The sequence below is a fragment of the Allomuricauda sp. F6463D genome (assembly GCF_023015965.1).
Lineage (GTDB): Bacteria > Bacteroidota > Bacteroidia > Flavobacteriales > Flavobacteriaceae > Flagellimonas.
On the sequence record NZ_JALKAN010000003.1, the window covers coordinates 1 to 57,671 of the forward strand.

Annotated in this window: 49 protein-coding genes and 2 tRNA genes (1 of these 51 running past the window's edge); 21 read left to right on the forward strand and 30 right to left on the reverse strand. The window is 39.3% G+C overall.

Translation table 11 applies throughout. From position 1 onward, the window contains the following. The 3 genes from MWU56_RS13690 to MWU56_RS13700 all read left to right on the forward strand — a co-directional run. Nucleotides 1-3,219 (forward strand): gliding motility-associated C-terminal domain-containing protein (locus tag MWU56_RS13690; protein ID WP_247045262.1); only part of this gene is annotated, 3,219 nt, incomplete at its 5' end. A gap of 8 nt (nucleotides 3,220-3,227) precedes the next feature. Continuing rightward, nucleotides 3,228-4,223 (forward strand): type IX secretion system membrane protein PorP/SprF, encoded by a 996-nt coding sequence (locus MWU56_RS13695; RefSeq protein WP_247045264.1) that lies wholly within the window; start codon nucleotides 3,228-3,230, stop codon nucleotides 4,221-4,223. Nucleotide 4,224: 1 nt separating this feature from the next. Further along, on the forward strand, nucleotides 4,225-6,168 hold the full coding sequence (locus tag MWU56_RS13700) for an OmpA family protein (RefSeq protein ID WP_247045266.1): 1,944 nt from the start codon (nucleotides 4,225-4,227) through the stop codon (nucleotides 6,166-6,168). Between the two features lies 1 nt (nucleotide 6,169). On the opposite strand, the gene MWU56_RS13705 is transcribed toward MWU56_RS13700, so the two are convergent. The 9 genes from MWU56_RS13705 to mutS form a co-directional block, all read right to left on the reverse strand. Beyond that, nucleotides 6,170-7,414, reverse strand: a complete 1,245-nt coding sequence (locus MWU56_RS13705; protein ID WP_247045269.1) for an NRAMP family divalent metal transporter — start codon at nucleotides 7,412-7,414, stop codon at nucleotides 6,170-6,172. An 81-nt stretch (nucleotides 7,415-7,495) separates the two neighbouring features. Further along, a complete protein-coding gene (locus tag MWU56_RS13710; RefSeq protein ID WP_247045271.1) occupies nucleotides 7,496-9,874 on the reverse strand; it encodes a S9 family peptidase in 2,379 nt (792 codons plus the stop codon). 571 nt (nucleotides 9,875-10,445) lie between these two features. Beyond that, nucleotides 10,446-11,201: a collagen-like protein gene (locus tag MWU56_RS13715; protein WP_247045273.1), complete on the reverse strand. Its 756-nt coding sequence runs from the start codon at nucleotides 11,199-11,201 to the stop codon at nucleotides 10,446-10,448. 274 nt (nucleotides 11,202-11,475) lie between these two features. Beyond that, complete coding sequence (locus MWU56_RS13720; protein WP_247045275.1) at nucleotides 11,476-12,366, reverse strand: YihY/virulence factor BrkB family protein; 891 nt, start codon at nucleotides 12,364-12,366, stop codon at nucleotides 11,476-11,478. A 210-nt stretch (nucleotides 12,367-12,576) separates the two neighbouring features. Continuing rightward, nucleotides 12,577-13,122 carry a cupin domain-containing protein gene (locus tag MWU56_RS13725; protein ID WP_247045277.1) on the reverse strand — a complete coding sequence of 182 codons (546 nt, stop codon included), beginning with the start codon at nucleotides 13,120-13,122 and terminating at the stop codon, nucleotides 12,577-12,579. An 84-nt stretch (nucleotides 13,123-13,206) separates the two neighbouring features. Further along, nucleotides 13,207-14,010, reverse strand: coding sequence for a helix-turn-helix domain-containing protein (locus tag MWU56_RS13730; protein ID WP_247045279.1), 804 nt, complete (start codon nucleotides 14,008-14,010; stop codon nucleotides 13,207-13,209). A gap of 317 nt (nucleotides 14,011-14,327) precedes the next feature. Next, nucleotides 14,328-14,411: transfer RNA gene (locus tag MWU56_RS13735), tRNA-Leu, on the reverse strand. 45 nt (nucleotides 14,412-14,456) lie between these two features. After that, a tRNA-Gly gene (locus MWU56_RS13740) sits at nucleotides 14,457-14,529 on the reverse strand. A gap of 76 nt (nucleotides 14,530-14,605) precedes the next feature. Then, the gene (gene mutS / locus MWU56_RS13745) at nucleotides 14,606-17,188 is read right to left on the reverse strand and encodes a DNA mismatch repair protein MutS (RefSeq protein ID WP_247045748.1); all 2,583 of its coding nucleotides are present in this window, start codon (nucleotides 17,186-17,188) and stop codon (nucleotides 14,606-14,608) included. Nucleotides 17,189-17,337: 149 nt separating this feature from the next. On the opposite strand from mutS, the gene MWU56_RS13750 reads away from it, so the two are divergent. Next, nucleotides 17,338-17,877 (forward strand): RNA methyltransferase, encoded by a 540-nt coding sequence (locus MWU56_RS13750; RefSeq protein WP_247045281.1) that lies wholly within the window; start codon nucleotides 17,338-17,340, stop codon nucleotides 17,875-17,877. A gap of 113 nt (nucleotides 17,878-17,990) precedes the next feature. Here MWU56_RS13750 and folK read toward each other — a convergent pair whose 3' ends face one another. Next, nucleotides 17,991-19,133, reverse strand: coding sequence for a 2-amino-4-hydroxy-6-hydroxymethyldihydropteridine diphosphokinase (folK, locus tag MWU56_RS13755; protein WP_247045283.1), 1,143 nt, complete (start codon nucleotides 19,131-19,133; stop codon nucleotides 17,991-17,993). Nucleotides 19,134-19,202: 69 nt separating this feature from the next. On the opposite strand from folK, the gene sppA reads away from it, so the two are divergent. From sppA to MWU56_RS13770, 3 genes are read left to right on the forward strand one after another with little or no spacing between them, the layout of a single operon-like run. Next, nucleotides 19,203-20,963, forward strand: a complete 1,761-nt coding sequence (gene sppA, locus MWU56_RS13760) for a signal peptide peptidase SppA (RefSeq protein WP_247045285.1) — start codon at nucleotides 19,203-19,205, stop codon at nucleotides 20,961-20,963. 41 nt (nucleotides 20,964-21,004) lie between these two features. Further along, nucleotides 21,005-21,712, forward strand: a complete 708-nt coding sequence (locus tag MWU56_RS13765; RefSeq protein ID WP_247045287.1) for a queuosine precursor transporter — start codon at nucleotides 21,005-21,007, stop codon at nucleotides 21,710-21,712. Nucleotides 21,713-21,747: 35 nt separating this feature from the next. Then, entirely contained in the window at nucleotides 21,748-24,453 is a 2,706-nt protein-coding gene (locus MWU56_RS13770; protein WP_247045289.1) for an AsmA family protein, read from the forward strand. Nucleotides 24,454-24,592: 139 nt separating this feature from the next. Here the strand turns inward: MWU56_RS13770 and MWU56_RS13775 are convergent, their stop codons facing one another. From MWU56_RS13775 to MWU56_RS13790, 4 genes are all read right to left on the reverse strand, one after another. Further along, the gene (locus tag MWU56_RS13775; RefSeq protein WP_247045291.1) at nucleotides 24,593-25,357 is read right to left on the reverse strand and encodes a DUF6090 family protein; all 765 of its coding nucleotides are present in this window, start codon (nucleotides 25,355-25,357) and stop codon (nucleotides 24,593-24,595) included. Nucleotides 25,358-25,403: 46 nt separating this feature from the next. Next, nucleotides 25,404-26,738 (reverse strand): YfcC family protein, encoded by a 1,335-nt coding sequence (locus MWU56_RS13780; protein WP_247045293.1) that lies wholly within the window; start codon nucleotides 26,736-26,738, stop codon nucleotides 25,404-25,406. A 102-nt stretch (nucleotides 26,739-26,840) separates the two neighbouring features. Continuing rightward, nucleotides 26,841-28,121: an APC family permease gene (locus tag MWU56_RS13785; RefSeq protein ID WP_247045295.1), complete on the reverse strand. Its 1,281-nt coding sequence runs from the start codon at nucleotides 28,119-28,121 to the stop codon at nucleotides 26,841-26,843. 43 nt (nucleotides 28,122-28,164) lie between these two features. Further along, nucleotides 28,165-28,959, reverse strand: a complete 795-nt coding sequence (locus MWU56_RS13790; RefSeq protein WP_247045297.1) for a DUF2797 domain-containing protein — start codon at nucleotides 28,957-28,959, stop codon at nucleotides 28,165-28,167. Between the two features lie 98 nt (nucleotides 28,960-29,057). On the opposite strand from MWU56_RS13790, the gene MWU56_RS13795 reads away from it, so the two are divergent. Then, nucleotides 29,058-30,569 (forward strand): GH3 auxin-responsive promoter family protein, encoded by a 1,512-nt coding sequence (locus tag MWU56_RS13795; protein ID WP_247045299.1) that lies wholly within the window; start codon nucleotides 29,058-29,060, stop codon nucleotides 30,567-30,569. A gap of 175 nt (nucleotides 30,570-30,744) precedes the next feature. Further along, nucleotides 30,745-31,284 (forward strand): hypothetical protein, encoded by a 540-nt coding sequence (locus tag MWU56_RS13800; RefSeq protein ID WP_247045301.1) that lies wholly within the window; start codon nucleotides 30,745-30,747, stop codon nucleotides 31,282-31,284. Here the strand turns inward: MWU56_RS13800 and clpX are convergent. The 7 genes from clpX to MWU56_RS13835 all read right to left on the reverse strand — a co-directional run bounded on the left by clpX (nucleotide 31,281) and on the right by MWU56_RS13835 (nucleotide 38,343). Further along, a complete protein-coding gene (gene clpX / locus MWU56_RS13805; protein ID WP_247045303.1) occupies nucleotides 31,281-32,516 on the reverse strand; it encodes an ATP-dependent Clp protease ATP-binding subunit ClpX in 1,236 nt (411 codons plus the stop codon). The two genes, MWU56_RS13800 and clpX, sit on opposite strands and share 4 nt — an antisense overlap. 88 nt (nucleotides 32,517-32,604) lie before the next feature. Beyond that, entirely contained in the window at nucleotides 32,605-33,282 is a 678-nt protein-coding gene (clpP, locus tag MWU56_RS13810; RefSeq protein WP_247045304.1) for an ATP-dependent Clp endopeptidase proteolytic subunit ClpP, read from the reverse strand. Between the two features lie 90 nt (nucleotides 33,283-33,372). Continuing rightward, entirely contained in the window at nucleotides 33,373-34,695 is a 1,323-nt protein-coding gene (tig, locus tag MWU56_RS13815; protein ID WP_247045306.1) for a trigger factor, read from the reverse strand. 99 nt (nucleotides 34,696-34,794) lie between these two features. Beyond that, nucleotides 34,795-35,139 carry a phage holin family protein gene (locus MWU56_RS13820; RefSeq protein ID WP_247045308.1) on the reverse strand — a complete coding sequence of 115 codons (345 nt, stop codon included), beginning with the start codon at nucleotides 35,137-35,139 and terminating at the stop codon, nucleotides 34,795-34,797. Nucleotides 35,140-35,217: 78 nt separating this feature from the next. Then, nucleotides 35,218-36,717, reverse strand: a complete 1,500-nt coding sequence (locus MWU56_RS13825) for a G-D-S-L family lipolytic protein (RefSeq protein WP_247045311.1) — start codon at nucleotides 36,715-36,717, stop codon at nucleotides 35,218-35,220. Between the two features lie 139 nt (nucleotides 36,718-36,856). Next, nucleotides 36,857-37,627: an alpha/beta fold hydrolase gene (locus MWU56_RS13830; protein ID WP_247045313.1), complete on the reverse strand. Its 771-nt coding sequence runs from the start codon at nucleotides 37,625-37,627 to the stop codon at nucleotides 36,857-36,859. Continuing rightward, nucleotides 37,627-38,343 (reverse strand): pyridoxine 5'-phosphate synthase, encoded by a 717-nt coding sequence (locus tag MWU56_RS13835; RefSeq protein WP_247045314.1) that lies wholly within the window; start codon nucleotides 38,341-38,343, stop codon nucleotides 37,627-37,629. Before MWU56_RS13835 ends, MWU56_RS13830 begins: the two co-directional genes overlap by 1 nt. Nucleotides 38,344-38,429: 86 nt before the next feature. On the opposite strand from MWU56_RS13835, the gene MWU56_RS13840 reads away from it, so the two are divergent. The 8 genes from MWU56_RS13840 to murI all read left to right on the forward strand — a co-directional run bounded on the left by MWU56_RS13840 (nucleotide 38,430) and on the right by murI (nucleotide 46,488). Beyond that, nucleotides 38,430-39,086 (forward strand): CBS domain-containing protein, encoded by a 657-nt coding sequence (locus MWU56_RS13840; RefSeq protein ID WP_247045316.1) that lies wholly within the window; start codon nucleotides 38,430-38,432, stop codon nucleotides 39,084-39,086. A gap of 1 nt (nucleotide 39,087) precedes the next feature. Then, nucleotides 39,088-39,969: an NAD kinase gene (locus tag MWU56_RS13845; protein WP_247045318.1), complete on the forward strand. Its 882-nt coding sequence runs from the start codon at nucleotides 39,088-39,090 to the stop codon at nucleotides 39,967-39,969. Between the two features lie 112 nt (nucleotides 39,970-40,081). Further along, nucleotides 40,082-40,765, forward strand: a complete 684-nt coding sequence (locus MWU56_RS13850) for a DUF6089 family protein (RefSeq protein ID WP_247045320.1) — start codon at nucleotides 40,082-40,084, stop codon at nucleotides 40,763-40,765. Nucleotide 40,766: 1 nt separating this feature from the next. Then, nucleotides 40,767-41,507 (forward strand): isoprenyl transferase, encoded by a 741-nt coding sequence (locus MWU56_RS13855; RefSeq protein WP_247045322.1) that lies wholly within the window; start codon nucleotides 40,767-40,769, stop codon nucleotides 41,505-41,507. Then, nucleotides 41,479-44,142 (forward strand): outer membrane protein assembly factor BamA, encoded by a 2,664-nt coding sequence (bamA, locus tag MWU56_RS13860; RefSeq protein WP_247045324.1) that lies wholly within the window; start codon nucleotides 41,479-41,481, stop codon nucleotides 44,140-44,142. Before MWU56_RS13855 ends, bamA begins: the two co-directional genes overlap by 29 nt. 98 nt (nucleotides 44,143-44,240) lie before the next feature. Then, nucleotides 44,241-45,062 (forward strand): OmpH family outer membrane protein, encoded by an 822-nt coding sequence (locus MWU56_RS13865; protein ID WP_247045326.1) that lies wholly within the window; start codon nucleotides 44,241-44,243, stop codon nucleotides 45,060-45,062. Between the two features lie 50 nt (nucleotides 45,063-45,112). Then, the gene (locus MWU56_RS13870) at nucleotides 45,113-45,622 is read left to right on the forward strand and encodes an OmpH family outer membrane protein (RefSeq protein ID WP_247045327.1); all 510 of its coding nucleotides are present in this window, start codon (nucleotides 45,113-45,115) and stop codon (nucleotides 45,620-45,622) included. A gap of 86 nt (nucleotides 45,623-45,708) precedes the next feature. Continuing rightward, a complete protein-coding gene (gene murI / locus MWU56_RS13875; protein ID WP_247045329.1) occupies nucleotides 45,709-46,488 on the forward strand; it encodes a glutamate racemase in 780 nt (259 codons plus the stop codon). 3 nt (nucleotides 46,489-46,491) lie between these two features. Here the strand turns inward: murI and MWU56_RS13880 are convergent, their stop codons facing one another. After that, nucleotides 46,492-46,983 carry a dihydrofolate reductase gene (locus MWU56_RS13880; RefSeq protein ID WP_247045331.1) on the reverse strand — a complete coding sequence of 164 codons (492 nt, stop codon included), beginning with the start codon at nucleotides 46,981-46,983 and terminating at the stop codon, nucleotides 46,492-46,494. After that, a complete protein-coding gene (locus tag MWU56_RS13885; protein WP_247045333.1) occupies nucleotides 46,980-47,372 on the reverse strand; it encodes a 2TM domain-containing protein in 393 nt (130 codons plus the stop codon). Before MWU56_RS13885 ends, MWU56_RS13880 begins: the two co-directional genes overlap by 4 nt. A 54-nt stretch (nucleotides 47,373-47,426) precedes the next feature. On the opposite strand from MWU56_RS13885, the gene MWU56_RS13890 reads away from it, so the two are divergent. Further along, nucleotides 47,427-48,518 carry an aminotransferase class V-fold PLP-dependent enzyme gene (locus MWU56_RS13890; protein ID WP_247045335.1) on the forward strand — a complete coding sequence of 364 codons (1,092 nt, stop codon included), beginning with the start codon at nucleotides 47,427-47,429 and terminating at the stop codon, nucleotides 48,516-48,518. A 143-nt stretch (nucleotides 48,519-48,661) separates the two neighbouring features. After that, the gene (locus tag MWU56_RS13895) at nucleotides 48,662-48,958 is read left to right on the forward strand and encodes an isoamylase early set domain-containing protein (RefSeq protein WP_247045337.1); all 297 of its coding nucleotides are present in this window, start codon (nucleotides 48,662-48,664) and stop codon (nucleotides 48,956-48,958) included. Nucleotides 48,959-49,028: 70 nt separating this feature from the next. On the opposite strand, the gene MWU56_RS13900 is transcribed toward MWU56_RS13895, so the two are convergent. The 7 genes from MWU56_RS13900 to MWU56_RS13930 all read right to left on the reverse strand — a co-directional run bounded on the left by MWU56_RS13900 (nucleotide 49,029) and on the right by MWU56_RS13930 (nucleotide 56,223). Continuing rightward, the gene (locus MWU56_RS13900; protein ID WP_247045339.1) at nucleotides 49,029-50,534 is read right to left on the reverse strand and encodes a hypothetical protein; all 1,506 of its coding nucleotides are present in this window, start codon (nucleotides 50,532-50,534) and stop codon (nucleotides 49,029-49,031) included. Nucleotides 50,535-50,826: 292 nt separating this feature from the next. After that, nucleotides 50,827-51,651 carry a thymidylate synthase gene (locus tag MWU56_RS13905; RefSeq protein ID WP_247045341.1) on the reverse strand — a complete coding sequence of 275 codons (825 nt, stop codon included), beginning with the start codon at nucleotides 51,649-51,651 and terminating at the stop codon, nucleotides 50,827-50,829. A 202-nt stretch (nucleotides 51,652-51,853) separates the two neighbouring features. Then, a complete protein-coding gene (locus tag MWU56_RS13910; RefSeq protein ID WP_247045343.1) occupies nucleotides 51,854-52,213 on the reverse strand; it encodes a four helix bundle protein in 360 nt (119 codons plus the stop codon). A gap of 87 nt (nucleotides 52,214-52,300) precedes the next feature. Next, a complete protein-coding gene (locus tag MWU56_RS13915) occupies nucleotides 52,301-53,761 on the reverse strand; it encodes a NupC/NupG family nucleoside CNT transporter (protein ID WP_247045345.1) in 1,461 nt (486 codons plus the stop codon). Nucleotides 53,762-53,769: 8 nt separating this feature from the next. After that, nucleotides 53,770-54,399 carry a bifunctional nuclease family protein gene (locus MWU56_RS13920; protein ID WP_247045347.1) on the reverse strand — a complete coding sequence of 210 codons (630 nt, stop codon included), beginning with the start codon at nucleotides 54,397-54,399 and terminating at the stop codon, nucleotides 53,770-53,772. Nucleotides 54,400-54,489: 90 nt separating this feature from the next. After that, nucleotides 54,490-55,458 (reverse strand): electron transfer flavoprotein subunit alpha/FixB family protein, encoded by a 969-nt coding sequence (locus tag MWU56_RS13925; protein WP_247045349.1) that lies wholly within the window; start codon nucleotides 55,456-55,458, stop codon nucleotides 54,490-54,492. 18 nt (nucleotides 55,459-55,476) lie between these two features. Beyond that, complete coding sequence (locus MWU56_RS13930; protein ID WP_247045351.1) at nucleotides 55,477-56,223, reverse strand: electron transfer flavoprotein subunit beta/FixA family protein; 747 nt, start codon at nucleotides 56,221-56,223, stop codon at nucleotides 55,477-55,479. A gap of 167 nt (nucleotides 56,224-56,390) precedes the next feature. Here MWU56_RS13930 and MWU56_RS13935 point away from each other — a divergent pair, with 167 nt between their 5' ends. Both MWU56_RS13935 and MWU56_RS13940 read left to right on the forward strand, forming a co-directional pair. Next, the gene (locus MWU56_RS13935; protein ID WP_247045353.1) at nucleotides 56,391-57,371 is read left to right on the forward strand and encodes a pyruvate dehydrogenase complex E1 component subunit beta; all 981 of its coding nucleotides are present in this window, start codon (nucleotides 56,391-56,393) and stop codon (nucleotides 57,369-57,371) included. Between the two features lie 155 nt (nucleotides 57,372-57,526). After that, nucleotides 57,527-57,671: the start of a DUF5686 family protein gene (locus MWU56_RS13940; RefSeq protein WP_247045355.1), read on the forward strand. It continues 2,351 nt past the right edge of the window; 145 of the gene's 2,496 nt are visible here — the first part of the coding sequence; it begins with the start codon at nucleotides 57,527-57,529; its stop codon lies beyond the right edge, outside the window.

Sequence of the window (57,671 nt, forward strand, 5' to 3'; positions counted from 1 at the left end):
AGTGCGACGATAGATGTCACGACCAACGGTGACACGGTGATCGAGGCCGACGAGGTGGTCACCGTTACCCTGAACTCCACTGACAACGGGACGCTCAGTGCAACTGATGGCGAGGGGACGAGCAGTTTCACGGACGACGATGTTGTTGGCTTCACCATTGTGGAATCTGATGGATCTACTGTAACCTCTGAGACAGGGGGCACGGACACATTTACGGTTGTTTTGGACTCCCAGCCTGTCACGGATGTTGTATTTGATATTACCTCCAGTGATACGAGCGAAGGAACGGTTGATTTGACTTCCTTGACCTTCACGAACGCAAACTGGAACACTCCGCAAGAGGTCACGGTTACAGGTGTTAATGATATTATAATTGATGGCACACAGACGTATAATATTACGGTAAGTGTGAACGATGCTGCAAGTGATGATAATTTTGATGGATTGTCCAATGCGGTATCTGTGAATAATACAGATGATGATGTTGCCGGTTTCACCATTGTGGAATCTGATGGTACCACGGTGACCTCTGAGACAGGGGACACGGACACCTTCACTGTTGTCCTAAATAGGGGGCCGTTTTTAGGAAACGTTGTTTTGGATATTGAATCTGAAAATCTTGTAGAGGGTACAGTATCGCCTTCAACCCTTACATTTACAACAGGAAACTGGGATACACCACAAGAAGTGACAATTACTGGTGTTGATGACGCTTTGTTGGATGGTGCTCAAAATTTTAATATTAATGTAAGTGTAGATGAGTTTAACAGTGCTATTTCTTATCTCTTGGTCCCAGGCCAGACAGTTTCGGTGACAAATATGGACGACGATAGTGCTTCAGTTACCATTGCAGATGCCAGTGGTAATGAAGATAGTGGGCCCATTACTGTTTCAGCAACCTTAAACAATGCAGTTGTTGGTGGTTTCTCCGTAAATGTTAGTACGGTGGATGGTACAGCGACCACTGCGGATTCGGATTACACTCTTATTGCTGGACAAACCTTAGAGTTTGACGGTAATGCTGGAGAAGTACAGACTTTTGAGGTAATTCCCACGGCTGATGCCAAAATAGAGGCCGACGAAAGTCTAACAATTAGAATGGACAATTTAGCAGGTACGGCTTTTACTGTGGATATTTTAGATACTGCTACGATTACAATAAATAATGATGATTCTTGTAGGGCAGGCACAACAGCACCAACTATAAATGCTACGGGCACTGCTTTTTGTGATGCATTTAACCAAGAACTGGATTTGTATGTTTCCGACGCGGAACCAGTTGGTACGGAACTACGATGGAGTACAAACTCCGATATTTCGGTGAGCGGAGATTATTTAGGGAGTAGTGTGGTTAATACACCCGGCACTTATTATGGGTTCTTTTACGATGCCACCAACGATTGTTTTAGTAATGCTACTCCTGTGACCTTGACCCAAAGCTTTACACCGTCAACAGGAACGGCTTCAAACTTGGGAGCTTGTAGCGATGCCACAGAAGGTGTTGCTTTGGTTGATCTTGATTCGAGCTTGTCCGATGCCGACCCAGGAGATTGGGTATTGTTGACTGCACCTGCAGGAGCTTCAGTATCCATAAATGTTGATAACATCATCAATTTTGATGGACAGCCCGAAGGCGACTATACCTTTAGGTATACCACTACGGGTGCCACCGGAACATGCTCCAACCAAAGCGTGGATATTACCGTAACCGTTAACGATTGTTCCGGCCCCTGTGATGCAGGCAATACAGCACCACAGTTCAATGGTGTGGATACTACCATAGCCTTTTGCGATGTGGTCGATGCCAACCTAAGCAGTTATGTAACCGGCACAGCACCTGCTGGAACGGTACTTACATGGAGTACAAGTAATATCCCCTCGGAAAGTGAGGCACATTTAAACAACCCCAACGTGGTTGAGCCAGGAACCTATTACGGTTTTTATTACGATGCTGCCAACGATTGTGGCAGTCCCTTACTGGCATTGACCTTAATACGAAATTTTACGGCCACTATCGATAGTACAGATGGAGGTGTTTCCTGTGGGCCAAGTATATTGGACCTTACCGCAAGTGCATCTGTGGAAGATGAAAGTACGATCAGCTATACTTGGTACGATGCCCCAACAGGCGGTAATATTGTAGGAACTAGCGATACTTTTACTACAAATACATTGTCCGAGACCACCTCGTTTTATGTGACTGCTTCAGCAAACGGATGTGAATCTGAACGGGTGGAAGTAATCGCTACAATTTACAATGAACTTTCCGCAGGTATTCCAATTGAAGACCTAACGGTTTGTAATGTTTCCAGTGACGAAGGAACGACCACATTTGATCTGGACGATGGTTTAATGGGACAAGATGCAGGAACATGGACTTTAATTACAGACCCATCCAATGGAGATTTGACTATAGGAACAGGTAATAGTATCGATTTTACAGGACTTGCAAGTGGAGCATATGTATTTGAATACACTACGGACCCTGTAGGTGACTGTACGGAAACTTCATCAGTACAGTTGACCATTACCGTGCAAGATTGTATTACCAATGAAGCGATTGACTTGGCGATTATAAAAGAGGTGGATGATGATAAAAAGGAAGTGCTTTTAGATACCGAAGTCACTTTTACTATAACTGTGGAAAACACGACTATGAACAGGGTGCAGGATATTGTGGTGAGTGATGTTTTGGAAGCTGAGTTTGAATATCTATCCAGTTCACCATCCAAAGGAAATTATGATGAAACCACTGGTGAATGGACGATTGATGAGTTGGTAGGGGAAGAAAGTGTTTCTTTGGAAATTAGTGTTAGGGTAATTGAATTGGGTACATTAGCAAATACCGCTACGTTGCTTTCATCCGTTCCCGAAGATGATACTACGGAGAACAATATGGCAATGGCAGAGGTGAAGGTAATCCCTACTGAATGTGTAGATCCAGGAACATTGTGTAACATCTTTTCGCCCAATGGTGATGAGTATAACCAAACCTTAAAATTTATAGATCCTGAAGATGAATACACTAAAAATAGTTTAGAAATTTTTGACCGTTACGGCAACAGTGTCTTCCAAATGGATGGATATGATAGTTCTTGGGACGGAACAGGGAAAAATGGGGATTTGCCCAATGGAACATATTTCTATATTCTAGATTTAGATACAACGGATGGCAGTGATGAAGATGTGGTTAAAGGATGGATTCAAATTGTAAGGTAAAAACGAAAATGCCAGATAAAATAATCGTTTCAACGTACAGAAAAGTATTGCTCTTGGTTCTTATGGCAGTAGGCTATGTCCATGCCCAAAAAGAGCCACAGTACACCCAGTACATGTACAATATTGGGAGCTTTAACCCGGCCTATGTGGGCACGGTGGAAAGTCCGGAGATCATTGGGCTGTACCGTGCACAATGGGTAGATGTTCCCGGAGCACCGACCACCATACGGGCAGGAGCCAATATTCCATTCAGTAATGAGAAAATGGGACTGGGGGTCAACATTGTGAACGATGTGTTGGGGCCTTCCACACAAACCTATTTTGATGTGGCCTATTCCTATGAAATACAGGTGTCTGACGAGACTAAACTCTCCTTTGGGCTCAACGCGGGAGGTTCTTCGCTCAATATGGATTATTCCAAAGGGACATTTGATGATCCAACTGATGCATCCATTTTTGGTGATACTTATAGCAATTTTTACCCCACGGTGGGCGCAGGCTTGTTTATGTACCACGAAGAGGATTGGTATTTGGGCGCTTCCGTTCCCAACTTTTTAACCGACGAGCTTTATAACGACGAAGTGGCCACCATTGTGGACGATTATATGCAGCTTAACGTGATTGGTGGGTATGTGTTCCAACTGAGCGACCAAACCAAATTGAAACCAGCATTTTTGGTCAACTATCTTAAGGGATCACCAGTTACCGTTAACCTATCGGCCAATTTCCAGTTTATAGATGCACTTACCATCGGAGCGTCTTACCGACTTGATAATGCGGTGAGCGGCCTGGCAGGTTTTCAGATTTCCAATGCCATGTTCATAGGGTATTCTTACGATTATAACACCAATGGTCTTGGCGAGTACAGCGGTGGTTCCCATGAGGCCATTTTAAAATTTTATATAGGGCGAGGTGGTTTTGGTTCCGGTAGTAAAAAGACCAAGAACAAACAATCAAAAAGTAAAAGTAAAGGTAAGCAGATAGATTCCCCAAGATTTTTCTAACATGAACCAGCTAAAAAAAATACAGATAACACTATGGGCAACCCTTCTGGGCGTGGTTTTCTGCTTCGCCCAAAACAAGCAATCCGAAGGGGATGTTCTATTTTTTCAATACGAGTACCAAAAAGCGGTCAGAGCTTACGAGACACAACTTTCTGAAGGTACATTGTCCAAACAGCAATTTTTGAACTTGGCGGATGCCTATTTCGAAACTGATAATTTTGAAAAAGCTTCAGAGGCCTATTTGGAAATGTATGCCCAAGATACCCTGTTGGGTGCCCATCATTATAATAAATTATTGCAGAGCCTTTCCAAAACTCCAATTGTAGAGGGAAAAGAAGCGGTTTTGTCCCGTATTTTAGCAACTTTTCCAAAAGAGTTGAAAGAGAATATGGATTTCAACAATCAACTGTTGCAAGATGGTTCACAAGAACATCGGTTGGATTATGAGATTTTTAATTTGGAGGACAATAGCCCGCAAACAGATTTTGCGCCAAGTTTTTATAACGATAATCTCCTGTTTTCCAGTGGCCGTCAGATAAACAAAAAATTACGGTACGAACCGGGCAACGAAAGCTATTTCAATATATATAAATCGGAAATCCAATCTTCTGGGCAAATAGGGTCGTTGCAGGTTTTTGAAGCTGTGGAAGACACGGATTACCACAAGGCCACGCCTTCATTCTCAGCGGCCTTGAACAGTGTTTTCTACGTAGTTTCCAATACGCAAAATGGAGAACTTGCTTTTGATTCGAATGGAAAAAATGCCTTGTCCATTGCCAAGCAGGTCATAGGAGGAACCAATCAATTGCTGTTAAAAGATTTGAGCACTTCGTTCTATTACCCATTTTATGATGATACTAACGGCAAGCTTTATTTTTCGGCTGATTTTGAAGATGGCTACGGGGGAACCGATATATATTTTGTGTATACCAATAATGGGCAGATAATGTCCGCGCCTATTAATTTAGGACCGCGAATCAACTCATCGGGGAATGAGATTGCCCCGTTTATTTTCGAGAACAGTTTTTACTTTGCTTCTGATGTATTCTATGGTCTAGGAGGAATGGACATCTATAAATCCAATATGGAAGAAGAGGATTTTGGAATCCCGATCAACCTTGGAGACCAAATCAATTCCGAATTTGATGATTTTGGTTTGGTTATTAGAAACGAAGGGGAAGGTTTGTTGGGGTATTTTGCTTCTAACCGACCCGGTGGAAAGGGTAAAGACGATATCTACGGTTTTAAGGTGAATGAAAAGCCCGGACTAAAAACGTTGACATTTAAAGGTGAGGTGGTAAATTCCCATACATCCAATGTGGTACCTGATGCTGTTGTAAGTCTATGGAACATGGATGGCGAGGAGGTAGCAAGAACCACTTCAGATGAAAATGGCCAATACCGATTGGAAATTCCTTACGAGGTGGAGGTGGTGATTGAAGCAACCAAACAACGATATTCGAGGTTTATAGAGCAATTTTCTGAAGAGGATTTGGAAGCATTGAACAACCAATCCTATACTATTGGGATTTCCTTGTACGATGATATGGTAGAGGAACGAGAAGGGCAAAAAGTAGTAAAAATGGATGATTTCTATTTTGATACGAGCTCTACCCAATTAACAGAGGGAATCAAAACTGAATTGAACAAAGTTGTGGATTTTATGAAAGCTTTTCCAGAGGCCCAACTTCGGATAGAAACCTATACGGATAGCAGAGGGGGTAGCAATACCAACTTTAAACTTACTCAAGGCCGTTCGGATGCCATTAAAAAGTACTTGGTGGAAAATGGAGTGCCTGCCATCAGTATTTTGTACACCATAGGTTATGGGGAAGATAAAATATTGAACAATTGCACCAATGGTGTATTCTGCTTGGAAACATTGCATAAGCAAAACCAGCGTTCCCTTGTGGTAGTGCTCAATGATAATGTATTTTTTGATTAACCTAAGCCAGAAGCATCCAACAATAATACAGGGCAAATAGCGAAAGAAACAAGATACCAATATAAGTAAGGGTCCTCATTGCCATTTTGGGTCTATGTTCCAAAGGAACATCTTTTCCAATTACTGTTTTTAGGTTCATCCATCCCAATATCGGAGCAAATATAAAAGATACAAAAGTGGCCAATCCGACCAAGTCTCCCATGTTTGCGCCAAAAAAACTGATTACCATCCAATTGATAAATGCCATCGCAATGACCATCAATGAAAAGGCATGTTTCCTATTGTAAATGGTTTTTGTTGGATATAGTTTTTGCAATACGTCCAAACTAACCCTGGAGATGGCGTCATGTGCCGTCATGCATGTACTTAACATTGTGGCAAAGGCGGCCACTGCAATAAAAAAGTAAGCCCAAGTCCCAATATGAGTGGTGAACAGGTTTACCAATTGATCGGCAAAAACCACAGCATTTCCGCTTAATTCGGTTCCAGTACCATATAAGGTCATCCACCCAATAATCATAAAAAACAGGGCAAGTACCGCGGTCATTGCATACCCTACGTTAAATTCTTGGAGCACTATTTTTAGTGAAGGCTTTTTCTTCATGGTTTTAAGGTTTTCCATACCCCAAAGACTTACCCAGCCAGATGCCTCTACCGCTGTGGGCATCCATCCAACAAGGCCGATCAAGAATAAAATGCCTACTTCGTTAAATATTTCTGGTCTCTCATAAGACATGCTATTGGGTACGGGCCCTTTTTGTAGTACCAGCACTGTAGTAACCAATAGTGCAACAAAAAGTATGGTGATAACGGCCTTTAAGGTGTTTTCTAGGAACTTGTATTTTCCAATAATCAAAAGTAAACTGATAAATACAAATAAGCCCAGTGATATGGTTTCTGCACTTACCGTAGTTACATCGAACAGATTCATGAAGAGACCTGCTGTTACCACATAAAGCGCAGCCAAAATAGTAAAAGTAGAAATTAGGGTCACAAAAGCATAGATCCATAAATAGGTCTTGCCCAAATTTAGATATCCTTCAATAAGACTTTTTTCCGTAACTGTTGTGTACCGAATACCGAACTCAAAAAAGGGATATTTGAACAAATTGGCCAAAAGTATGGGAATAACCATTATCCATCCATATTGGGCACCAGCCTTGGTTGAAAGCACCAAATGGGATGTGCCAATGGCCATACTTGCGAACAATAGACCGGGACCAAGGGCCTTTAACAATGCCTTCATGCAGTTTGTTTGTTAATTTTTTGGGCTGGAAGATATATTTTTTTGTTGAAAATTTTCAAGTTTTTTAATGCTTGGAATCGTTTATTCTTTTCCTAGAAGTGATTTCTGGAACAGTTTAAAGATGCGGGTATACTCATCGGTCCAGCTGCTGGGTTCAACAAATCCATGTCTTTCAACAGGATAGACCGCCATTTCCCAGTTTTCCTTACCAAGTTCTATTAAACGTTGGGACAATCGGACCATATCCTGAAAATGTACATTGTCGTCCACCATGCCGTGCAAAATCAAAAGGTCGCCTTGTAATCCATCTGCAAAATAAATAGGTGAACTTCGTTTGTAGGCCAAACTATCCGTGGCAGGAGTATTCAATATTCGAGCGGTATAGCCATGGTTGTAGGCTGCCCAATCCCCAACCGATCTTATGGCACCACCTGCACTGAACGTATCCGGGGCGTTAAACATCCCCATAAGTGTGATAAATCCACCGTAAGAACCTCCATAGATTCCAACTTTATCTGTGTCAATCCCATATTCGTCCATGAGCATTTTGGCACCATCCACTTGATCGGACAAATCTTTCCCGCCCATATGTCGGTATATGCCCGTACGCCAATCCCTGCCGTAACCGGCACTTCCGCGGTAATCAATATCGAGTACCGTATAACCATTATCTACCAAAAGATTGTGGAACATATACTCTCTGAAATAGGAGCTCCACCATTTGTGCGCGTTCTGCAGGTACCCTGCACCATGGACAAAAATCACAGCTGCTTTATTTTGTACCGATGTTTCCGGTTGATAAAGTCTTGCGTGAACTTCTGCACCATCCGATGCTTTGAAGGTGATGATCTCCGGATCTTTCCAATCATAGGCATTGAATGTTTCCATATTGGAATCCGTAATTTGTTCCGCTTGGGTTGATCTCTTACCTTTTATAGGGTTATTTTGAATGTACAACTCCGTGGGTTTATTGGAATAGGAATAGAGAATGGCCATTTTATCCTCATTTGGGGAAAGAACGACGTCGTTTCTGCCCACCATATCGGTCAATTTTTCCCATTTGCCCCCTTTGAGCGACATGGAATAAAATTGGCGGTCTCCCGGGTGCGTTTTATTCGAAGTGAAATACCATCTGCTTTTATCTTTTGATATAAAAGCATCGTAAATTTCAAACTCCCCAGACGTTAAGGCCTTGTCGTTTTTGTTGTTGATATCCATTGTGTACAGGTGGGAATACCCTGTTTTTTCCGACATGAACCAAATTTTCTTGTCATCGGGCATCCATCCCATGTTGCCACCACGGTAACGACCTATGCCTGGGCCTCCCACCCAAGCTTCATCATGTTGACGGTCCAATTGTTCCACATTTCCGGTCTTGGGGTCAAGCAAAACAATCCATCGGTCCTTGTAATCGTTGGCCTGTATATCCAAAATGGCCTTGGTACCGTCCGTGTTCCAATGTGGGTTATTGATAAAGCCTATGCGGTCTTCATTTTCGTATTGTTTGTCTGGGTAATCCTTGGTATACTCGGGTAAGTAATCCAAACCTTCAAGATTGTCCAAGACTACGGGATAATTTTTACGGTTTTTTACATCGTACACAAACATTTCGTATTGTGTAGGTTCATCCCCAACTTTGGAACGTGTATTTTGGTCTTCGGTATAGCCCGATTCTGTTACAAAATGAGGTACTATGGTTCTTTTGGAATTTGGCTGATCCATTAAGGTATAGGTGATATATGATCCAGATGGGTCTATTTGCTGGCCAATGACCTGTTTTCCTTTGGTTTCGATTTCCAAAGGCTCCAAAATTTTCAGTTTTTCACTGATTTTCTCTCCGGCATCCTTCTTTGCCTTACGTTCCCGGAGTACATCAAAAATATCCAATTGATCCTGGTACAGCCATTCATCTTTAGAGTTACGTTGCGGTTCTTTATCCTTGGATGTTACAAACTGTGTTTTTTGTTCCAGCAATCCTGATTCAATATTCCACGTAAAGAGTTCGCCACCCTTAACAAAAGCTACACTTTTTCCACTATCTGTAAAATGTGGGTTGCTTTCCCTTTCTTGGGTTTTGGTTATTGCGGTTGATTTATGGGTTGCAATATCCAAAAGGAAAATATCTCCATTTTTGGAAAATACAGCTTGCGTTTTGTCTGGGTTGTATGTTAATCTAGAAGATGGGAGCGAATTTGCGGTTAAAAAATCCACTTTATGAATTTTTTTATTTCCAACGGAATAGGCATGTAAAGAATCACTTAGCGCAGCACCCTTGGGGTTCCAATCAAAATAAAGTGTTTGTCCATCTGTGGACCAATAAGGGCTGGACGGTCTATGGCCAACAAAGGCATCACCTTGCATAATGTCCTTGATCTTTAAACTGGAGACATTTCCTTTTTGAGCTAAAACCGTATTGAAAGTGATAAGAGAAAGTAATATAAATGTAAAAAATCTTCCCATGGTACGTATAAGGTTTAAGATAGTTTGTTTCTCAAATATCGGTTATTTTGATGAGTTTTTCTGAAACATGAACAAAACAAAAATATGGGAGCATTCATGCTATTTTAACCATAAAGTCGGCTTTTATAGGCAAATCAAAACTTATATCTAACTATGTGTTTTTAGTACTGTTCACGCATTTTATTATAAAACAGCTCTAAATTCAACCATGCTGAGACCATTGTAATTAGCTATGGGTTTTAAATGTATGCGACGGTTTTCTAGTTGATGTTATGGCTCAACTTGTTGCTTCAAACGATAAGTAATGGCTCGCCAAATGTATGGACCACAGTAAACGGGGTATTATTGCCGAATGGGACTAGAATGGTAATTTGATTACGAAGTACTGGATATGGAAATCTAAAGAGGATGTCTAGTAAGTCGGTTTTCGTAAACCTGAACTTGTTTCAGGTTCTGATAATGATTTTTTTTTAAATATGATGTGATTCTGAAACAAGTTCAGCATGACGTGTTTTAATACTTCTTAGTCAGCCTCTTTTTGTAAAATTTATATAATCGATTGTTGAATGATTTACTCAATCAACTCAAAAAGATAAATATCTACCTCACCGGATACGTTCAATTCATTTCCCGAATCGTTGTTGGCACCATCAACTGTAAAGTGATAGGTAAATGAAAGATGGTTGCCGTTTTCAGGCTCGAATACGAGGTTGGTGAGTTGCATATTGGATACACCTTCACCATCAGAATCATAGCCATCATCTAGCATAAAATATTTATTGTCCTCTCCAATAACACCATAATTGTTAAGGGTGGTTTCAACTAAATCTACTTCTTCTGTCTCCTCACCTGGATTGGTAATGGTAACCTCCCAATCGAAGTAAGCAGGATTATAGGTGGCATCAGGTGCCGTTAAGAACCTACGAAAATTAAAAAAGTATTGGGTGTCTTCACCCATTTCAGTGGGAATAATTATATTATAATCTACATAATCTTCACCATCTAGACCTAAGAATCTAAATTCTGTATTGTCTGTAAAGGGAACATCATCAGGTCTTGTACCGCTTAGATGCAAAGAGACTGATCCATATTGAGCCATTTCGTCCAATCCAGCCCCATCTTGCCCGTCATTGCCAGGGTCTCCTTGCGTTCCTTGTGGCCCTTCGGCTCCATCTTGGCCATCTTGGCCGTTGACCCCGTTAACACCATCTTTTCCATTTACACCGTCCATGCCATTAATGCCATCAACCCCATCTTCCACTAAACAAGAGTTGAAGCTAAAGCAAAGCGTTAAAAAAAGAAAACTAAAAAGAAATTTGGATTTCATAGGAATAAAGATTTGGTAGTTAGTTGAATTAAAGGTAATTGATGTACTAGTTGGATAGGCTAGGTAATTGATGGTTGTGCCATTTGAGTTGACAAATGAGCTATTTGGATTGATGGATTAAAAAATAAAAGAATTTCAATGGTATATGTAATGACGTATTTTGAGATACTTACACTTCTGCCCATATATATTGAAGATTACTTGTCCATGGCTATGGGTATATTTAATACGATATTGTTGCATAATGAAGGATTACCTTTAATTGTTATATTAATCAATCATAGGGTACAAAAAGAATATTGTAAGCTTTTGCGTAGATATAGGTGAACTGTGCTCCAAAGAATAAAATCAGGCAAGAATAGGAAACCCACAAGAGTACTAAAATAATTGTTCCAGCGGCGCCATAGGTAGAACCTGGGTTGGCTTCACCAAAATAGAGTCCCAATAAAAACTTACCTATTACAAAAAGAACAGCTGTTACAAACGCCCCTATCCAAACAGCTCTCCATTTAATTTTGGCATCGGGCAAAAACTTGAACATTAACGCGAACATTACGGTAATTATAGCAATTGAAGAGAGAATATCCACGCCATATGCCAAATACACGGCAACTTCGGTTATCAAGCTTTTAAGGTAATCATTTAATGCGGCTATGGCAGCGGTAACCATAAAGCTAATCAGTAGTAGAAAACCTATCACTAAAATAAAAGCAAAGCTTTTAGCTCTTTCCGATACCAATTTCCAAAAATTGAACCCTGAGGCTCCATCTATCCGCCATATCTCATTTAAGGATATTTTTAATTGATAAAATACTCCCGTGGCTCCAAAAAGTAGGGTGGCGATACCGATTATAGTGGAAATCAAATTTTTGTCCTCGTTCTGTGTGTCCTGTACAATATTTTCAATGGTGTTCGCTGCATTGGCCCCAAGAACAGTTGTGAACTCGTCCGTTAACCTACCTTGTACTATATCCACCCCCCAAATGGAACCTACAATGTTGATTATGATGACCAACAAAGCTGGCAGCGATAATACGGCATAATAAGCTACTACAGCACTTAATCGCCATGGACGGGCTTTGTTCCAGGCCTTATAGGTGTCTAAAAAGAGATAGGGAAAATCCTTTAACCTAAACCGTTCGGAATATGTATGACCTTCTTTCAAAGATTGCTTTTTTAGAATTTTGAAGTAATTGTGCAACCGAAAAGTAAGGGAAGTCCCGAAAAACAATTGGCTTGAATAAAATAATTGTTAACGGTATTAAAAACAAAAATCCAATAAACAGTAAGTTCATAGGATTTATTGTATTCGAGGAAAAGTACTATTTTTTATATGGATTATTGGCCCAATTTATAGATGTTGGTGATCCTTTTGTTAAACAAAACTAATACCATATTTCGCACAAATTTCAGATACTTTTTCAAAATCCGGAGGACCTGCCGGTAAATCTGATAGTTCAGAAAACATGGATTCTATACCCGATGGGAAAGCAGAGCAGATCATTTTAGCTGTTTCATTACCGACCACGGTCCAAGAATGTGGTATGTTCTTTGGAGCAAAGGCAATATCTCCTGCATTTAATACTGTGACCTCCTCGTTGACCATAATTTCAACCTGACCTTCAATAATCCTGAATATCTCATCCTCAAGTGTATGAACATGAGGGGGGATGCCAACTCCTGGCGCTACATTGGAGACCCATTCCATAATTTGTTTGCCAGTATCGGTACCAATAAGTTTATGGGTTTGTATATCTCCAAGTACGTTGAATACACTTCCGTCGGTATCGGTTATAATTTTTGAGGTGTTTTCCATTGTTGCGGACACATCATTATCCGATGTTTGGCATTGTGTCATTAAAGGAAACATGGTAAAACCTAATCCCAGTCCTGAAGTTTTAATAAATTGTTTTCTGTCCATGATTATATTTTTTCTGCAATTTATTGGGATAATAGTATTGCATCAATGTGAAAAACACGGTATATACTTAGATTTTAGGAGCAGTTAGCTTTTTCTAAGAACTGAAGGGGTTATCCCAGTATGGGTTTTAAAAAAGTAGCTGAAATAATCAGGGGAGGAAAAGCCTAGTTCAAAACTAATTTCTTTTATGGTCTTGTCCGTAAACTTTAAGTCGTGTCTGGATATCATAAGCAATTGTTCAATTATGATTGCCTTTGAGCTTACCGACAGGACTTCTTTTACGCATTCATTCAGATACTTTGGAGAAATATTGAGAAGGTTCGCATAATCGCTTACTTCGTGATGCTTATAAACGTGCTTGTCCACGAGCTTTTTGAATTTATAGACTACGTTGGTTTTAGAGTTGTTATTTGAAACAATGGATTTAATGTTGCATTGTCCATCACAGTAGACAAAAAATGTGTTTAAAAGTGATAGTATTGCCTCGTTTTTATGGTTAAGGTGAGATCCTAAAAGCTCATCGATCATTTCCAGAATTGCCTGTGTTCTTTTTTCAATTCCCGGACTCAGTTTAAATACAGGAATTTCACCCGAATTAAAAAGCCTTACTTTATTTATGTGCAGATTGCTTAAAATGGGATTGTTTAAAACCTCATTGGTCAAGTACAATATATAGCCTGAAGAAGTAGAACCGTTTTTTTTTAAAATTTTCCATTGATGTTTTGCATCCAAGAAAAAAATTGAATTCGAAACATTCTCATATAAAATATTGTCTATTTCAATACCATCTACTTCATTTTTAATCCAACAAATAGCAAAACCATTATTCCTATGTTTTGAGGTGGTTTCTTTGATTATTTGTGTGATGTTAATGGAATCTGGTTTCATTTGATGGGATTGTCCATGGACAAAGGTGTTTTTAGCTTGTTTATCTATTTGTGGTTGTGGGGTTTATGTCTTGTAATTTAATAAATAAAAACGGATTGAAATCCCCTAATTAAGTAGGGTCTTACAATTGTTTAGGAATGTTTTTAGCTTTTTGTGGTTTTTAGTCTTTATTTCAATTGTAGTGACAACAAGGAGATTTGAAAAATCATTGCCTTGAATTATAGACATTTACGTGGATAATTGTCAAATGGCTTCCAAATAGGGATAGATTGTAAAACAAAAAACCCTGAAAACCAATTGGTTAACAGGGTTAAAAGTACTCGAGGCGGGACTTGAACCCGCACGGGCTAATGCCCACAGGATTTTAAGTCCGGCGTGTCTACCAATTCCACCACTCGAGCCTGGACTTGAAACAAAAAAACGCTGCAAGCAGCGTTTCTTGTTCGAGCGAAAAACGGGATTCGAACCCGCGACCTCCACCTTGGCAAGGTGATGCTCTACCAGCTGAGCTATTTTCGCATTTTAAAGAACTCTGCACTTTTCCCAAGCGCGGATGCAAATTTATAATATTTCTATTAAAATAAAAGGATTTTTTTTAGGAAGAAGCCTTTTTCTTTTTACTTAACAGTCGTTTGATCTCATTTAATTTCATCAAAGCCTCCACAGGGGTCAGAGTATCAATGTCCAAGTGCAATATTTCTTCTTTGATTTCTTCCAGCAGTGGGTCGTCCAAATTAAAAAAGCTAAGTTGCATTTCGTTTTGCGAAGCTTGGAGTTTACCAGTCATTTCTTCACTGGAATGCGATTTTTCGAGTTTTTTAAGGATTTTGTTCGCCTTTTGAATCACTTGTTGTGGCATTCCCGCCATTTTTGCCACATGGATTCCAAAACTGTGCTCACTGCCACCGGGCACTAATTTGCGTAAGAAAAGTACATTGTCCTCCAATTCTTTTACCGAAACATTATAATTTTTGATTCGGGAAAATGTGCTTGTCATTTCGTTTAGCTCATGGTAGTGGGTAGCGAACAATGTTTTGGCCTTGGCTGGGTGTTCGTGCAAATATTCGGAAATAGCCCAAGCAATGGAAATACCATCATAGGTACTTGTGCCACGCCCAATCTCGTCCAATAGCACCAAACTACGTTCCGAAAGATTGTTTAGGATGGAAGCGGTCTCGTTCATTTCTACCATAAAAGTAGATTCTCCCATCGAAATGTTATCACTGGCGCCAACTCTAGTAAAAATTTTGTCCACGACACCTAAATTGGCTTCGGTGGCTGGGACAAAACTACCCATTTGAGCCAGTAAAACAATAAGTGCTGTTTGTCGCAACAAAGCAGATTTACCACTCATGTTGGGCCCCGTGATCATAATGATCTGTTGTTCCTCACGATTTAGAAGTACATCGTTGGTCACGTAAGCATCGCCAATGGGCAATTGTTTTTCGATGACAGGATGTCGTCCTTCTTTAATATCAATATCGGTGGATTCATTAACGATAGGCTCAATATAGTTGTTTTCCTTGGCCAATTGCGCAAAACCACAAAGGCAATCCAATTGGGCGATAAGCTGAGCGTTGCGTTGCACAGGGGCAATGTATTCTTGCATCCAAACGAGCAATTGCTCAAAAAGCTGTTGTTCCAGTTGGTAAATACGTTCCTCGGCACCTAGGATTTTGGATTCATACTCCTTCAACTCCTCGGTAATGTAGCGTTCCGCATTCACTAAGGTCTGTTTTCTGATCCAGGTTTCAGGAACTTTGTCCTTATGGGTGTTTCGAACCTCGATATAGTAACCATAAACATTGTTGGAAGCAATTTTTAAAGAGGTAATACCCGTCTCCTTGCTTTCTCTTTCCAACATCTTGTCCAAATAATCCTTCCCCGAAAAAGCAAGGCCTCGCAATTCGTCAAGTTCTTTGGAATAACCTTCGGCAATAGTGTTGCCTTTGGCAATGTTTACGGGAGCTTCTTCATTAAGTACCTCTTTGATTTTTAATCGCAGTACTTCGCAATCATTCAGTTGTGCCCCAATATTGATCAAGGAAGTATTACTGCAATTTTCAGTCAATTGTTTGATTGGTACTACAGCTTCAAGTGAATTTTTAAGTTGGATAATTTCTTTCGGGTTGATTTTTCCCGTGGCCAATTTGGAGATTAACCGCTCCAAATCACCCATTTGCCCAATATATCCTTGGATTTTGAAGAGCTGTTCCTCTTCATTTTTTAAAAAAGAAACTACGTGATGACGTTCTTTTATTTTTTCAGCATTTTTTAAGGGGAGCGCTAGCCATCTTTTCAGTAGTCGACCACCCATAGGAGAAATTGTCTTATCGATAATGTCCAACAAGGTCACCGCATTTTGATTCGGCGAATGATAAAGCTCCAGATTGCGTATGGTAAATCTATCCATCCATACATACTCCTCTTCAGCAATGCGCTGTATTGTGTTGATGTGTTGCAGCCTGTTATGTTGGGTTTCGGACAGGTAGTGAAGTACCGCGCCAGATGCAATGACTCCATGGTTAAGATGCTCGACACCAAAACCTTTAAGGTTTTTTGTGCCAAAATGATGATTTAAGCTCTCTTTGGCGTAATCCTCTTGAAAAATCCAATCTTCCAAAAAGAAACTATGGTGTTGTTTTCCAAAACATTCTAAAAAGTCTTTTTTGTGGTTTTTTGAGACCAACACCTCGTTGGGTGAAAAATTCTGGAGCAATTTGTCCACCTGCTCCACGGATCCTTCGGATGTTAGGTATTCACCGGTAGAAATATCCAAAAAGGAAACACCAATTTTGTTTCTTCCAAAATGGACCGCACACAGAAAATTGTTGTTCTTGGCTGTCAAGATATCATCGTTAAGAGCCACCCCGGGTGTCACCAGTTCTGTAACGCCACGTTTTACGATGCTTTTGGTTTGTTTTGGATCTTCCAACTGGTCGCAAATGGCTACCCGTTGTCCTGCTTTTACCAATTTTGGTAAATAAGTATTCAAGGAATGGTGCGGAAACCCAGCCAATTCAGTTTTGTCTCCGCCATTGTTACGGTGGGTTAGTATAATGCCCAAAATTTTGGCAGCCTTTACAGCATCTTCCCCAAAGGTTTCGTAAAAGTCCCCAACGCGAAACAGTAACAGGGCATCAGGGTGTTTTACCTTAATGGTATTGTACTGTTGCATCAACGGGGTAACTTTCTTTGTTTTTTTCTTGGCAGCCAAAGCGATTTAATTCTGTTACTTTTGCCCAAAATTGGGATGGAAACGAATATATTGTTTTCATCGGCCATCAAAAATTTTTGTTGATATTTTCACCGCAATGTTTAAAAAAAATGAGTCGAAAACTGGAAAATAGCGAGCTGGAACGATTAGATGTTGCCAGTTTTAAGCAGGCGGATAAATCGCCTATCATCATTATTTTGGATAATGTTCGCAGTTTGAACAATATAGGTTCCGTTTTTAGGACAGCCGATGCTTTTTTGGTTCAGAAAATTTACTTGTGTGGCATTACAGCTACGCCTCCCCATAAGGATATTCGCAAAACGGCCTTGGGAGCTACGGAAAGTGTGGCATGGGAATACCGAAAGGATACCTTGGAACTTTTGACTGAGCTGCAAGAAGATGGCGTAAAAATATTGGCGGTGGAACAGGCTGAAAAAGCGGTGATGCTTAATGACTATGTGATTAATCCTAAAGAAACCGTTGCTTTGGTTTTCGGGAATGAGGTAAAGGGAGTTTCACAAGATGTTGTCAGTGCAAGTGATTTAATTTTGGAAATTCCGCAATTCGGAACCAAACATTCACTGAATATTTCCGTGAGCACCGGGGTAGTGGTGTGGGATATTTGGTCCAAACAAAATGCACTGAAATAAAAAGGCCCTGAAAAACAGGGCCATATATAAGTCTGAGTTAGTTAGTTTCTCGAATTGAGGCTGCTAATAAAATAAAACCATTCGTTATATGCAAGCATTTTCTAAAAAATATCTTAAATATTTAACGAAAGTATATTGTCTTCCAGCTTATTTAAAATGAATTCATAATCGTGGGCATTATTTACAAAATCGAGTTCGCCTATATCTAAAATAATGCTGTTTTGATTGGGGTGACTTTTTATAAAGTCCAGATAACCCCTATTTATTTTTTCTAAATATTCAGGGTCAATTTTTTGTTCATAATCTCGTCCTCTTTTTTTAATGTTAGCCAACAACCGTTCGGTATTTTGATATAAGTAAAGATATATTTCTGGCTTTCGTACCTCTTTGTACATAAAACTAAAAACCTTTCGGTATAGATTGTATTCTTCAGCTTGCAAGGTTACTTTGGCAAAAATGAGTGATTTGAAAATATCATAATCACTAACCATAAAATTTTTAAATAGGTCGAACTGGGAAGTGTCGTCCATAAATTGTTGGTACCTATCCGCCAAAAAGGACATTTCCAAAGGAAATGCATAGCGTGATTGATCTTCATAAAACTTTGGCAGGAATGGGTTGTCCGCAAAACGTTCCAATACCAATTTGGCGTTAAAATCGTTGGAAATCATTTTGGACAGGGTTGTCTTGCCTGCTCCAATATTCCCTTCAATGGCAATGAGCTGCAACTGGGAAAAAAGCCCCGACCTATCCTTAAAAAGTTTGAGCTTGGTTTTTACAAAGCTACTTTTGTCCCTGCATTCCTGTAAAAGGTTTCGAGTATCCTTTTGCAGTACCGGATGGTAAAATTGAGGTGCGATATCGCTCAACGGCTTTAGAACAAAATTCCGATGTTGCATTTGTGGATGCGGAATCACTAAGTAGTCGTTATTTATCACCTCTGTTCCATAATATATAATATCAATGTCCAAAGTTCTGGAGCTATAGCCGTTACCAGAGCGAACTCTGCCAAAATCCTGTTCAATTTGCAAAAGGAGGTCTAGCAACGTTTTTGGTTCTAGTGGTGTCAATAGCGATAAAACAATGTTTAGAAAATCATCACCCTCAAAACCGATGGCCGGATTTTTATAAACGGAGGAGATATCCAAAATATTCCCTGCGCTTTGTTGTATACGGAATATGGCTTTTTGGAGGTTCGCAAGGCGATTTCCCAAATTGCTTCCCAGTGAAAGATATACCTTTTGCTTTCTGCCCATAATCGAAGAAACAAAGTAAACAAAACAATACTACAATGGTTATATTTGAAGCGGATTAAATTTTATTGGATGAAGTTTTTAAGAAACTTACTGGCCTCAATTTTGGGGAGCTTGGTGGCATTTATGATTATTGTAGGGATGTTTTTCATCTTTATGGCCCTTATTGGAAGTATGGATGACGGAGTTGTTGTTAAGGAGAATTCCGTACTGGAGATTAGTTTTATAGCCCCAATCCTGGACTATACAGGAAAAGATGATACCGATCCATTTGCAGCCTTTGTAGGTGAAGAACTCGGTTTGGACGAGATTTTACACGCTATTGAGGTTGCCAAAAACGATGATAATATCAATGGGATAAGTATTACCACCGGATATTTACAAGCAGGCCTAGCACAGACCCGTGAGATAAGGCATGCCTTACTGGATTTTAAATCCACGGGCAAATTTGTAATGTCACATTCAGATGTCTATGCGCAAAAGGATTATTACCTGGCCAGTGTTTCGGATGAGGTATATTTGAATCCCGTGGGCATTTTGGACTTTAAGGGCTTGGCAAGCGAAGTGCTTTTTTATAAAGGGCTACAGGAAAAATCTGGAATAAAAATGGAGGTGATTCGTCATGGAAAGTATAAAAGTGCGGTAGAGCCCTATCTTTCCGATACGATGAGTGATGAAAACCGTATGCAGATCAAAGAACTCATCACCTCTATTTGGAGCATTATGGTTGATGATATTTCAGAATCAAGAAACATTACACCTCAAAACTTGAATATAATAGCAGATACCCTTGGTGGAAGAACACCTGAATACGCTGTAAGTTCAAAACTTGTGGACGGAGTGTTACATTATGATGAATATGAGAATTTGCTCAAAGAAAGAATGGGGTTATCAGAAAATGATGAATTGAATTATGTTGAGCTTACTGATTATGTGAGGAAAGCGAGCCAAAAGAAAATTAGAACGGGTGCAGATAAAGTGGCTGTAATTTATGCCCAAGGTGAAATTATAGGTGGTGAAGGTGGTAAAGACTACATAGGTCAAGGACTTATTATTGATGCTTTGCACAAAGCGGTGGACAACGAGAGCATTAAAGCGATAGTAGTTCGTGTGAACTCCCCCGGTGGTAGCGCCTTAGTCTCCGATATTATTTGGAGAGAAATGCAATTGGCCAAAAAGGAAAAACCACTAGTAGTTTCTTTTGGCGATGTGGCAGCTTCAGGTGGTTACTATATTGGAGTTGCAAGTAATAAAATAGTTGCCGAACCTACTACAATAACTGGCTCCATAGGTGTTTTTGGAACTATTCCCAACATTCATGAGCTATCTCAGGATATAGGCATTAATGCAGAGCAAGTGGGCACCAACCAAAACTCTGTGGATTATTCCTTTTTTGAACCCATGACCGACACTTTCCGCAAAGTTATGCAAGAGAGCGTAGAAAATACCTACGCTACTTTTTTGGATCGTGTGTCCCAAGGGCGTAATATGTCTGTGGAACAGGTAAATGAAATTGCCCAAGGTAGGGTCTGGAGCGGTGTGGATGCCAAAGCACTTGGTTTGGTCGATGAGCTCGGTAATTTGGATGACGCTATTGCCATTGCTGCCGATATGGCCGAATTGCAAGACTACGGAATTCGTAAGTACCCTAAGTACAAATCCGATTTTGAAGAGTTTATGGAAGATTTTGGGTCGATGAAATCCAAAATTGGAGAGTCCGTCATAAAAGAGGAAGTAGGATCGGAAGCCTATGAAATTTTAAAAGAATTCAAACGATTTACCAAACAAGAGGGAATTCAGGCCAAGATGCCGTTTAGTCTAAAAATTCAATAAGTCCATTTTAGTAATTCCTTAAAGGAGTTTTTATAGAGCACATGGCGCAAAAGGACAAGAAGTTAGCATTTTCTATTTATTTATATTTAGGAGCGTTGTTCATTACTTCGTTGGTAGTGTCGAACCTAATCTTTCAAAAATTTTTCCTGTGGAAGCCATTTGGGGACATTACCGTTTTTGGAGCGCCACTTTTTGAACTTTCTGTTGGGATATTACCTTATCCCATTACTTTTTTAATAACTGATTTGATATCTGAAATTTATGGAAGGAAAAAGGCAAACCAAGTGGTCACCGCTGGGATTTTCGCTTCACTTTTCTCCATGGGAATCATATTATTAGCTATTTACTCAACAGCAATTCCCTCATCACCTGTGGATGATGCAACGTTTACCGCTGTGTTTGGGTTGTCGCCATTAGGCGTATTGGCATCTATGTTGGCCTATTTGGGTGCCCAATATATTGATATAACGATTTACCATTTCTGGAAACGGGTAACTAAAGGAAAGATGCTCTGGCTTAGAAACAACTTTTCAACCTTTTCATCACAGTTTATAGACACCTTTACTGTGGTGGGCCTTCTATGCATTTTTGGTGTACTTCCTTGGGACAAGTTTTATGGATTGCTCATTAGTGGAGTTGTTTTTAAAATGATAATCGCCCTCCTCGACACCCCTTTGCTCTATTTTTTCGTATATCTAATGAGAAAAAGATTTAACTTAAAAATAGGAGAGGAAATTTCATTGGATTAAAGCTTCTCCCTTATTTTGTTGTAAAACACCGAAGTATGAAGAAAAAAGTCCTAAAAATTACTGGAATAACCCTACTTGTCCTACTTGCAATTATTATTGCACTCCCCTTGTTTCTTCAAGGAAAAATTGAAGAAATTATCAAAAACAAAGCGAATAGTAGCATGAACGCTACGTTGGATTTTGAAGAAGCAGATCTTAGCCTTCTCAGAAGTTTTCCAAATGCCAATGTGGAAATTGCCGAGCTTTCCTTGGTAAACAAGGCCCCATTTGAGGGTGATACCCTTTTCTCTTCCTCAAAGATAGAACTGGCCATGTCCATAAAAGAGCTTTTTAAATCCGCCGATGAGTCAATTGTCATTAAAACATTCAATATAGATGGCGCCAAAGTGCATATTAAAGCAGATGCCGAAGGAAATGCCAATTATGATATTGCGAAGGAAAGTGAAGAAACATCTTCATCAACCACAGAAGAGGCGACTGATAATTTTAGTTTAAATATGGATTCATACACCATAACCAATTCCGAGATTATTTATGAGGATTTGGCTACTGGAATGAAGTTGGAAATAACCGAAATGAATCATTCCGGAACTGGTGACTTATCGTTGGAAAAATCGGAACTAAAAACCCTTACCGATGCTTTGGTGTCTTTTGAAATGGACAGTACCAAATACCTCAATAAGAATAAAATTAACTTGGATGCGCTTATAGGAATTGACCTGAGTGAGAACAAATATACTTTTTTGGAAAACAAGGCCATGATCAATCAATTACCATTGGTTTTTGATGGTTTCGTGCAGATAAACGAGGAAAATCAAGCGGTGGATATCACTTTTAAAACGCCATCCTCGGATTTTAAAAACTTTTTAGCTGTGATTCCCGAAGCTTATGCTTCCAACATTGAAAATGTGGAAACCACAGGAAATTTTGAGGTGAACGGGGAGTTTAAAGGAGTGGTCGATGATGAGCATATCCCTGCTTTCAAAATCGCCATCAACTCAGAAAATGCATCCTTCAAATATCCCGATTTGCCAAAATCTGTACGAAATGTGTATATCGATACTGAGATTAACAACGAAACAGGTATTGTAGAGGACACCTATGTCAACATTAACAGATTATCGTTTCTGATAGATGAGGATAAATTTAACCTCAATGCCAAAATCAGGGAGTTGATGGGCAACACCAAAGTCAGTGCTCATATGGATGGTAGAATTAACCTGGCCAACATTTCCCAGGCCTACCCTGTGCCGGATGATTACAATCTCAAAGGAATTTTGAATGCCGATGTTACCACGGCCTTTGATATGGCATCCTTGGAAAACAAGCAGTACCAAAATACCAAAACAAGTGGTAAAGCTTCGGTTTCAGGTTTCGAGTACGATTCGGAAGAACTTAAAAACCCTGTGGCTATCAATATGGCAGCGGTTACCTTTAACCCAAATACGGTGAGTTTGGATGAATTTACCGGAAAAACGGGAAGCACAGATTTTGACGCAAAAGGAACACTCACCAATTTGTTGGGCTTTATGTTCAACGATGAAAATATTGAAGGGAATTTTTCCTTGAGCTCTAATCGGTTTGTCTTGAGTGATTTTATGGTAGAGGAAACTGAAGTAGAACAAGGAACAACTGAAGCAGAGACAGGATCTTCCACTACAACAACGGGTGAGGAACAAATCAAAATACCGTCTTTCTTAGATTGTACCATTGACGCCTCTGCCAATACAGTGGTTTATGATAACCTTAACCTGAAAAATGTAAAAGGGACCTTGGTGATCAAAGATGAAACAGCCACCTTAAAAAATCTTACCTCCAATTTGTTCGGGGGTTCATTGGGCTTATCTGGGTCGGTGTCCACGAAACAGGACGACTCTACCTTTGATGTTGATTTAGGAATGAGCGACTTTAACATTGGGGAATCCGTTGCGGGATTAGATCTTTTTAAAGTATTGACACCTTTGGCCAGTGCCATCGAAGGAAAACTAAATTCAGAAGTCAAAATATCTGGAAATTTGAAGGATGATCTAACTCCGAACTTGGCCACCATTTCCGGTGATTTATTGGCAGAACTACTATCACCCACCATAGACACCCAAAATGCACCTTTGGTTTCCGCTTTGGACAGTAAACTTAATTTTTTAAATACCGAGGAAATTAATTTGGATGGACTTAAAACCGCCTTGACTTTTGAAAACGGCACGGTGAAAGTAAAACCGTTTACTTTGAATTATAAGGATATTGCCATCAATGTTGACGGAAGCCACTCGTTTGAAAAACAATTGAATTATTCAGCAACTTTTGATGTGCCTGCCAAATATTTGGGTTCTGAGGTCAGTAATCTTATTTCGCAATTAAACGACGACAGTCTGGAAGAAGTCACCGTTCCTGTGACCGCAAATATTGGAGGTGATTTCACCAATCCATCCGTAAGTACAGATTTAACATCGAGTGTAAAGACCTTGACCTCGAAATTGGTGGAGATGCAAAAGCAAAAATTAGTGAACCAAGGTAAGGACAAAGCAAAAGACCTACTATCCGATGTATTTAATAAGGATGAATCGGATACTACTTCCACCGAATCCAATGGTGTGAAGGAAACCATTGGAAATATTTTGGGAGGAAGCAAAGAAAACGAAGCAACGGATACTTCCAAAACGGAGAAGAAGGAAGAGGTGAAAAATGCTGCCAAATCCATTTTGGGCGGACTGCTCAATAAAAAGAAAGATACCGTAAACTAAAAACTAGGAGGCTGTTTAAAATGTGAGTTTTCGTCAGCCTGAACTTGATTCAGGTTCTCATTATAATTCGTTTGCAATATGATGAGAACTTGAAATAAATTAAGAATGACGTGTCTCAATAGTGTTTGGACAGCCTATTTTATTCCTTTATTTCACTGTCCAGCAAATTTAGAATTTCATCAAGACTTTGCATTAAAGGATTGTAGTGTTCGGTTTCCGTGGACTTACTGGTAATGATAAATAGAAGAATATTGTTTTCAAAAGCAATGGACCTTAAGGCGGATAAGTTGCTGACCGGTTCTTTTTCTTTGTGAATGCCCAGCTCCGATGACATTCCGGTATAGTCCAAAATTGTTCTGATACTATGCCCTTGGGTTCTGAACCAATCCACAATATTGGTCCTTTGGTCGCCGAGAAACTTTTCTTGGTTGGCAATATCGTCCATAGTGGCCACCCAATTGGTAAGCCTTATTCTTAATGTATCATTTGAAACATCCTTTAAACTGCCAGAATTGATCATTTCATTCAAAAGAGAATTGTTCGGGTTGAAGAAAATGTCAAATGCAAAAGCATCAATAAAAAGTTCGGACATTTCCTTTTCCGAAGGTGTTTTCTCCATATCCATGAGGGAAACTATGCTTTTGGCAGCTTCATAACTCACCTTGTTCACCCTGATGAGTTCTTGTAGTTTTAATTTACTTGTCTCAAATTCATTTTTAAGGCCAATGAGGTATGCTTGTTCTTTTTTGTTTTTGATACTGTCTTCATTGGCATTGTTTATGGCAAGAGCGATAAGAATCCCGATGACCACTAGCACAATTTCACCAATGGCATAAAAAATGTAATTGCTTACTTTTCTTTCAGCAATCAATTTTTTTCTGATTTTTCTGAAAAACTTGAGCATATTCTGGCTGAATAGGTTTGTCTAATCTACAAAAAAAAGTCGCAGATTAACTGTAACCAATAGCAACTGCTGTTACTATGGTCAGTGCTCCGACCAATAGTATGAGCAATGTAGGTTTTAGTGCAAATCTGAGCCATTTGTTATAAGGAACGTTTGCTATGGCAAGTATGGCCATCAATGCACCGTTGGTAGGAACAATCATATCGGCCATTATCGCCCCATATTGATAGGCCAAAACACAAACTTGTCTGGATAATCCTATTAAATCCGATAGGGGAACCAAAATGGGCAAGGTTAAAATTGCCTGTCCGGAATAGCTTGGAACCGGAAAATGCAGCAACACATGGGAAACCATCATGAGTACCCCTGATACAGCTGGGGAAAAATTTTGCAATGGGCCAAAAAGACCATAAACAATGGTGTCCATGATCATGCCATCTTGTAATAGGATGGAAATACTATTGGCCAAACCGATTATGATACAGGCAAAGACCATTTCTTTCATACCCGCTATGTAGGTTTCGCTTGTTTTGTTCCAACCCATTTTTGCTACAAGCCCTGCTATGATACCCAAAGCAAAAAAGCAACCTGACATTTCACTAAAACCCCATTCAAATTGAATTATTCCATAAATTACAATGGCGAACGTAAAACCTAATAGTGATAAGATTATTTTACTGCTTAGGGACATCGTTGCATTTTGGGAGGGCATTTGTATTTTTTCAATCCGGTTCCTGTTGGCATAATAAAGGAGGTAAGCCACCCATAAGACAAAGGCGATTATAAGGACTATCATTCGAAGCGAGCTTCCAGAAAGTAAGGGAAGTGCCGCTTCCTTTTGTGCGATGATGACCCCAAAGGGGTTGGAGGGACTAAAAGAACTTCCCAAAACAGTGGAGCCGTAACTGGCAAAAAGCATGGTAAAGACATTGTACCCCATACTTTTTCCGAAAAGCAACAAAATGGGCGTCATGGCAACGACTTCTTCCTGAAGCCCAATAGTTACCCCGCCCGCGGTAAAAAGTGCGACAATGAGTATAAGTGCCAGACTTTCTCTTCCCTTTAACAATGATACAAGTTTTACCAAACCGTGGTTAAAGGCTTCTGTTTTTTCAATGATACAAAAACAACCTCCAATCAAAAGTACTAGGGCAATAAGCTCTGCCCTTCCTACAATCCCCTTTGGGATGGAGACCAGAAGATCGAAAAATGAAGGGCTACTTGTATTTTTTAATGCATAGGAATCGTTGACCACTTTTGTAATTCCAGTTTCTGGGTCCACAATTCTTTCGTAGCTTCCTTGGGGTACGATATAGGTGAGTATCCACCCTAAAAAAATTACCCCGAGCAGAATTACAAAAGCATTTGGAAACTTTTTCATTTGGTTGGTTTAAAAGTTTGGTGGGGGAGGGCGTAAAATTGATAACTTCCTGAAAAATAAACCTTTTTATTGATATAGCGCTATAAAACAGTACGTTGGGGCTTATTTTCTATTGCTCTCAAACCATTTATATAGATACTCGATCAAAAAGCAAGAGCCCATAATGGAAATGGAGATAATCACGCCTGTTCTGTTGCTAGTATACTGTTGTTGTAGCAAAACAAAAGTGGCAACGGTGCAAAGGACGAAGCCTATTAGCGGAAGTGCTTTAATACTGTTGGTCTTATTGGATAACTTAAAACCTACGAAATTGACCATGGCAAAGATGAACAGGAAGCCTACACTGCCCGCAGTGGAAATACTTTCCAATTTTAGGGTGTTGGTCAAGATAAGGGTTAGGATGGATGTGATTAGGAGACCGATGGGCTGGTTCCATAACTGATACGTGAATTGGTGGGGAAGTTCGTCATCTTCGGCAATTTCATAACTTACGCGGCTGCCTCCGTAAAGCGATGCATTTATGGCTGAAAAAGTTGAGATAAGCGCAGCAATTGTGATAATGGTAAAGCCTGTTTGTCCCAGCATGGGCTTGGCAGCTTCAGCCAACACGTAGTCCTCGGCTGTTTTAATCTGATCAAATGGAAGAGAACCAACGGTTACTACTGCGATGATGATGTACAAAAGGACCACAAAAATTATGGAAATGTAATAGGCTCTGGCAATATTCTTTTTCGGGTTTTTGATATCGGGGGCGGAGTTGGCAATCAATTCAAAACCTTCATAAGCAACAAATATGACCATTCCACCAGTCAACAGTTGTAAGGGTGCTTCCCAATTTTCGGGAGATAATTGTTCCAAATTGGGGTTGCCCATCAATCCATATAGGCCAACACAGATAAACGCTATTAAGATCACAAGTTTTATCACCACGGCATAGGATTCTATCATACCAACCACTTTAACACTGTAATAATTGATAATGGAGGCCAAAATTATAATGGCACTTGCATAAATGTGAAAATCCAGTTCGCCACCTGTCAACGAGAGCAGGTTTGGGGCATAGGAACCAAATGCCGAAGCATATAGCGATAGCATGATGATATAACTTACCCATAGCAAATTGTTGATGCCACCACTAAATATGGTTTTACCAAAACCTTGGTTTATGAACTTTACGGTGCCGCCCCTATCCGGAAAGGTATTTGAAAGTTTTACGTAGCTATATGAGGTTATCAAAGCCAAAATGCCGGCAAAAAGGAAAGCAATGGGCGTACCGCCTTTGGATAAGGTCACGGCCAAGCCCAAAACTGCAAAAATACCTCCGCCTACCATGCCCCCAATCCCAATGGAGATGGCTTCGGTAAGTTTTATTTTTTTGCTCATGCCTGTTTTGTTGAAGTAGCGGTTTAAGTTTTAGATGCCAATATCAACTTAAATTGATGCCTACATAATACCCTTCACTCCCCCTTACATTGAACACTGTATTATCTTCAAAAATAAGATACTGCCCTTTGATGCCTTTAAGAACGCCTTTGTAGCTCGGTGTTTTATCCAAATTGAGACTCTTTACCTTTTCAGGATATTTTAAGACGGGAAAATCTAAATGTGTTTCTTCTTTGTCATCCAGATAATAATCTATTACCTCATCAGGAATACTGGCCTTTAATTTGTTCCGCCATTCCACCAAGTCCACATCCTCAATATCGTTTTTCAGCATTTTTTGCCAGCTGGTTTTGTCACTGACAAACTCTTTTAACGCGACTTCTGTGATTCCAGCCAAATAACGGTTGGGCACCTCTACGATTTCAATCGCTTCATGTGCACCTTGGTCTATCCAACGTGTGGGAATTTGGGTTTTACGGGTAACACCAACTTTAATGTTGCTGGAATTCGCTAAGTATACAATGTGTGGTTGTAGCTGTACTTTTTTTTCAAATTCAAGGTCACGGTCCACCTTGTCCAAATGCGCGGTGCTCAATTCGGGTTTCATGATCCAATCACCCGCTTGGGGTGTTTCAAAAAAACAAGATTTACAAAACCCCTGTCTGTAGATAGGTTTATCTTCCCCACAGTTTAAACATTGGTATTTTATGAAATCTATCTGAAGCTCCTTGTTCAGACTTTGATTCATGTTGATAAAGTCATTTTTAAAAACCAAATAATATTGAATGGGGCTTCCAATCTCGGTCTGCATCTTTCTCAGGACTCCTTCGTATAGCATATTAAAATGAATGTGTTTGTCTTATTTGAAAATGAGGGTTAGAAAAGCTATTTTAGCAACTGTACCAACCTAAGTTTCTTTGGTTAAAGATACCTAAAATGGCAATACCATTATTCAACTCCATCGCGTCTTGGCTATTACGTAAACGCTATCATCAAATAGAGCTTTTTTTAAAGTACCCTTTGGAAGTTCAGGATGAGGTGCTGCACCAACTTGTGGATTTTTCGAAAGACACCATGGTAGGAAAACAGCATGGTTTTCAGGACTCGTTAAAGTATGAAGAGTTCAGAAACCGGGTGCCTATTGTAACTTACGAAGATATTGCACCCATGATAGAGCGTACCAGGCGAGGCGAGCAGAACCTTTTTTGGCCAACCTCCATAAAATGGTTTGCAAAGAGCAGTGGCACTACCAATGCCAAGAGCAAGTTTATACCTGTGAGTACAGAAGCCCTTGAAGATTGCCATTATAAATCAAGCAAAGATTTATTGTGTCTTTATCTAAACAACAATGAAAATTCCCAGCTTTTTACAGGTAAGGGACTCCGTTTGGGTGGTAGTAAGGAGCTATATGAGGATAATGGAACCTTTTTTGGTGACCTTTCCGCTATTTTGATTGATAATATGCCGTTGTGGGCCGAATACAGCAGTACACCCAGTAACAAGGTTTCTTTAATGACGGAATGGGAATCCAAACTGGAGGCGATTATCGAAGAGAGTATACGAGAAAATGTGACAAGCTTGGCTGGTGTGCCTTCTTGGATGTTAGTGTTGTTGAATCAAGTATTGGAGAAAACGGGTAAGAATCATTTGTTTGAGGTATGGGAAAATCTCGAGGTCTACTTTCATGGAGGGGTTAGTTTTACACCCTATAAAAATCAATACGAAAAGCTACTGCCCAGAAATAAGTTCAATTATTACGAAACGTACAATGCGTCTGAAGGATTCTTTGGTATTCAAGATCAAAATAATTCAGATGAGCTGTTGTTGATGTTGGATTATGGCATTTTTTATGAATTTGTTCCTTTAGACTCCAATGGACAAGGCGAACTTGCCATCCCGCTTTGGGAAGTACAGTTGGGCGTCAACTATGCATTGATCATTACTACAAATGCTGGATTGTGGCGCTATAAAATCGGGGATACCGTTCGATTTACGTCCAAAAATCCATATAGGATTAAAATTACAGGCCGAACCAAACACCATATCAATGTTTTTGGAGAGGAACTGATTATTGAAAACGCAGAGGAAGCCCTAAAACAAATTTGCGAAAAAACCGATGCTGAAATCATGGATTATACCGCTGCACCCATCTTTATGACGGGCAAGGAAAAAGGCGCCCATGAATGGATCATAGAATTTAGAAAACCCCCAAAAGACACAACATTCTTTACAGAAGGATTGGATAACGCTCTAAAGGCCCTTAACTCTGATTACGAAGCTAAGAGGTACAACGATGTTACCTTGAAAATGCCAAAAGTGCATATTGCGCGTAAAAACTTGTTCCACGATTGGCTGAAATCCAAGAATAAATTGGGAGGACAGCATAAAATCCCCAGACTGTCCAACAATAGAGATTGTTTAGAAGAGTTACTTCGAATGAACACTTAAGAATGATTTTTTACATAACGTACATCTTTTGTGTGATTTACGAAAACGTTTTCGTAAGTTAAGGTCATTCGTCGTTGAAATTTTTCTGTTAAACAAATAAAAGAGGATTTGTGACGTTTATTAGTGAAATTTCGGAGGATTAATTCCTATAAATAAACACAAAACCATTACTACCATGGCAGAAAAACTTGTTGTAATTTCAGATAAGTGGGGAGCTAAAAAAGGATTATGGATAGCCTCATATTTTGGCTATCTTCAACAATACTACGATATTGTTTTCCACGATTCCCAACAACTTGGGGATATCGATGTTTCTATATCTTCGGAAGAAAATATAGACAATGCCTTTAATGAACAAGGAATAGATAGAGCTGTCTCCAATTTGCTTAGGAAAGAAACAGAACCAGCTCATTATTTGGCATTTGGAACGGGAGCAACTATAATTTATAAAGCTTCTTTAAAAAAATTGCCAGCCAAATCCATAACCGCGATTTCTGCTATTGGGATTGAGTCGGAAGTAGAAATACCCAATACCAAAATAAAATTAATATACGGAGATTGCGATTCTTGTAAACCGCAATTAAAATGGATTCAAAGGGTAGGGGCAGATATTAAAATGGTCCCCAATTTTGGACATACCCTTTATTCGGATGAAAAGATAATTTCAGAAATTAGCCTTGAATTGTTGGAAAATATCACAAAAAAAGCGGTTTAAGAAACCGCTTTTAATTTTTTGACTGTTTCGTACGATAGTTTTTTCTCGGCATAACCCTTGGTCACCTTGAACTCAGTTTCATTACTACTTGGCAATGTAAACATGGCGTCGGTGAATACGGCTTCACATAAAGAACGTAAACCTCTTGCACCAAGCTTATATTCCACAGCTTTTTCCACAATGTAATCCAATGCCTGGTCGGTAATGGTAAATTTAATGTCATCCATTGCAAACAGTTTTTCATACTGTTTTATAATGGCGTTCTTAGGTTCTGTTAAAATGGCCCGTAGTGTTTTTGCATCCAACGGGTTCATGTGGGTAAGTACCGGGAGCCTTCCTATTATTTCTGGAATAAGACCAAACTCTTTTAAATCTTTGGGTATAATATACTGGAGTATATTTTCTTGATCCAGATTTTCTTCTGCTTTTGATGCGCTATAGCCTACGGCTTGCATATTCAAACGTTTGGTTATAATACGTTCAATACCATCAAAAGCACCGCCCGCCACAAATAGTATATTTTCTGTGTTGACTTCTATGAACTTTTGGTCGGGGTGTTTACGACCACCTTTAGGTGGAACGTTCACAGTGGTTCCTTCCAATAGTTTTAAAAGTCCTTGTTGAACCCCTTCCCCAGAAACATCTCGGGTAATGGATGGATTATCGCTTTTTCGTGCGATTTTGTCAATTTCATCAATAAAAACAATACCACGCTCCGCTTTTTCCAAATTGTAGTCTGCGGCTTGTAACAAACGGGTCAAGATACTTTCTACATCTTCACCAACATACCCTGCCTCAGTTAAAACCGTTGCGTCAACAATGGCAAGGGGTACATTTAGCATTTTGGCAATGGTCTTGGCGATAAGTGTTTTTCCTGTACCTGTTTGACCAACCATTACAATATTACTCTTCTGTATTTCGATTTCCTCGTCCTTACCTTTGGGTTGCATCAATCTTTTGTAGTGGTTGTACACTGCAACGGACATTACCTTTTTTGTCCTTTCTTGACCAATAACAAAAGTGTCCAGAAAATCATGGATCTCCATTGGTTTTTTCAAGACCAATTCGGAAGATAAATCTTGATTTTTGGTTTGTTTGGACTCTTCGGCTACAATGCTATGGGCTTGTTCTATACATCTATCACATATATGTGCGTCTAAACCTGCAATCAATAGATTGGTTTCCGGCTTTTTTCTGCCACAAAAAGAACATTCCAAGTTTTCTTTTGCCATAGTAATCTAATCTTCAACCCTTAATAACGTGAAAAATATGGATTTGTTCTACGTTAAATGGCTGTTTTTTAAATAATTGGATATTTTTTTATTTTTCTCTCACTAAAACTTCATCGATCATTCCGTATGCTTTGGCCTCAGGTGCTCTCATCCAATAATCACGATCACTGTCTTCGTATACCTTTTCAAATGTTTGACCAGAATGCTTGGAAATGACCTGATACAGTTCGTCTTTGATCTTGAGTACTTCTTGTGCTGCAATCTCGATGTCACTTGCTTGTCCCTGTGCTCCTGAGAGTGGTTGGTGGATCATTACTCTTGAATGAGGTAATCCACTACGTTTGCCTTCCTGTCCAGCGCAGAGCAGTACAGCTGCCATGGATGCGGCTATTCCTGTGCAAATAGTGGCTACGTCAGGTTTTATGAACTGCATGGTGTCATATATACCCAAGCCGGCATATACGCTTCCTCCCGGTGAGTTAATATATATTTGAATGTCCTTTGAGGCATCTGCACTCTCCAAGAAAAGTAACTGTGCTTGTACAATATTTGCCACTTGATCATTTATTCCTGTTCCCATAAAAATAATCCTGTCCATCATCAAACGGGAGAAAACATCCATGGCAACTGCGTTCAATTGCCTTTCTTCAATGATATTCGGGGTCATGTTCATAGGATACATGGTACTCATGATCTTGTCATAGTACATGCTGTTTATGCCATGGTGCTGGGTAGCGTATTTTTTAAATTCTTTTCCGTAATCCATAGGATTTAACTCGATTTATCTTAAAAAAAAGGTGCCGAAAAATTAGCTTTCCGGCACCGTAAAGATACTTAATTTTCTTTTAGTGAAGCCTTAGCTGTACGCTTCCTTGATAAAATCATCATAAGGTACTTCCTTAACCTTAAGGTTGGCTTTTTCTTTATAAAGGTCCAAAAGTTTTTGGCTCATCAACTGCTCGGATAGTCTCTTTACTTCGTCCTGATTGCTCATTACCCTTGCAGCAACACTTTCCAATTCTTCTTCTTTTGGGTCCATATGACCATATTGTGCCATTTGAGATTTGATGAATCCTTTGGCGAAATCCTTAAGTTCATCAAATTGAACTTGAAGTTCGTTCTCTTGGATGATTTTACCTTCGATCAATTGATAACGAAGACCTTGCTCGGATTTTTCGAACTCTTCTTTGGCCTCATCTTCGGTTAGTGGGTTTTCACCACTGATCTGAATCCATTTTTTCAAGAATTCGGAAGGAAGCTCAAATTTGGTTTCGTCGATTAATTTTTCGGTAATATCGTTCAATAACTTTTGATCGGATTGTTGTTCGAATTGTTTTTCCGAATCTTCCTTGATTTTATCTTTCATTTCTTGTTCGGAAGTTACTTTACCTTCTCCAAACAATTTGTCAAAGAGCTCTTGATCCAAAACTGCGGGTTCTCTTTCGTTGATTTCCTCAATAGTGAAAGTTACATCGACTTTTAAACCTTCTGCTTTATCTTGGGCAATACCTAAAGCACTGGAAAGGAGGTAATCTTCTTTAAACAGTCCTTTTGTAGAAAGGGTAACAGTATCTCCAACTTTTTTTCCAACTAGGGCATCAATAGCTTTTTTACTTTTGATTTTGTCCATCTCAATGGTTGCCTTGTGGTCAATTTCCTCTGCTTCATTGGCAAAGAGACCGGTAATCTCATCTGATTTGCCCACTTCGGTCTTGGAAATCAATTTTCCGTATTGCTTTTGAATACGCTCCACTTGTTCCTTGATCATTTTCTTGTCGGCCACTATTTTATAATGCGTGACCGCTTTTTTGGTCTTCAAGTTTACGTCGAAGCTAGGGGCAAGGCCTAATTCAAATTCAAAATCGAGGCTGTCCTTATCCCAGTCAAAATCGTCTTGTTGTTTTGGAAGTGGATTTCCTAAAACATCCAATTTTTCTTCTGTAAGGTATTTGTTCAGATTGTCTTGTAGCAATTTGTTCACTTCATCCACCAAAACGGCCTTTCCGTACTGCTTTTTGATAAGTCCCATCGGAACTTGTCCTTTTCTAAAGCCTGGAATGTTAGCTTGTTTTCTGTAATCCTTCAGGATTTTCTCTACTTTGTCTTGATAGTCTTCTTTGCTTACAGCAACTTTTACAACTGCATTAAGATCGTCAATCTGTTCTTTGGTTATATTCATCTCCTACCTAATTTGCTTTTCAAAAATGGGATGCAAAAGTAAGTCTTTTTTGTGTTGTCGACAAGTTTTTAAACCGTTGACTTTCAAACAAAATGATTTCTATTGGTCTTCTTTTAAAATAGAGTGTAAAATGGCTTGTAAAAATGAAAGCAATAGACTGAAAATGATGGCCCACCAAAAACTGGTCACATGGAAACCATCAATGAGATTGGATGTTAAAAGAATTATTATAGCATTGATTACAAGTAAGAAAAGTCCAAGGGTGAGTATGGTAATGGGTAATGTTAGGATGACCAATATAGGTTTTACCAAAAAATTTAGGAGACTAAGTACAACGGCAACAATAATTGCAGTCATTATTGAGTCTACTCCTACGCCAGGCAGTACGTAAGATAGTATTACAACGGCCAAGGCGTTCAACAATAATCTTAAAATAAGTTTCATAGGTTTGTTTTTAGTGTTCTTGTAAATAAAAAAGGCACCGTATATCGGTGCCTTCAAGATAAAAAAAATAATGTTTGCTTAGTCAATATATAACCCGGTATATTCCAAAGGATTTACACCTGGTAAATTAGATCCGTATTTTGTGTTTATTGCTGCAATAAATGCATTGGCTACAATTGCGTAGCCTCTCGGTGCTGGATGAACACCGTCCAAGGAAAATCCTCCGCCGGTTGCAAATTTGGCATTCACAATACTACCGTCAGCTTGTTGGAATCCAGTGCTGTTCAGTTCGCCCAATAGGGAATTGGCATCCACAAAGGCAAGGTCGTAGGCAGTTGCTAAACCGGCAATGGTTTGGTTGTACGAATCCAGTGCTGTTTCCACAAGATCTTGTTCGTCGGGTGTCAAAACCCACTCATCTCCCAAAGGAACGGCAACTCCATTTATGGATGTTGGGTTGTTCGGGTCGGCAAGGGTACCAATAAAGGAACTTGCTGTAAGTACCAGTAAGTCTTTATCTGTAGCTTGTCTCATATTTGTCAATGCAGGATTGAAACCTGTCAAATCTGTTAAATCCTCATCAAAGATCACTACAGCGTTACCTTCTCCTGGCGAAAATGTGATGGTTCTTTGTGTCAATTCTTCTTCGGAAATCAAATTCAGTTGTTGTAACTGGGCCAAACCGGCATTATAAGCGCCATAGGCGTCCATACTATTTAAAAAACCGGCCGTAGCTTCATCCAAAGGGATAGGGTTGTGTGGAACGGTGGTAAAATATGGTATATCTGTTACATTGGGCAAATTAGCTATTGCACCTTCCGCTTCATTGGCTGTCATTGCTTGCAAAATACCATCAAGTGCTCCAGCGAATACATTGGGGTCTGTAATATCATTTCTAGAATAAGTGCTTGGATCCAGATTTCCTGCTTGGTCAACACCGGTTCCTCCACCAGTAGCATATTGTAGAATATCGTTGGCTCCTACCCATACGGTAAAAAAAGTAGCCCCCTGCGCTGCAGCATCACCGATTACAGTGGCTGATTCGGAGGAAGAAAATCTTGCGAAATAGGGGTTCGCGGTTCCTAGGCCCACTCCTGCGACGCTACCATATCCGGGCGCAAGCAATTCGTAACTTTTTGATCCAGGTACACCCATATTGTTGTATGTTCCAGGCAATTTAACGGCGACATCAGTAGTGCCTTGTCCTTCAACAGGGACGGGGCTTGGACTTTCGCCTAGAAAGGATAATATTAATCTATTGCCAACTAATGGGTTTCCTTGAAGAGTCATCCCTCCTAAATTGTCCGCCATTAAAGGTATTTCAAAATTTCCACCTCCGACCAATGCAAAATTTGAGGCCAACATGTTCGGAAAAGATGCTGTTTGACCGTCAATGAACAAAGCATTATCGGAATAACCGGCAGTCAATGAGTTTCCAATGGCTACATAGTTGGAAAAATTTGCAGTTCCTGCAGTATATGCAACGGGCTCTGGGGTTGGTGTGTCGATTGGGGTATCATCTTCGCATGCAATCAAGAATAAGCCTAGAAATGGGAGAAAGGCATAAAACTTTTTCATATCAAATTATCTATTTCAGTTAGTAGTGTATGTTTGTTGTCATGGTAAAACCAGAACTAACCAAATCTATATTAAATTTGTCATACAGACAATTAAATGGGCAAAAAAATTATGCATGCATAATAAAAAGGGGCTAATTTTAAGAATTTAAAAACTTGAGACTCTTTTCAAAAAACTGTTTTGGATTTTCTGCATGAAGCCAATGGCCAGCATTATCTATAGTTTCGATATCGGCGTTCGGAAAGTGTTTTTTGATTTCCATAAAATCGTTGGTTTGTATGTATTCGGAACGATCTCCTCGTAAAAATAGGGTTGGTCCGTTAAATACGGCGTTGGGATATATATTCTCGCCAATATCCTCCATTCGGTTTTCGAGTACTTTATGATTGAAACGAAAATCTAACTTTCCTTTTTCTGCCCAATACAGATTTTTTAGTAAAAACTGTCTAATTCCTTTATCCTTAATATATTTTGAAAGCTCGTCATCGGCCTCCCTACGGTCTGATATTTTATCCAAATCCAATTTTGAGAGACCATTGAAGATAAAATCGTGATGGGGTGGATAAAATTTTGGGGCAATATCGGCTACAATCAATTTTGATACTCTTTCTGGGTGTGAAGTTGCCAATTGCATGGCTGTTTTGCCACCCATGGAATGGCCCATTATATACGCGGTTTCTATATTGTGGTGGTCCATGTAATTGATGACGTCATCGCTTAGCAGGTCATAGTTGAATTCAGCGGCATGAAAACTTTTACCGTGGTTTCGTTGGTCTACCAAGTGGACTTCAAGCCCGTTTTCGGAATATTTGGAACCTAAGGTTTTCCAATTGTCAGACATTCCCAAAAAGCCATGAAGTATGATGAAAGGTTGCCCTTGTCCCAATATTTTTGAATGTAATACTTCCATTATTTTAAACGATCTAAATACATGTTCACAACATTTTCAAGACCTAGGTAAAGGGATTCGCAAATCAATGCATGTCCGATGGAAACTTCTAAAAGATGTGGAATTTTTTCTTTAAAATATTTGATATTGTCCAAATTAAGGTCGTGCCCAGCATTGAGTCCGAGACCAACTTGATGTGCCATTTCAGCCGCTTTGATAAAAGGGGCAATACCTTCTTCTTTATTGTCTTTTGTAAATTCTACGGCATAACTTTCGGTGTAAAGTTCGATTCGGTCCGTGCCGGTTTCCGCTGCTCCTTTTACCATGTTATCATCAGGGTCCACAAAAATAGAAGTACGGATACCGTTTTCTTTAAAAGTTGATATCACATCAATCAAAAAATCTTTGTGTTTTACAGTGTTCCAGCCTGCATTGGAAGTAATGGCATTTTCTGCATCGGGAACCAATGTTACTTGGGTCGGTTTCACTTCGAGCACTAGATCGATAAATTTTGGAATGGGATTGCCTTCGATGTTAAATTCTGTAGTGACCACTTTTTTCAGGTCTCTGGAATCTTGATAACGAATATGACGTTCATCAGGTCTTGGATGTATTGTGATGCCTTGGGCACCAAAGGATTCGATATCCTTGGCTGAAGTTATAAGGTTGGGCATGTTGCCGCCTCTGGAATTTCGTAAAGTTGCCAGTTTATTTATATTGACACTTAACTTTGTCATGGAGTTCTTTTTTAGATTGTCAAAAATAAGAATTCGGCATGCCTTTTGCCATTTTAAATTAGTATTTTGCACTTAATACATGACTTATGAACATCCAAGATAAAATAATCAAAACAGTTCCAGTTTATGAGGTTTCTGAAAACTTGAAGGACGTAATCACGTTTTTTGAAGAGACCACGTATTCCCATGTGGGTGTGACAGAGCACAGTGCTTATTTAGGATTGCTCTCCGAAAACGACCTTGCCTGTTTTGAACCTGAAAAAAAGATTGAAGATTTTAGGTTTGAAATGGAGGATTTTTTTGTGACGAAGGATACCGGTTGGTTGGATTTGCTTGAAATGTTTTCTAGGAACGAAGCCAATATATTGCCCGTTCTGGATGAGAATCGTTTAGTTGTTGGTTATTATGATCTTGAAGATGTAGTGGATGTATTTATTGACACCCCTTTCTTTAGGGAGCCTGGAGCTATTTTGATAGTTTCAATCGGGGCAAAAGATTATTCATTTAGTGAGATTGCCCAAATTGTTGAAGGTAATAATGCACGCTTGTTGGGTGCTTTTATCACCGCATCAGAGAACGATATCGTACAAATTACCTTAAAAGTCGGTGCGCAGAGTTTAAATGAAGTGGCCCAGACATTTAGAAGGTATAATTACACCATAATTTATGGGAACAGCGATGATCAGTTCTTGGAAGATTTGAAGCAGCGTTCCGATTATTTGGAAAAATATCTTAACGTTTAATATGAAGGTAGCCATTTACGGTCATTCATTTCAAGAAGACGACCAGCTTTGTGTAGAGGAGCTTTTGGAGGAATTGAAAAAGTTGAATGCGTCCGTATATGTTGAGGAAAGTTTTAATGAACTCATAGCTCTAAGTACCAAAGAACTTGTTAAGGGAACATTTAGCCAATCCAAAGGGTTGGACTCATCTTTTGATTTGTTTGTGAGTTTTGGAGGCGATGGGACTATGTTGCGCGCCGTTACATATATAAAAGATTACGGAATACCCATAGTTGGGGTGAATACTGGGCGTTTGGGTTTTTTGTCCACTTTTAAGAAAGAGAACGTACGTAAACTGGTAACCGAGTTTAAGGCAGGACATTATACCATTGTAGAGCGTAGCTTAGTGGAAGTGGAACTGAACTCTGAATTGGATGAGTTCAACGGCCTCAACTTTGCTTTGAACGAGATTACAGTAAGCCGCAAGGACACCACATCCATGATTACGGTAGAAACTTGGTTGGACGATGAGTATTTAACGTCTTATTGGTCCGATGGTCTTATTGTTTCAACCCCGACAGGTTCAACAGGCTATTCTTTAAGTTGTGGCGGTCCAGTAATAGCACCATCTGCAAAATCCTTGGTGTTAACACCTATTGCACCTCATAATCTAAATGCCCGTCCGTTAGTGATTTCTGATAGCACCCAGATTAGGTTAAAGGTTTCCGGTAGGGAACAAACACATTTAGTGTCTTTGGATTCGCGTATTGCCGATATTCCAAACGGGAAGGAAATTCGAATCAAAAAGGCAGATTTTACCATAAAAATGATTGAATACAAATCTGAAAGTTTTTTAAAAACATTGCGCAATAAACTGCTTTGGGGGGAAGATCGACGCAATTGATATCATTAAAAACAATAAAAGAAACGAAAAACTGTTTAACAAGGGAGAACAATTTTAAATATAATTCTATAGAACTTCCTTTACTCTTAATTCTTCAAACTCTTTGGATCGTATGCGGATAGTTTTGGCTGTTTTTCTATGCTGTGTGATAAAAGTAAGTGCACAGACCTACGAGATAGGTGTGTTTGCCGGGGGCGCCAATGTGATAGGTGATGTAGGGAGGACAAATTATATTTTACCTTCAGGGCCTTCATTTGGTGGAATCTTTAAATGGAACAAAGGCAAGCGTTATGCTTGGCGTGCTAGTGTGCTTTATGGGAACGTTACCGCCGATGATAGCAAATCTAATATGGAGTCCAGACGGCAAAGGGGATACCAAGTCGATAATTCCATTTTGGAATTCTCCGCAGGACTGGAAATTAACTTCGTGGAATATAACCTACATAAGCTCGGACCGGCCTTTACACCCTACCTTTACACTGGTTTCACCTATTTTAGATATGATTTTAATTATATTGATGCCCTTCAAATGCAAGATATTAACCAAAAAGAAGGTAGTTTTGCAATTCCAATGACGGTTGGGGCTAAGTATCGTTTAAATCAATTTCTGATTCTTGGAGCCGAAATTGGGGCCAGATATACTTTTACGGACAATTTGGACGCGAGTAACCCAGAAGGTTCCAATTTTGAGCAATTCCGATTCGGAAATATATTGAGCGATGACTGGTACGTTTTTTCAGGTATAACTTTGACTTATACCTTTGGACGTAAACCTTGCCAGGATTGTTTTCAATAAAATGAACACACTAGAGGATTTAGACAAAAATAAACTACCACAACATATCGCCATTATAATGGATGGTAATGGAAGGTGGGCAAAACAACGTGGCAAACTTCGAATATTTGGACACGAAAATGGAGTGGATGCCGTTCACCAGACCGTTGAAAGTTGTGCGAAGCTGCAAATCCCTTTCTTAACCCTTTACGCCTTCTCCACTGAAAACTGGAAGCGACCAAAGAATGAGGTGGATACTTTAATGAGACTTTTAGTAAATGTGCTAAAAAAGGAATTAAAGACTTTAAATAAAAATAATATACGGCTAAAGACAATTGGTAAAACAGACACTTTGCCCAAAAAAGTACATAAAGAACTCACCGAGGTTATGTCCAAAACCGAAAACAATTCGGGGATGATACTTACGCTTGCATTGAGCTATGGCTCTCGAGAAGAGATAAAAACAGCGGTTCAAGAGATTGCGGTCAAAGTTAAAAATAACATAATTTCCCCTGAAAATATTGATGAAACAGTTATAAATACACATCTTTACGCGCACTTTTTGCCTGATGTAGACCTGCTAATACGTACTAGCGGTGAATGTAGGATAAGTAATTTTTTACTTTGGCAGATTGCATATGCCGAATTATATTTTATTGATGTATTTTGGCCTGATTTTAGAGAAAACCATTTGGTACAGGCCATATTAAGTTACCAAAATAGAGAACGACGATTTGGAAAAACGAGCGAACAACTTAACTAAGGGTATCACAAACTCCATACTTTTAGCCTTTTTTATCCCCTTATTATTATTTTCAGTGAAGGGTGTTGCCCAAGAAACCTCTTTTGAAGAGGGCAAACAATATATATTGGGCGGATTAACGGTAACAGGACTGCAAAGTTATAACGAGCAAACTGTAAAAAGCTACACAGGGCTGCGAGTTGGTCAACCAATAAAAGTGCCGGGAGATGAAATTAGTGCAGTGATCAAGAAACTTTGGAACCTGGATTTGTTCAGCAATGTTGAAATGTTCTACACCAGCATCGAGGACGACAAAATATTTTTGGAACTAAGTATTACAGAACGTCCAACACTGAACAATGTAATAGTATATGGTATCAAAAAACGAAAAGTTGAAGATATCATTGATGACACCGACCTCAAAAAGGGTAAAAAGATTACGGAGAGTTTAATAGCCAACACTAAAAACTACCTTCAGAACAAGTACAAAAAACAAGGCTTTCTTAATGCCAAGGTAAATATCGCTACCTCTGCCGATTCTACAGGGAACAATCTTCAGAACATGGTCATCAATGTGAACAAAGGAGATAAGGTGAAAATTAAGAGCATCAACTTTGAAGGCAATGAAAAGCTATCTGATAAACGACTTAAGAAATCATTAAAAAACACCAAGAAGAAAAAATTCTACCGTTTTTGGAAGAAGTCCAAATATATTGCGGCCGATTTTGATGAAGATCTTTCAAGTCTAATGGATACCTATGCTGAAAGAGGGTATAGGGATGCAAGAGTTCTATCGGACACTTTTGTGAAATTGGACGAAAAGAATATTGAACTTACCATAAAGGTAGAAGAAGGAGATAGATACTATTTTGGTGACATTAACTTTGTTGGAAATTCTGTGTACACCGATAGGATGTTGAGTCAAGTACTAGGAATTAAAAAAGGGGACACGTATAACGGGGTTTTGCTGAAAGAGCGAATCGCAGACGATTCAGACCCAGATGCAGCTGATTTGACCAATCTTTACCAAAATAATGGATATTTGTTTTCCAGTATTAACCCGGTTGAGGTATCTGCGGTAAACGATACCATCGATTTTGAAATACGAATCATTGAAGGGAAAGAGACCTTTTTGAATCATGTAACGGTATCTGGTAACGACAAAACCAACGACCATGTTATATATAGGGAGATCCGCACAAGACCCGGTCAAAAATATAGTAAATCCAACATTGTAAGAACAATACGTGAATTGGGTCAGCTTGGATTTTTTGATGCCGAACAAATAGTTCCGGATATTATTAACCCAGACCCCAATGCAGGAACCGTAGATGTTAATTACAGTCTGGTTGAATCAGGATCTAGCCAAATTGAATTGCAAGGTGGTTTCGGAGGTGGAGGTTTCATAGGTACATTGGGTCTATCTTTTAGTAACTTTTCCTTAAAGAACATTTTTAACAAAGAAGCTTATAAACCGGTTCCCATGGGAGATGGTCAAACTTTTGCTCTGCGTTTGCAGGCGAGTAGGACATTCCGTGTTTATAGTCTGAATTTTTCAGAACCATGGTTGGGAGGTAAGAAACCGGTCAGGTTCAATCTGTCACTTTCCAGGACACAGCAATTTGCTACCGGTTATGACCAGAATGGGCGTTTGGATGTTGATAAATCACGTGGTTTTGCCATTACAGGGCTTTCGGCTGGTTTGGCCAAACGAGTACAATGGCCCGATGATTTCTTTACGCTATCACATTCGGTCAGTTATCAGTTGTACGATTTTAACGATTATAACAGTGGGCTCTTCAATTTTGGTAACGGTAGTTCCAATTCCTTGAGCTATACCTTTGGAATTTCCAGAAGTTCACAAGGGCCTAGCAGAATATTTCCCACTTCAGGTTCTAATTTTGAGTTGACAGCGAAATTTACACCTCCATACTCTTTGTTCAGTGGAAAAGATCACAAGCAATTGAGGCAAGACATCGACGATACCACCCAGAGACTTTTTGAAATTGGACAGCCAGAGACGGCAGAGGAGCAGCTTGAGTTTGAACAATTGAGCAATGAGCTGGAAAGCATGGAAGAGGAACGCTTTAAATTATTGGAGTACTACAAAATAAAATTTAAGGGTGATTGGTATACTACGCTAGTGGATAAACTAGTATTGCGTACCAATGCAGAGTTTGGATTTTTAGGAGCCTATAACCACGACATCGGGGATGTACCCTTTGAGCGTTTTTATGTAGGAGGTGATGGTCTTGGAAACTTTACCTTGGACGGCAGGGATGTGGTGCAGCTACGTGGTTATGAGAACCAGTCCCTCACACCATATATTTCAAATGCTATAACTGGTAATTTGGAGCAGGACGGTGGAACAATTTATAATAAATTCTCATTGGAGTTGCGTTATCCACTTACTTTAAAGCCATCTGCTTCGATTTATGCATTATCTTTTTTAGAGGCAGGTAATGCGTTCAACAATTTTAACGATTATAATCCGTTTGAGTTAAAAAGATCTGCCGGAATGGGGCTGCGTATATTCATGCCAGCATTCGGACTATTAGGGATTGATTTTGGTTATGGCTTCGATTCAGATGCCCGTCCAGGATCGGTGGGGCCAAGTGGCTGGCAAACACACTTCATCATCGGGCAGCAATTTTAATCAATGAAAAAACGTGTATTGCTAATTTGTAAATGTTTCATTTTAAATTAATTAGTAATTTTGGCACGATATTTTCTATGTAAAATGCGGAATCAAAGATGAATACCAAAGTTCTTTTATCAATAGTTGTTTTGATGTCTTCTTTATACGGATTCTCTCAAAGGGGTGTGCGTATTGGATATGTTGACATGGAGTATATCTTGGAAAATGTTGAGGAATACAGGGATGCTACGGAACAATTAAATGCCAAAGCTCAAAGGTGGAAGCAGGAAATTGAACTGAAGCAAAGTGTTATCGATCAAATGAAAAAAGATTTGATGGCAGAAAAAGTACTTCTTACTGATGAGCTGGTTTTAGAACGAGAAGAAGAAATCCAGATTTTGGAAAAAGAAATGCTGGACTATCAACAAGATCGTTTTGGACCGCAGGGAGATTTGGTATTACAAAAACAACTGTTGATTCAGCCTATACAAGATCAGGTTTTCAATGAGGTTCAAAAAATCGGTGGTAATAAAAGATACGATTTTATTTTTGATAAATCCGCAGATGTTGTAATGTTGTATTCCGAAAAACGGCACGATATAAGTGACTTGGTCCTAAGAGAGATAGGTCGCACTAGAAAAGTGAGCGCTTCCAATAAAAAACAACAGGAGCAAAGTCGTTTGGAACAGTTTAAAGAAGAGGAGGGCCAAATCAGCGAAGCCTTGAAAGAAAGACAGGAAAAAGCTGAGCAGGCTCAAGTAGAAAAAGAAAAGGAAGCGGAGGAACGGAGAGCTGAAAAGCTACAAGAACGGGAAGAACGAAAGAAAGCATACGAAGAACGGAGAAAGAAACTATTGGAAGAGCGTGAGGCCCAACGAAAAGCTAAATTGGAGGCACGAAAAAAAACGCAAGAACAATCAAAGGATTCAATAGGATAATTATATATTGAAACACTAAATTTAAAGTCAAAATAGTAACGTAGAGAATCATGAAAAATGTAAAAAAGATTGCTGTAGCCATAGTATTATTTGTTGCGGCTACGGGTTTTGTAAATGCACAGAGCAAAGTTGCCCACATTAATGTACAGCAACTATTGTCAGAAATGCCAGAGATGAAGACTGCACAAGCTGAATTGAAGAAATTACAGGAAACCTATAGAGCGGATATACAAAGCTCAATGACAGAGCTTCAAAATAAGTATACCCAATACCAAAACGAAGCTACTTCAAAAACAAGGGAAGAAAACGAACAAAGAGCAGTAGAGCTTCAAGGATTCGAAAAAAATATCCAGGAGGCTGAGCAAGCCGCTATGCAAGAAATGCAAACAAAGCAACAAGAGTTGTTCGCACCAATATCAGACAAAGCCAAGGCAGCTATTGAAAAAGTTGCAGCAGCAGAAGGGTTTGATTATGTAATCGACGCAAGTCCAGGATTGAGCCTAATCGTAGCTAAAGGAAAAGATCTTTTGCCAGCTGTAAAGCAGGAATTGGGCTTTTAGACCAGCGTTTTAAAAATATTTTAAAACCGCTTTTTTTAAAAAAGCGGTTTTTTTGTGCCATAAAATTTAAGGAACTATTTTTAAGCATGGCAAAACCAATAGGAATATTTGATTCAGGAGTAGGGGGTACTTCCATATGGAAGGAAGTGGTTAAAATGCTTCCCAAAGAAAATACCATTTATTTGGCCGATAGTATCAATGCTCCCTATGGTGAAAAAACAAAAGAAGAGATACTACGACTTAGCATCAAGAACACAGAGCTTTTGCTCAATAAAGGATGTAAAATCATTATAGTGGCCTGCAACACGGCCACAACAAATGCCATAAATTATCTTCGAAATCATTATAATGTGCCTTTCATTGGGATAGAACCAGCAATAAAACCAGCTGCTCTTCAAACCAAAACAAATAAAATAGGGGTGTTGGCCACCAAAGGCACCCTATCAAGCAGTCTGTTCCACAATACGTCAAAGCTCTTTGCAGAAGGAATTACTGTGGTGGAGCAGGAAGGAACAGGTTTGGTGGAGCTCATTGAGTCGGGCCAACTATATTCTGAGGAGGTTAAGCGTCTTCTTACCAGTTTTTTGGAGCCCATGCTGGAACTAAACATTGATTGTTTGGTATTGGGTTGTACGCACTATCCTTATTTGATGCCGGTAATTAAAGAAATTTTACCCAATGATGTCACTATAATAGACTCGGGTGAAGCAGTTGCCTGTCAAACCAAAACAGTATTGGGTCGCAATAAGCTACTCTCCAATAGTATTGATAGGGCAGAACATGTTTTTTATACCAATGCAAGTGTGAAAGTACTTAAGGATCTAATTGATTGGCCAACTGCACAAGTTTCTAAGCTGGACTTTTAGATATTACTTTTTGATGTAGGTAAGATAAGTGAAATCATATTTGTGCCTATCATCTTTGGGATGATACTCCTCGTTCAATAATTCCCATTGTTCCTTTTCAATTTCTGGAAAAAAAGCATCAGCCTCAAATTTCCCGTGTACACGAGTAAGTTCCATATCGGTGGCCACGGCCATAGATTGTTTGTAAATCTGGCCTCCACCAATAATAAAAGCAGTTTCATTGTCCTCGACCAAGGCAATCGCATCGCTAATGGAGTGTACAACCGTACAGGGGAATCTGGGAATGTAATCCTCATCGCGGGTAATGGCAATATGTGTTCTGTTGGGTAACGGTTTTGGAAAGCTTTCCAGAGTCTTTCTGCCCATTATGATCTTGTGTCCAGAGGTTAACTCCTTAAAACGTTTAAAATCATCCGGTAAATGCCAAATCAGTTCATTGTTCTTTCCCAGAGCATTGTTTTCTGCGGCTGCAGCAATAATGATCAACTTTTTCACTGGTCTTTTTTTTTATTTATTTTGGAAAGAGGAAAGTCTGTTTCTATTTCTTTTTGTATTTCACCTATACGTTTTTTTTGAAGATCAACTAAACGTTCACGCTGTAGGCGTTCCCAATTTTGTCCCATAAATTTGTGGGTCACAAACACATTAAAGGTGTGTAGAGCAAGTAAAAAAGTCCAAACCGCTACAATCCAGATGGACCAATCATAAACTTCTCCATACTTTAATACTTTGTTGGCGATAATCAGAAAAATGCTTCCAATCAAAAAAATAACCAAGTGGGAGAACAACCTTTTCTTTTGTTTGATACGTTTTTGCGCATTCTCCAAAAGCTCGTGTTGTTCCAAATCTATTTCGGGCTTCTTCTTTTTACCAAATGACAACATGGAATAGCTATCTTTATAAACAAAGATAACTGAATTGTATACAAATATCCAGATATGCAGAGTCTAAGAAAAAAATTCCCAGTTCTAAACCAATGTATTTATGCCAACACTGCATCCGCAGGTCTGTTGAGCGAAGATTTAATGGAATGGCGCCAAGGGCATGATCTAGATTACCTCATTGGTGGTAGCGAAATGAAAAACAAAGGTTTTGCACACATGCCAGTGATTAAGAAAACCATTGGTGGTGTTTTTAATTGCAAACCCGATAACGTGGCTATGGTTCCAAATTTCAGTCTGGGATTTAACCTATTGTTGGAAGGCCTGCCCAAGGATAAAAAAGTGTTGCTTGTAAACAAAGACTATCCTAGTGTTAACTGGCCTTTTGAGACCCGTAATTTTAACCGGGAGTATGTAGATGCAGATGAAAACATGGAGGCAAATATCCATGAAAAAGTAAAAGTTTACGGAATTGATGTATTGGCGCTTAGTTTGGTGCAGTGGATGGACGGTGTCCTCATAGACTTTGATTTTCTTAAAGATTTGAAAAAGGAGTTTCCGAACTTGATTATTATGGCAGATGGGACCCAATATTGTGGTATAGAGCCGTTTGATTTTGAAGATTCAGGAATTGATGTTTTAGGAGCAAGTGCATATAAATGGCTGCTCGCTGGTTACGGTAATGGTTTTTTTCTGATCAAAGACGGGGTAATGGATCAATTTCAATTGCGGGGCATTGGAAACGGCTCTGTTAACAACGATGCGTCTCAACGCAATAACATACCTTTCTGTAAATTCTTGGAACCCGGCCATCTTGATTCCTTCAATTTTGGAAGTTTGGAGTTTGCGCTTAATTTTTTGGACGAAATTGGCTTGGACAACGTGCAGGTGCAGTTGGAAAAACTATCCAAAAAGGCCATGTCCGCCTTTTCCGAATTGGACCTTTTAGCGCCGTCGATTCTAAAAAGAAAACAACATAGCACCATTTTTAATATTAAAGGGGACGAGAAGCTTTTTAACAGACTGGCAGAAGAAAACATCGTTGCGTCACTAAGAGGAGACGGAATTCGATTGAGTTTTCATTTTTACAATACCGAAGAAGAGGTGGATGTTGTTTTTAAGCTGTTAAAGCGTTGGTTGTCAAAATAATAATTGATAAAAATTGTTGATTTTATTTGCTAAAAGTGTTTTTATTGTTAGGTGCATTTTATCAATTTAATAAATCCAATCTAACCTATTGTAAATAAGGGGTTTTATGTATTGCTTTGTACTGGAATTTAAAATTTTGGTCCATGGCAATAAAAAAACAATACTTAAAGAGCAAGCCGGTTTGCAAAGTAACCTTTACTGTTCCGGTAGAAGAGGCAAAAATGGTTTCTGTAGTTGGAGATTTCAACGAATGGAACCCAAAAAAAAGTAGTTTAAAAAAATTAAAGAACGGAACGTTTAAGGGTACATTTGACCTTCCCATAGAAAACAGCTTCGAATTTAGGTATTTGGTGGATGATAATTACATCAACGATACTGAAGCCGACCGTTACCAATGGAACGATTATGCGGGTACGGAGAATGCAGTTTTGGAAATATAAAATCAATATCCGCCTTCGATTTGCTCCATATCTGATGGCGTCTTAAGTTACCTGCGTCTAAAAAGAAGAATTATATTCCGTTTAAGTTAACTACTTGAGTGGTTATAGTGCCTGAGTTTTGTAAAGCAAGATATAATTTTTGGTTTAGTATGGTCATCGCAACGATGCTGACATCATCATTGTTTAGGTTTTCCAGTGTAATTGGTATTTCGGATAAATTTCCTGTATAGGTATCATAAGCTCCAAAATATAAGGTTCCGTTGATTCCGGCAGAGGGAATTTGCCCAGCAAAAAAGACAAGGTTTTCAAATCGAGTAACGGAAGTAAACCCCAAATCAAAATTCAAGTCTATAAATTCAGTGGATTTGTTACTTAAATTATATACTAAAATATTTGGTAAATAATTGGTGGGTGAATCTGTAGGATAGTATTGGCCACCAACTATGAATAAGTTGTCATCAATTATGGTACCCTCAGTGTATCGCCGTGGAGAATCTGAAACGTATTCTTGCTGAAAACTATGTAGGTCGTTATCGTACTTTAGGATGGTCAGAGGGGTCAAGGGAGCTCCTAAAGCTTCAAGCTCACCCCCAAACGCATAAATTTGGGAATCAACGGATGCTGTTCCTGACCTTGAAAGATTTAGCTCCAAACCATTGGAGATAGTAGTGATTACCTCATTAAGGTATAGGTCTGTTTTAGAGATATGTCCACTACCAAAAACAATCAACTTATCATCATGAAAATGAAGCCTACTAGAAATAAACTCGCTCTCCGAGAATGTAATTTGAATTGAGTTTAATGACTGGTCTTCAAGGCTGTATTTGTATACATTTCTGGCTCGGTTTCCAAATCTGTATGAAAGATAAAGGCTGTTGGTTTTATAGCTTGCATTGAAGCCTGTACTTTTATTGTAGCTACTAATAAAATCAAAGTCATTTAAATAATTAAAGTTTAAGGAAGATGGTATGGTTTTGTAATCTTCGTTAACTTTTTTCTTTATACTAAACTCTATAATTACTTCATCATTTTGATTATTGTCTGTAAATAACGTTCCTTTTATGGTTTCGTTTTCGTCTAATCTGATTTTTAGACTAGATGTTATTAACTCCCTATTTTCATCAATATTGAAGTTGACCGTTTCTGGAGAATAGTAATTGTCGTCGGAGATTCCTTCTATAAGATCATAACCCTTTCTTTTTTTCCATGTTAGAATGCCAGAAATGTCATCCTGTGTGCCATTCGTACTGGTTTCAAAAATAAATTCGTCATCTTGAATACTTATATTGTCCGATATATCAGTAGAACCGTTAGTATTGGTAAGGGTTGCGGACTCTATTTTCCAAACTGTAAGACTTTCACCCTCTAAAAGGCTTAAGAACTCTTGTCTTTCTTCGATTGAAAAGGACTGCTCTTCTTCCTCTTCTTCGGTTTCATTTCCTTCTTCATTTGGCTCGTCAGGAATTACATTTTCCTCTTCAATTATATTTTCTTCATCAATTACATCAATGCTTGAATCGGAACTGCAGGAATTTAAAATTAAAAAAGTAAATAGAGAAAGGATAATTCTTTTCATTGATTTGGAGTTTGTAAATGGTTGGATCATCTTTTGATTGTCAACCTAATTATAGGTGAATATATATTAAATCTTCAGGGAATAAACCTTAAATTTTAACTTTTCAGATGGATAGAATTTTTTAGAATTTTCCGATGGCTACTTGATTCTATTTTCGTAACCTGTTAAAATTAAATAAACAACTAAACTTATTAATCAAATTAAGTATGAGCTATTATAATTTTTCTCAGATGAATCAAAAAACCAATGTTGTTTTATAAGGTCAAATATTTTAGATGCCTTTTCGCAACAATCACACCGCAACCACTCCCTTAATATGTGGATGTGGGTTGTAATTTAACAGCTCAAAATCATCAAAAGTAAAGTCCAAAATATCTTTAACCTCTGGGTTCAGTTTCATGGTGGGCAATGGCCGTGGGTCACGGCTCAGTTGTAGTTCCACTTGCTCCATATGATTGTTATAAATGTGGGCATCACCAAAGGTGTGGATAAACTCCCCGGGCTGGTAACCACAAACTTGTGCCATCATTAAGGTAAACAACGCGTAAGAGGCAATGTTGAATGGTACCCCTAAAAAAATATCCGCACTACGTTGGTATAATTGGCAAGAAAGCTTGCCATCCGCCACATAGAACTGGAAAAATGCATGGCAGGGCGGTAGGGCTGCCTTTCCATTGGCAACATTTTCTTCAAACGAAACCGAAGTGTTCGGTAATACGCTTGGATTCCAAGCAGAGACCAACATTCTACGGCTATTGGGATTGCTTTTTAAAGTAGTTACCACTTCTTTGATCTGATCAATTTCTTCGCTGTTCCAATTGCGCCATTGGTGACCGTACACAGGGCCCAGATCGCCGTTTTCATCGGCCCACTCGTTCCAAATACGTACGCCGTTCTCTTGGAGGTATTCAATATTGGTGTCTCCTTTCAGAAACCATAAAAGTTCGTGGACTATGGATTTTAGGTGCAATTTTTTAGTGGTCACCATCGGGAATCCTTCGGAAAGGTCAAATCGCATTTGATAACCAAAAACGCTCAAGGTTCCTGTTCCTGTTCGGTCTCCTTTTTGGTTTCCGTGTTCCAATACGTGTTTAAGAAGGTCGTGGTATTGTATCATGCTGTCTGTTGCGTTAACAATGTCATTTCGAAGGAAGGGAATGAGGGGAAATCCGAAACATTCCAACTGTAGTCGATATGACAAAAAAATCAATCGATCGAAATTAATTCAATAAGTATGCATGGGAAACTAAAATTAGAAAGACTTATGAAAACTTTATTAACGGTATGGAGTGGAAGGTAAAGGGTGTTTGGTTGAAGGGTTAATGGTTTGTCCGGTTGTATTTTATCAGAGATGCTATGCCTCTTTGTAGTTTTTGAATGTTTTTAATGATGGGTTCTGCTTTATCGGGAGAAATAAAGTTTAAATCTTTACATAGGATAATATGTGATTCTAGTTCGTATGCGGAACCTAAACTGATTTGTAGAAAGCGAACAAAATCTTTCTGTGAATATTTTCCGCAACCTTCAGCAATACTAGAAGGTATGGAAATAACACTTCTTTGAATTTGGGAAATAAGGCCAAACCTTTCAGAATCAGGTAAAAAATTGGTGAGGATGTAAATATCTTTTACCAAAACTCGTCCGTCTTTCCAGACATTCAATTCTCGAAAATTTCTCATAACAATTTATGTTTAAAACTTCGAGGTTGACTTTTTAGAATCTTAAGATGGTCCTTTGACCTTTCACCTAATTTCACCCTTCCCCACTTACCCTAATATCATCCCGGCTATGGTCGCTGAAAGTAAGGACGCCAATGAGCCACCCAAAACAGCTTTCATACCAAAGGAGGAAAGTACCTTGCGCTGGCCCGGTGCCAATGACCCAATCCCACCTATTTGAATGCCGATAGAGGCGAAGTTTGCAAAGCCGCAAAGCATATATGTGGCCATGATCACTGATTTATTATATGTAAAATGAACGCCGCTTGCTGTATTTTTAAGGTCCTCTAATTGAATATACCCAACAAACTCACTAGCAGCCAATTTTATACCCAATAACTGTCCCATGAGCATAACGTCTTCATTGGCAACACCGATCAACCACATGAGCGGGGCAAAAACAGTACCAAGGATAGCTTCTAGGGAAAAGTTTGTGTAAGGGGAATTTGCCGCAATCCAATCATTAAAGGTTGTGACGTCACCGATCCATCCCAAAATACCGTTCATCATCGCAATAAAGGCCACAAAAACCAAAAGCATTGCTCCTACGTTCAATGCCAGTTTTAAACCCTCGGTAGTTCCATTGGCAATGGCATCCAGTATATTGGCTCCTATTTTTTCAGATGATACCGTTACATCGGTAATTACCTTTTCAGTTTGCGGGTACAATATTTTAGAGATTACAATAGCACCAGGTGCCGCCATTACTGATGCAGCCAAAAGGTGTTTCGCAAAGAGCAGGCGTAGCTGGGGGTCATCCCCTCCCAATAAACCAATGTACGCGGCCAAAACGGCTCCTGCCAATGTGGCCATTCCGCCTATCATTACTAGAAGGATTTCGGACTTGTTCATCTTTTCCAGATAGGCCTTGATCAATAAAGGTGCTTCTGTCTGACCTAAAAAGACATTGCCTGCTACGGATAGACTTTCTGCTCCGGATATTCCCAATGTCTTGGAAAGTAACCATGCCATCCATTTTACAGCAACCTGAATTACGCCCAAGTAATAGAGAACAGAGGTCAAGGCCGAGAAAAATATAATGGTGGGCAATACCTGGAAAGCAAAGATGTACCCAAAAGTGTCCATGTCCACGACCAAACCTTCAAATAGGAATTGGCTGCCCGCACGGGTGAAATCGAGAATACTGACAAAAATACTTCCTACTTTTTCAAAAATATATTGTACAAAACGAACTTTGAGTACGCCTATGGCTATTAAAAGTTGAAGGGATACACCTATTCCTACGGTCTTCCAATTAATTGCCTTTCTGTTGGAACTGAAAAGAAATGAAATAAGGATGAGTATCGCCATTCCCAAAGTGCCGCGCAGTAAAGTGGAAAGGGAAAACCCCTGATTGGGAATAATCTCGGAAACTTCTTGCTGCGGAATATTTTCCGCAATGGTGGTTCCTATGGCAACGTTAAGTGAATCTGTAGGCAAAGAATTTTGGCCAAAAGTGACCGAACAAACAAGTAAAAGTAAAAGTAAACCTTGGGTCTTTTTCGCCATGAACTTTTTTATTTGCGCTTGGAAATTTCATCCCTCAATTTAGCGGCCTTTTCATAATCTTCATTGAGAACAGCTTTATCCAATTCTTTATGGAGCTCCTGAAGGGACATTTCTCGGTAACCATGTGTTTCGGTACCGGACTCTAGTTCAACTGCCTCTCCTTCTTGTAAGATTTCATCGACCATAATACTATCGTTGTCATCCTCATCCTTTTCTTTGGACGAGAATTTTAAGAAGATACCTGCTTTGTCCAATATGGTCTTGTAGGTAAAAATAGGGGCGTTGAATCTAAGTGCAAGTGCTATGGCATCACTGGTTCTGGCATCTATGATTTCTTCATCTTCTCCTCGCTCGCAAATAAGGCTGGAATAAAAAACACCATCCACCAATTTGTGGATAATCACTTGTTTGACTATGATTTTAAACCTATCTGCAAAATTTTTGAATAAATCATGGGTCAAGGGTCTGGGAGGTTTTATCTCTTTTTCTAAAGCAATTGCAATAGATTGTGCTTCAAATGCACCTATGACAATGGGAAGTTTTCTATCTCCCTCCTCTTCATTTAAAATAAGGGCGTATGCACCATTCTGTGTTTGGCTGTATGATATCCCCTTTATTTTTAACCGTACTAAACTCATATATCTCCTCCTAAGGCAAAAGGGCTGTTCAAATAAGTGGCTTTACCAGTTATCCGAACAGCCCCTTGCGTTGGGCAAATTAACAAAAATTTAAGCGTTTTGGGCTTTAAATTCTTTTAATTTTTCGATGAGTTTTGGTACTACCTCGAAGGCATCCCCAACTATTCCATAATCCGCGGCCTTGAAGAAAGGTGCTTCGGGATCATTGTTTATGACCACTTTTACCTTAGAAGCATTTATTCCCGCCAAATGTTGTATAGCTCCAGAGATTCCAATGGCGATATATAAATTGCTTGCCACAGGCTTTCCTGTTTGACCAACATGTTCGCTGTGCGGGCGCCATCCCATGTCTGAAACTGGTTTGGAACATGCTGTTGCTGCTCCCAATACATCAGCCAATTCCTCTATCATGCCCCAATTTTCAGGTCCTTTGAGTCCACGTCCACCAGAAACGACAATATCGGCATCGGCAATGGTTGCTTTACCAACTACTCTGTCCACTTCAATGGATTTAGCTGAAAAAGTATCATCGCTCAACGATGGGGAAAAGTCTTCTACTGAGGCAGAAACACTATTTTCCATTAATCCGAAGGCATTACTGGATACCCCAATAATTTTGATGTCCGCAGATATTTGTGTTAAGGCAAATCCCTTATTGCTAAATGCTGTTCGTTTTACTACAAAAGGTGTAGTGCTTTCCGGTGCTGCTACCACATTTGGTACATAGCCGGCTGATAATTTAGCGGTTAGTATGGGTGCCAAAAACTTGCTGTCTGCACTTGAGCTCAGGACAATTACCTTGGCTCCTTCTTTTTCCACAGCTTGAGCCAAGGTTAGGGCATAGGCTTTGGCATTAAACGTTGACAATGATTCATCGGAAATTTTTAAAACCTTGGAAACCCCGTAGTCTCCCAATGATGTATCATCTTCGGCATTAAAAGATACAGCAGTAACTGTTGTGCCTAGTTCTTGGGCCACTTTATGTGCGTAAGAAGCCACTTCGAAGGCGTTTTTTTTGAATTTTCCCTTTAAGGATTCTGTATATACTAGTACTGACATAATTTTATTTAATCTTGTTTAGATAACTTTTGCTTCATTGTGCAGTAGTTGAACCAATTCTCCCACATTAGCGGCATCCACTAGTTTAACAGGCCCTTTGGCCGCAGGTTTTTCAAATTTTTGGTCCTGTGTGGGTTGTGTGGCATCCACGGGTTCTACTACATTCAAGGCTTTTTTTCGTGCCATCATAATACCTCTCATGTTCGGTATTCGAAGATCACTTTCCTCTACCAATCCTTTTTGTCCACCGATTACCAATGGGAGTGAAGTGCTTATTTTTTCCTTACCACCGTCAATCTCACGAACTGCTGTTGCAGTGGTTCCATCAATTTCTAGGTTGATACAGGTATTTACAAAATTCATATCCAAAAGTGTCGCAAGGATCCCAGGTACCATACCACCGTTGTAATCGATGGATTCTCTTCCTGCAATAATTAGGTCATAATCATTGTTTTTCACCACTTCAGCCAATTGTTGGGCAACAAAGAAACCATCTGTAGGTTCTGCGTTTACTCGAATGGCTTCGTCGGCTCCGATTGCCAAAGCTTTTCGGATGGTGGGCTCTGTTTGAGGTCCGCCAACATTGACTACGTGGACCGTTGCACCCTGCTTTTCTTTAAACCACATGGCGCGGGTCAAGCCAAATTCATCATTTGGATTAATAACAAATTGTACTCCGTTTGTGTCAAACTTAGTATCGCCTTCCGTAAAATTGATTTTGGAAGTAGTATCCGGTACGTTGCTTATGCAAACTAAAATCTTCATATATACTTTAGGTTTATATGCTCAAATATAGGTATAAAATCCGAAATTTATTATGCATGCATAATAAATTTTGTTCTTTTTTTGAAATTTCTCCAAGCTACTTTCGGGTAGTTTTTCCTATTTTTGCTTGCGTTTTTACGCAGACTATAACTATTTAGTACGATTCAATGAAAACATTACAGTTTAGGCAGGCAATAGCTGAGGCTATGTCCGAAGAGATGCGAACGGATGATACCATTTATTTGATGGGTGAGGAAGTAGCTGAGTACAATGGTGCTTATAAGGCTTCCAAAGGCATGTTGGATGAATTTGGACCGGAACGAGTGATTGATACTCCTATTTCCGAACTAGGTTTCTCTGGTATTGGTGTAGGTTCCGCAATGAACGGTAATAGACCTATTATAGAGTTTATGACGTTTAATTTCGCTTTGGTGGGAATTGACCAAATTATAAACAATGCTGCAAAAATCCGTCAAATGTCCGGTGGGCAGTTCAATTGTCCAATCGTATTTAGGGGGCCAACCGCTTCTGCAGGACAATTGGCCGCAACGCACTCACAGGCTTTTGAAAGCTGGTATGCGAACACCCCAGGATTGAAAGTTGTGGTTCCTTCGAACCCTGCCGACGCGAAAGGGTTGTTGAAATCAGCCATTCGTGATGACGACCCCGTAATTTTTATGGAATCGGAACAAATGTATGGAGACAAAGGAGAGGTTCCAGAAGGAGAGTACACCATTCCATTAGGTGTTGCGGATATTAAAAGAGAAGGTAAGGATGTAACCATAGTTTCTTTTGGAAAAATAATTAAAGAAGCTTATAAAGCTGCGGACGAATTGGAAAAAGATGGTATCAGTTGTGAAATCATCGATTTAAGAACAGTTCGCCCAATGGATCATGAGACCATTCTTAATTCCGTTAAGAAAACCAATAGGATGGTAATTTTGGAAGAAGCATGGCCATTTGGCAATGTAGCCACCGAAATTATTTATCACGTACAAGATAAGGCATTCGATTATTTGGACGCTCCAATCGTAAAATTGAATACAGCTGATACGCCTGCACCTTATTCTCCAGTACTTTTGGCAGAGTGGTTGCCAAATCACGAGGATGTAATCAAGGCCGTTAAAAAAGTTTTGTACAAGTTATAGCACCCTATTTGAAAGGTATACTGGCCTCGTCAATCTTATTGACGGGGCTTTTTTTTGGGAATATGTTTTGATTAGAAATTACTTTGAACCAAATTTGACCTAAATTTAGTGGGTGAACCATTGATTTTTTGTTCATTGTCCCCATGTACCTGCTTATGAAAAGATACCTTTTTGTTTTTTTTCTATTCTTTATTACAGTAGTTGCTGCACAGACCAAAATTGAAGGTGTAGTGACCGACGATTCCGGCATGCCCATAGCGTTTGCAAACATTGTTTTTGTTAACTCTTCTGAAGGAACTA

Coding starts and splice junctions, on each gene's coding strand:
- MWU56_RS13785 (WP_247045295.1), bottom strand. CDS start 28,121: ATGAGCAAAAAAATAAAACTTACCGAAGCCATCTCCATTGGGATTGGG.
- MWU56_RS13725 (WP_247045277.1), bottom strand. CDS start 13,122: ATGGACAGAAAACAATTTATTAAAACTTCAGGACTGGGATTAGGTTTT.
- MWU56_RS13705 (WP_247045269.1), bottom strand. CDS start 7,414: ATGAAGGCATTGTTAAAGGCCCTTGGTCCCGGTCTATTGTTCGCAAGT.
- MWU56_RS13730 (WP_247045279.1), bottom strand. CDS start 14,010: ATGAAACCAGATTCCATTAACATCACACAAATAATCAAAGAAACCACC.
- MWU56_RS13715 (WP_247045273.1), bottom strand. CDS start 11,201: ATGAAATCCAAATTTCTTTTTAGTTTTCTTTTTTTAACGCTTTGCTTT.
- MWU56_RS13840 (WP_247045316.1), top strand. CDS start 38,430: ATGAACATCCAAGATAAAATAATCAAAACAGTTCCAGTTTATGAGGTT.
- MWU56_RS13695 (WP_247045264.1), top strand. CDS start 3,228: ATGCCAGATAAAATAATCGTTTCAACGTACAGAAAAGTATTGCTCTTG.
- MWU56_RS13895 (WP_247045337.1), top strand. CDS start 48,662: ATGGCAATAAAAAAACAATACTTAAAGAGCAAGCCGGTTTGCAAAGTA.
- MWU56_RS13820 (WP_247045308.1), bottom strand. CDS start 35,139: ATGAAACTTATTTTAAGATTATTGTTGAACGCCTTGGCCGTTGTAATA.
- MWU56_RS13925 (WP_247045349.1), bottom strand. CDS start 55,458: ATGTCAGTACTAGTATATACAGAATCCTTAAAGGGAAAATTCAAAAAA.
- MWU56_RS13870 (WP_247045327.1), top strand. CDS start 45,113: ATGAAAAATGTAAAAAAGATTGCTGTAGCCATAGTATTATTTGTTGCG.
- MWU56_RS13900 (WP_247045339.1), bottom strand. CDS start 50,534: ATGAAAAGAATTATCCTTTCTCTATTTACTTTTTTAATTTTAAATTCC.
- MWU56_RS13765 (WP_247045287.1), top strand. CDS start 21,005: ATGGCGCAAAAGGACAAGAAGTTAGCATTTTCTATTTATTTATATTTA.
- MWU56_RS13935 (WP_247045353.1), top strand. CDS start 56,391: ATGAAAACATTACAGTTTAGGCAGGCAATAGCTGAGGCTATGTCCGAA.
- MWU56_RS13835 (WP_247045314.1), bottom strand. CDS start 38,343: ATGACAAAGTTAAGTGTCAATATAAATAAACTGGCAACTTTACGAAAT.
- MWU56_RS13910 (WP_247045343.1), bottom strand. CDS start 52,213: ATGAGAAATTTTCGAGAATTGAATGTCTGGAAAGACGGACGAGTTTTG.
- MWU56_RS13795 (WP_247045299.1), top strand. CDS start 29,058: ATGGCAATACCATTATTCAACTCCATCGCGTCTTGGCTATTACGTAAA.
- MWU56_RS13920 (WP_247045347.1), bottom strand. CDS start 54,399: ATGAGTTTAGTACGGTTAAAAATAAAGGGGATATCATACAGCCAAACA.
- MWU56_RS13855 (WP_247045322.1), top strand. CDS start 40,767: ATGAACACACTAGAGGATTTAGACAAAAATAAACTACCACAACATATC.
- MWU56_RS13830 (WP_247045313.1), bottom strand. CDS start 37,627: ATGGAAGTATTACATTCAAAAATATTGGGACAAGGGCAACCTTTCATC.
- sppA (WP_247045285.1), top strand. CDS start 19,203: ATGAAGTTTTTAAGAAACTTACTGGCCTCAATTTTGGGGAGCTTGGTG.
- MWU56_RS13700 (WP_247045266.1), top strand. CDS start 4,225: ATGAACCAGCTAAAAAAAATACAGATAACACTATGGGCAACCCTTCTG.
- clpX (WP_247045303.1), bottom strand. CDS start 32,516: ATGGCAAAAGAAAACTTGGAATGTTCTTTTTGTGGCAGAAAAAAGCCG.
- MWU56_RS13890 (WP_247045335.1), top strand. CDS start 47,427: ATGCAGAGTCTAAGAAAAAAATTCCCAGTTCTAAACCAATGTATTTAT.
- MWU56_RS13915 (WP_247045345.1), bottom strand. CDS start 53,761: ATGGCGAAAAAGACCCAAGGTTTACTTTTACTTTTACTTGTTTGTTCG.
- MWU56_RS13865 (WP_247045326.1), top strand. CDS start 44,241: ATGAATACCAAAGTTCTTTTATCAATAGTTGTTTTGATGTCTTCTTTA.
- murI (WP_247045329.1), top strand. CDS start 45,709: ATGGCAAAACCAATAGGAATATTTGATTCAGGAGTAGGGGGTACTTCC.
- MWU56_RS13850 (WP_247045320.1), top strand. CDS start 40,082: ATGCGGATAGTTTTGGCTGTTTTTCTATGCTGTGTGATAAAAGTAAGT.
- MWU56_RS13750 (WP_247045281.1), top strand. CDS start 17,338: ATGAGTCGAAAACTGGAAAATAGCGAGCTGGAACGATTAGATGTTGCC.
- MWU56_RS13710 (WP_247045271.1), bottom strand. CDS start 9,874: ATGGGAAGATTTTTTACATTTATATTACTTTCTCTTATCACTTTCAAT.
- MWU56_RS13905 (WP_247045341.1), bottom strand. CDS start 51,651: ATGATACAATACCACGACCTTCTTAAACACGTATTGGAACACGGAAAC.
- MWU56_RS13885 (WP_247045333.1), bottom strand. CDS start 47,372: ATGTTGTCATTTGGTAAAAAGAAGAAGCCCGAAATAGATTTGGAACAA.
- MWU56_RS13775 (WP_247045291.1), bottom strand. CDS start 25,357: ATGCTCAAGTTTTTCAGAAAAATCAGAAAAAAATTGATTGCTGAAAGA.
- MWU56_RS13780 (WP_247045293.1), bottom strand. CDS start 26,738: ATGAAAAAGTTTCCAAATGCTTTTGTAATTCTGCTCGGGGTAATTTTT.
- MWU56_RS13800 (WP_247045301.1), top strand. CDS start 30,745: ATGGCAGAAAAACTTGTTGTAATTTCAGATAAGTGGGGAGCTAAAAAA.
- MWU56_RS13770 (WP_247045289.1), top strand. CDS start 21,748: ATGAAGAAAAAAGTCCTAAAAATTACTGGAATAACCCTACTTGTCCTA.
- clpP (WP_247045304.1), bottom strand. CDS start 33,282: ATGGATTACGGAAAAGAATTTAAAAAATACGCTACCCAGCACCATGGC.
- tig (WP_247045306.1), bottom strand. CDS start 34,695: ATGAATATAACCAAAGAACAGATTGACGATCTTAATGCAGTTGTAAAA.
- MWU56_RS13845 (WP_247045318.1), top strand. CDS start 39,088: ATGAAGGTAGCCATTTACGGTCATTCATTTCAAGAAGACGACCAGCTT.
- mutS (WP_247045748.1), bottom strand. CDS start 17,188: ATGCAACAGTACAATACCATTAAGGTAAAACACCCTGATGCCCTGTTA.
- MWU56_RS13790 (WP_247045297.1), bottom strand. CDS start 28,959: ATGCTATACGAAGGAGTCCTGAGAAAGATGCAGACCGAGATTGGAAGC.
- MWU56_RS13930 (WP_247045351.1), bottom strand. CDS start 56,223: ATGAAGATTTTAGTTTGCATAAGCAACGTACCGGATACTACTTCCAAA.
- MWU56_RS13825 (WP_247045311.1), bottom strand. CDS start 36,717: ATGAAAAAGTTTTATGCCTTTCTCCCATTTCTAGGCTTATTCTTGATT.
- folK (WP_247045283.1), bottom strand. CDS start 19,133: ATGGGCAGAAAGCAAAAGGTATATCTTTCACTGGGAAGCAATTTGGGA.